This window comes from Halomonas gemina (assembly GCF_023554995.1).
In the GTDB taxonomy this organism is placed as follows: Bacteria; Pseudomonadota; Gammaproteobacteria; order Pseudomonadales; family Halomonadaceae; genus Halomonas; species Halomonas gemina.
On record NZ_JAMJPK010000001.1, the window covers coordinates 161,777 to 219,447 of the forward strand.

A 57,671-nucleotide genomic window follows, 5' to 3' on the forward strand; every position below is an offset into this window, starting at 1 on the left:
GGGCGCTGCCACTGGTGCCGGAGCGGCTCTGTTTCCCCGAGCTTTATCCCGAGGCGTGTCGATACGACGGCACCCGAGAGGGCCTCGAGCGGCGCCTGGAAGCCTGGCTGCTCGACCCCTCGAGCCGGCCGCCAGTGCCATCTGCCCGCGCCTGGGAGTGGGCGAGCCTGGAGGAGGGCTATCGGGAAATGCTGGGTCTCTAGGGCCAGGTGCTACAGCTCGGTTTTCTCCGGGTATTCGCAGAGGTCCTCGATGATGCAGCTGCCGCAGCGGGGCTTGCGCGCCAGGCAGGTGTAGCGCCCGTGGAGGATCAGCCAGTGGTGGGCATCCTGGCGAAACTCCTTCGGCACATGGCGCAGCAGCTTCCTCTCGACCTCGACCACGTCCTTGCCCCTGGCGATCCCGGTGCGGTTGGCCACCCGGAAGATATGGGTATCCACGGCGATGGTGGGCTCGCCGAAGGCGGTGTTGAGGATGACATTGGCGGTCTTGCGGCCGACGCCGGGCAGAGCCTCGAGGGCCTTGCGGGTGTGTGGCACCTCGCCGCCGTGCTGCTCGACCAGGATTCGGCAGGTCTTCATCAGGTTCTCGGCCTTGGTGTTGTAGAGGCCGATGGTGCGGATGTGCTCCTTGAGGCCGTCGATGCCCAACTCGAGGATCGCCTGGGGCGTGTTGGCGACCGGGAACAGCCGAGCGGTGGCCTTGTTCACTCCCACGTCGGTGGCCTGGGCCGAGAGCAGCACCGCGGTGAGCAGCTCGAAGGGGGTGGTCCAGTGCAGCTCGGTGGTCGGCTCGGGATTGTGGTCGCGTAGCCGCGCGAAGATATCGAAGCGTTTCTGGGCGTTCATGGCGCTCCGTGGCAGTGGCATTACCCGGGGCTTTCCGGCGACAGGTCTACGAGGAGGCGCTGTGAACCCTTCCCTGGGCGCTACCGATGCCGTCCCTGGCATAGGACCTACTCTCCGACCTGTCCCCGGCGCCCCTCGTACCGTGAATGGTTGATCAGCAATCGTTGTTGTGCATCACTCGGCCGCGCTTGCCTGTTCCAGCGCCTTCCGGGCGTCGTCGAGGAGCCGGCTGGCCGTATCGACCTGCCCTTGGGCAGCCTCGATTGTGCTGGCGTCGCCCTGGCGCTCGGCGTGCGCCAGCTGTTGCCTTGCCCGGCGCAGGGCCTGCTCCGCGGCCTTGACGGCCATCTGACGCTGGCGCTCCAAGCTGGGGCCGGCGGCACTGCCCGAGCCCGACCGCTGGCGCTGGCGAATCAATCGTTTCTGGCGCTCCATGCGTCTCTCCCGGGCCTCCCGGGCCAGGCGCTGCTGGCGGGCGCGGTGGCGACGTCGACCCAGCTCGGCGCGGCGTGCCAGGTAGGCATCGCGCTCATCATCGGTGTCGGCGGCCTCCCAGGCGGGGTGAGGCAGCAGCTCGATGCAGTCCACGGGGCAGGGCGCTACACACAGCTCGCAGCCGGTGCATTCATCCACGATCACCGTGTGCATGCGCTTGGCCGCCCCGAGGATGGCGTCCACCGGGCAGGCCTGGATGCACTTGGTGCAGCCAATGCATTCGGCCTCGCGGATCCAGGCCACCAGCGGAGACTGGGCGGGCTCGGCCAGCGGCAGCGGCTCACGGCCGGTCAGTGTCGCCAGCCGGGCCACGGTCGCGTCGCCGCCGGGCGGGCAGCGATTGATGGCCTCGCCATCGACGATGGCCTCGGCATAGGGGCGACAGCCGGGCTGACCGCACTTGCCACACTGGGTCTGGGGCAGCTCGGCATCGATGGCCTCGATCAGCGCGGCCCGGGAGCGGGCATCGGTCTGCGTCACGGCGGCGCCTCAGCGCACCCGCTGTCCCGGTTCCGCGCCGGAATCGGGGCCGAGCAGGTAGATGCCGTCGTCGTTACCGGCGGCGAGCACCATGCCCTCGGACACGCCGAAGCGCATCTTGCGCGGTGCCAGGTTGGCGACCATCACCGTCAGCCGCCCCTCCAGGGCCTCCGGCGCATAGGCGGCCCGAATGCCGGCGAAGACGGTGCGGGTCTCGCCGCCCAGGTCGAGGGTCAGCTTGAGCAGCTTGTCGGCCTTCTCGACATACTCGGCCCGGGCGATGCGGGCGATGCGCAGGTCAACCTTGGCGAAGTCGTCGAAGGCGATCTCGTCGGCGATGGGCTCCTCGGCCAACGGGCCCTTCTTGGACTCCTTGAGCTTCTGTTCTTCCACCAGGTCCTCCTTCGATGCGGCCATCATGGCATCGATCTTGTCCCGCTCCACGCGGGTCATCAGCGGCTTGAACTTGGCGATCTCGTGGTCCACCAGCAGCGTGTGGCGGCTGTGCCAGTCGAGGCTGTCGAGCCCCAGGAACGCGCGGGCCTGCTCGGCCATGGCCGGCACCACCGGCGCCAGGTAGACCATCAGCTGGCGGAACAGGTTGATGCCCACCGAGCAGATCTCCAGCACCTCCTGCTCGCGGCCGGGCTGCTTGGCCAGTACCCAGGGCTCGGCCTCGGCGATGAAGGTGTTGGCCTCGTCGGCCAGCTCCATCACGCGGCGCATGGCGCGGCCGAACTCGCGGGCCTCGAACTCCTCGGCGATGGCGTCACCGGCGGAGATGAAGCGTGCCACCATCTCGGGCTCGCTGCAGTGGCCGGCGAGGTGACCGCCGCCGAGCTTCTTGACGAAGCCGGCGCAGCGGCTGGCGATGTTGACCACCTTGCCCACCAGGTCGCTGTTCACCCGTGCCGCGAAGTCCTCGAGGTTGAGGTCCAGGTCGTCGACCCGCGAGGTCAGCTTGGCGGCGAAGTAGTAGCGCAGGTACTCGGGGTTGAGGTGGTCGGCGTAGGTCGCGGCCTTGATGAAGGTGCCGCGGGACTTCGACATCTTGGCGCCGTTGACCGTCACGAAGCCGTGGCAGTTGACCGCCGTGGGGGTGCGGAAGTCGGCGCCGTGCAGCATGGCCGGCCAGAACAGGGCGTGGAAGTAGACGATGTCCTTGCCGATGAAGTGATAGACCTCGGCCTCGGCGTCGGGTGCCCAGTAGGCATCGAAGTCAAGCCCCTTGCGGTCACAGAGGTTCTGGAAGCTGGCCAGGTAGCCGATCGGGGCATCGAGCCAGACGTAGAAGTACTTGCCCGGCGCGTCGGGGATCTCGAAGCCGAAGTAAGGGGCGTCGCGGGAGATGTCCCACTCGTTGAAGCCCGACTCGAACCACTCCATCAGCTTGTTACGGATCTGCGGCTGGACATGGTCATCGTCGATCCACGCCTTCAGGAAATCGGCGAAGTCCGGCAGCTTGAAGAAGTAGTGGGTGGAGCTTCTCACCTCGGGGGCGGCACCGGAGATCGCCGAGACCGGATCGATCAGCTCCGCCGGCGTGTAGGTGGCGCCGCAGGCCTCGCAGTTGTCGCCGTACTGGTCCTCGGCATGGCACTTCGGGCAAGTGCCCTTGATGAAGCGGTCGGCCAGGAACATTCCCTTCACCGGGTCGAACATCTGCTCGATGTCGCGGGTGGCGATATGCCCCTTGTCGCGCAGCCGGGTGTAGATCAGCTCGCTGAAGTGGCGGTTCTCCGGGGAGTGGGTCGAGTGATAGTTGTCGAAGGCCACCCCGAAGCGGGAGAAGTCGGTCTGGTGGTCGCGGGAGACCCGTTCGATCAGCGCCTCGGAGGTGATGCCCTCCTGCTCCGCGCGCAGCATGATGGCCGTGCCGTGGGCGTCGTCGGCGCACACGTAGTGGCACTCATGCCCGCGGCTCTTCTGGAAGCGCACCCAGATGTCGGTCTGGATGTACTCCAGCAGGTGGCCCAGGTGGATGGCACCGTTGGCGTAGGGCAGGGCGCTGGTGACCAGGATCTTGCGCGAGGCGCGGGCGGTGTTCGACATGGCGGCTCAGGGTATCCCGTTGAAAATCAGGCCACGATTGTAGCCATCTTCGCGGATGGCTGCATCCGCGCTGAGCGCCCGATTGGCGCGGGATCCATCGTTCGGGTATCCTTCCGCCATCCGGCGGGGCGTCAAACGGAGTGACGGCCCGCCGGAGGCTCTGCAACCGAAGTCACGCTGGAGAACCCTGTCCCCCTCACGGAGGAATTCCCCATGCGTCTACGTCATGCCCTGCCCCTGGCAGTGCTCACCGCCCTTACCGCCGGCTGCGCCAGCAGTGCCATCTCCCCGACCTATACCAGTGCCAACCCGGATATCATGCGGATCAGCGACGAACGTCCTGCCGATCCGGATAAGCGCGTCGAGGACCTGGGCTCCTACTGCGTCGAGGTCAGCGAGACCTGGAACGCCCACGGCACCACCCCGGACGGCAAGAGCCTCTGGGCCAAGGACACCGCACGCCGCGTGGTGCCCTGCGACTGAGCTGCTTCCGACGTCGGCTATATGGCGTCCTGCCAGTGCATGTCAGGACGCACCAGGATGGCCAACCCGTGTGGAGCAGTCTGGTCATCCTGGGCCCGGGAAGCTGATCTAGGACAAGGCAAGATAACCTCGTATCGAAATTATCTGACCGACATGGTTAGCCTCCACTAGACTGCAGGATGCATTACCACCCCTTGCTTTGCTTGAGAGGCACTAACCATGTCAACTGCTAAAAAAGTGTCCATCGTTCAAGCGATTCCCGATACAGTTGCCGCCTTCCCGGAGGATGTTGTCGAGGTGGCCGAGAGTGTCGCGACCGCTTCGCAGCCGATCGTCGACTGGTGGATGCATCATTGGCTGGACGCCTCACATCCGCTGGCCAGAATGCAGCGTGCCTGGATGGAATCCGTGCTCGAGGCCATAGAGGTCGAGGCCGAGTTCCTGAATGTCTGCGCAATCTCGAATGCCAAGGTATGGAGCTGTCTGGCCGATGGCAAGTATCTTACAGATTCCGCTTCGCTGCACAGCTGTTACCACGAAGTCGCCAAGGACATGACCGACGCTCACATGGCGCGCCTCGGCAAGGTGGCAGAACTTCCCGAGGACTTCCAGCAACGGCTCTGGGAAGAGATGTGCTAGGCGCCTGTCAGGCTTGATCGATCGCATGAATTTAGCCGAAAGGCGTGAATTTTCAGGAGATCAGCGTTAGTCGACGGGTTACGAGATTGGCAGCATCATCGACGGGCAAGAAGGGTCGCTCCCTTCTTGCCCGTTTTGCTGTCTGGCCTGCTACGGATTGCCATCATCCGGTCGCGCTCGGACGGTGGTTGGCACTGGCCCTCCCCGGCGAGAAGGTAAGGGCGCAGGATCTCCTCCATCCCCTTGAGCACCTGGACCGGCAGGGCCGAGGTGAAGCGGAAGTCGTCGGAATGGCTGCCGGCCACGTAGGCGGTGAGCGTGCCGAAGTGGTGCTCGCCCAGGTGGAAGACGAAGGTCGCGGTCCGGTTGCGGGCACGGGAGTCGATCACCTGGCCGCTGCGGGTCACCGTCTCGATGCGGTTGTTGCCGGTGCCGGTCTTGCCGCCCATCACCAGCGGGGCGTCACCCTCGAGGGTGAAGCTGCCCTGCAGGCGTCGGGCCGTTCCGTCCTCCACGACCCGGGCGAGGGCATCGCGCAGCACGGCGGCGACGTCCGCGGCCATGACGCGCTGGGCGCGAGCGTCGGCCGGGATGAAGCGTGTCTCGTAGGGGGTGCCCGCCGCGAAGTGCAACGCGTCGATGCGCAGCACCGGCAGGCGGACACCGTCGTTGAGGATGATCCCCATCAGCTCGGCCAGTGCGGCAGGACGGTCTCCGGAGCTGCCCACGGCGGTGGCAAGCGATGGCACCAGCTGGCCGAAGGGGTAGCCCAGGCGCTGCCAGCGGCGGTGGATCTCCGCGAAGGCCTCCACCTCGAGCATGGTGCGGATGCGCACGTCGCGGGCGCTGCGGTGACGTGTCCTGAACAGCCAGCCGTAGGCCTCTTGTCGCTGCTGTTGGCTGGCTGCGATGGCCTCGGAGAAACTCGCCTCGGGATGGTCCATCAGGAAGCCGAGTAGCCATAGCTCCAGCGGATGCACCCCGGCGATATACCCCTGGTCGGTGAGGCTATACTCGCCCGGCGCGTAGTCGCGGTAGAGGGCCTCGAGGCGTCGTTCACCGATCGGCTCGCCTGGTAGCCTGGCCTCGAGAAAGGCGGCGAAGGCATCGCGGTCGGCCCCGGGGAACAGGTAGCGATGCACGGCGGACAGCCGGGACGCCGCGGGGCGCAGGCCATCGAGGAAGCTGGCCAGGCGTTCATCGCTTGATCTGCCCTGGTACTTGCGCCAGAAGCGCTCGAGAAAGACCTGGCCCTCGCGGTCGGCAAAGTCTGCCAGGTAGGCCTGCCGCCGCGGGTCGTCATCGTCCTCGAGCAGCCGGCGGCGCTCTTCGCCCTGATGGGTGACGTAGTGCACCAGGTCGCGCAGCAGGCGCACGAAGGGCAGGTTGAGGGATTCGCGCAGGGCGTCGTCGAGGCCGGGGTGGCGGCCGTCGTCCTGGCGACGGAAGTTGCCGAAGGTATGACGACCGCCGCCGGTGAAGAAGGCTTCATGGGGGCTCGCCGAGTAGCGCCGTTGCATGGCGGCCTCGAGCAGGGGGCGAAGTCCTAGGTCGGGCTCGGCAATGAGCCGGTCGATCACCCAGCGGCTGAGGACGTCCCGCCGTTCCACCTCGACCCGGCGAAGGGCGTCCACCGGCATGCCGGCATGGCGTTCGTGCAGTTCGGCGACCACCTCCAGGTAGGTGGCCAATACCCGGAGCTTGGCGGTGGAGCCGAGTTCCAGCTTGCTGCCCTCGTTGATGTCGAAGGGCTGACCGGTGGTGTCGGTCTGCACACGCACCCGAAAGCCCGTCGCGTCGCGCTCGAGGAGGGTAAAGCTGTAGCGCACGTCGGCGGCCCGTTCGGGCGATAGCAGCCGCTCGCCCAGCAGCCCGACCTCACTCGCGAATGCCGGGTCGGCCAGCCGCTGCAGGTACGCGGTGACCCGGCGCTGCAGGTCGCCATGCAGGGTGGTGCGTGCCGACAGGTCGAGCCGGTCGAGGTCATAGAAGGACAGGCCGACCAGGCTGCCGAGCCGTTGGCGGGCCACTTGCAGGCCCTTGTCATGCCCGACCTGCAGGCGTGCCGGGTCCCTGGTGAAGTCACGGAAGGTCAGGCGACCGGCGAGGGCGGCGTCGCGCAGGGGCGGGGCCACCAGGCCCTCGTTGGCCAGCAGGCGCAGGTGGCTGTCGGTCAGGGTTTCCAGGGCCTGGCGCCCGTTGTTCAGGTACCAGGAGGGTCGACGCTGGGCGATCATCAGGGCCACCACCTGGCGCAGTGCCAGGCCCTGGGAGGCGAGACGGGTCGGGCCATTGAAGGTCGGTACCAGCAGGCGATTGACCTCGTCGAAGTCGGCGCCGAACCATACCCACAGGCCATCTCCCAGCCCGTGCACCTCGCCATAGCCGGGGGCGGCGGAGAGCGGTACCGAGTTGAGGTAGTCCAGCGCCACGTCCTGGCGTGCGGCCAGGGTCTGGGGGCCGTGTCGGTAGCCGCGCACGCTCGCCGAGACCATCTGCCGCAGCTTCTCCATGGGCGAAGCGGTCAGGCCGTTGGGGGAGTGGCGATATTTCTCGACCTGGGTCGCCAGGGTGCTGCCGCCGGCGGCCTGGCCGGTCAGGTCCAGGGCGCGTCCCGCCTGGGAGAATGCGGCCTTGATGAAGCGTGGCCAGTCCACCGCGGGGTTGGCCCTGGGGGTATCGCCGTCCAGCAGCTGGCGGTTCTCGATGTAGAGCAGCACCTGGAGGACCAGCGGCGGTACCGCGTCGAAGTGGGGGTAGTGGCGTTGCGGATGTCGGAAGCCGTAGAGGGTATCGCCGCGGCACTCCTCGAGCGTCAGCCCGCTGCGGCTCTTCTCGGTGTAGGGCGGAAAGAAGCCGCGGCGCGTGTACTCCAGCAGGGGCGGCGAGAAGCGCACCTGGCTCTCGATGGCATAGCCGCCGGCGAGCAGACGCTGCTGGATCTCGGGAAGTCGGGTATACCCCAGGCGCTGGTCGAAGGGACCGTGCTGCGGGAACTGGATGCGCGGGCTGGCACCCGGCGCCAGGGTGTAGCTCAGGGTGGCGGCATAGCGCGATAGCTCCAGGGACTGGAGGTGGGAGGTTCTGGCCTCGGCGACCAGCAGGGTGGCGAGCGGGATGGCGAGCAGCGCCAGCAGGATCAGCCCCCGGTGGCGCAGGTGGCGGCGGGGGCGGTCCCGAGGGGGGTGACCCGGCCGCTTGTCGTGACAGAGGGCGCCCTCTCCCTGCCCGTCGGGGCATCCCCGTGACGCCGAGTCGTGTCCGCCCATCTGCTACCCCCGGTAAGTTCCGTTTGCAGATTGTATCTTTATGTAGCGTAGCCGGGTGCCGGGGAAAATGGATCAGTCAGGCAGGAAAATCTCCGTGGGCGCCGCTCGTGCAGGGGCTCAGGAGGCTTGGCGCAGGACGCCGAAGTGGTCCATGCCGCGATCCTTTAGGTGCAGCGCCTGCATGCGGCTCATCACCCCCTGGTCGCAGTAGAGCAGGTAGTCGCGGTCGCCGGGCAGCGTCTGTGCCTGGTCCTGCAACTCGTAGAAGGGAATCGCCAGGCAGGGTACCTCGGAAAGCTCGAGCGGTGCCGCCTCGCGCTCGTGCGGGGGGCGGATGTCGATCACGCTGACCGCGGGCATCCGGGCCAGGGTGGCCGGCGAGTCGACGATGGTCACCTCGCCGGGCTGTCGCTGATCCTCCAGCAGGCGGCTGGCGCGGGTCACGGTGGCGGCCCCGATGGCGGCATCGAGTACCGTGAAGTCGAAGTCGGCCTCGGCGGCGAGCACCTTGTCGCTGGGCGCTCGGGTGTGGGGGCGGCGCGAGATGACCCCGCAGTATTCGGGCATCTGTTCGGCGAAGCGCGCGGTATCGATCCGGCGGGCCGTGTCGATGATCTCCTGCTTGTCCTCGGTGACCAGCGGCCGCAGGATCGGCAGGTCGCTTGCCGCGTCGATCAGCGCCAGGTTGGTGAGGGTCTGGCTGGAGACCTGGGCGATGGCGTCCCCGGTGACCAGCGCCGGGATACCCGAGCGAGCGGCCACGCGGCTGGCCGCCCGTACCATCATGCGCTTGAGGATCACGCCCATCAGGCCATCGGGAATGCTGCGCAGGATCTCCGCGACCACGCCCTCGAAGGGCACCGAGGTGAAATCGACGTTGTGGGAGACGCTGTAGCGCTGCCAGAGGTGATGGGTGACCTTCCGCACGCCGGTCTCGTGGGCCGGTCCCCCCAGGTTGAAGAACAGGTAGTGGGTCTTGATGCCGCGGCGCAGCATCCGCCAGGCCGCCACTGGCGAGTCGAAGCCTCCCGAGACCAGCGCCAGGGCCTGGCCCTGTACCCCCAGCGGGTAGCCCCCCAGGCCGGGACGGCGCGAGTGGATCAGCTGCAGCCGGCGATGGGTCAGCTCCACCGAGACCACGACCTCGGGGTGCTTGAGGTCAACCCGTGCCGTGGGCTCGGCCGTGAGCAGGGCGCTGCCCAGGTGCCGCTCGAGATCCATGGAGGAGAAGGCGTGATCGCCCCGGCGCTTGGCCCGGACCCGGAAGCGACGCCCGGCGATGGCCGCCTTCCAGTGCGGCACGATCCAGGCGGCGGCCTCGTCGAGCGAGCCGCAGGGAACCGCCTGGGTGGCGATCACCTCGTGGATGCCGGGGATCCGGGTCAGGGTGTCCTCCAGCTCCTCTACCCGCGCGGCGGAAAGGGCCTCGGGCAGGCTGACGTCAAGGGCGTCCCAGCCGCCCTTGACGCGCACGCCCTCCTCCAGCTGGCGCAGGGTATTGCGCACATTGCTGGCCAGGCAGCGGGTCATGTGCTGGCGCACGGAGCGGGACTTGATGGTGATCTCGGGGTGGAGCTTGAGCAGATAGGTCATTCGACAGGAACAGCAGCAACAATGTGCGCGCCATTCTACCAAGGGCGGGCGATCAAGGGCAGGCCCGACCCCAGGGCACAGGGATGGGCTGGCCGCAGAACGAGCTCGCCCGGCACGAGGCCGGGCGAGGGGAGCGAGCAACGGTGCAGGCAGAGCGTCAGTAGAGCGCCTGCTCCTCCTTGACCACCTCCTTGAGCAGTTCCAGGAAGAGCCGGTCGGCTTCGGAGTGTTCCTGGGGGTCCTCGGGGATGTGCACGCTGGTGGTGTCGGAGATCTCGTTGGCGATGCGCGCCATGACGTCACCTTCGCCCGGCTCGCCGAGCTGGCGTCGGGTGATCTCCAGTGACTGCTCGAGGATCTTCGGGTCCTGCAGGAGTTTCTTGATGAAGCCCCGCAGCTCGTTGATCACGCGGGTCTTCTGGATTTCCGATGAGGCCATGACGTTCTCCTTGGGTGACCATGCCGTTTCGAGGATTGGCCAGACGATACCATGGTTTGCCAATGAAGCGGTGAGTACAGCTATTCCTCGGGATACTTGAGCTGACGAATCCCCGGGCCGGTGGCTCCATCCAGGCCCAGCTCGAAGAGCGTGCGGGCCTCCCCGCGGGTCTCGACCCCCTCGCCGATGGCCAGTATCCCCAATGAATGGCAGAGCGTGGCCATGCCGCGCAGGATGGTCTGCTGCTCGGCGACCCTGTCGACCCCCTGGACCAGCGTCCTGTCGAACTTGAGGTAGCCAAGCCCCAGGTCCTGCAGGTCAGCGATCCGGGTGAATTCGGCGCCGACATGCTCCAGGCCGATCCGGCAGCCGAGCGGCTGAAGCGCATGGCACAGACTGCGAAAGCTGGCCAGGTCATGGATGGCCAGGGACTCGGGGAGCTCTAGCCAGAGCCGAGCGGCGACGTCAGGCCGGGCCTTGAGCCGTGTCTGGAGCTCCGTGACGAAGCGGGCATCCTGGATCGAAGCGGCCGAAAGGTTGATGCCCAACGGCTTGCCGCGTTGTGTAATGTCACGCACGGCTGCATCGATTACCGCCAGGTCGAGCCGGCTGTCGAGCTCGAGCCGCGAGATCCAGGGCATGAAGATCCCGGCGGGCTGCCACTCGCTGTTCAGTCTTAGCCGCGAGGGGCTCTCGAAGTGCAGCAGTTCCCCTTCGCTATCCAGTACCGGATAGTGGGCCAGGTAGATGCCCTTGGCCATGGCCTCCTGGAGGGCGTGGCGCCATTCGCCATGGTTGGTGAACAGGCTGCGGCGCTGGGGACCCTCGGCGATGACCAGGCTCTGGTCGCCACGGGCCTCGGCGGCCGACAGGGCGCCGTCGAGGCTTGCCAGCAGCACGCTGCGCTGGTCGCCCTGGGCGTAGTCGACCAGTGCCGCGGGCAGGCCGAGGGAAACCCGGCTCTGTTCCTTCAGGGCGGCCAGGCGCTTGCCAAGCTCATGCTGCAGCGATTCCAGGTCATGGGCGCCGGGCAGCAGCAGGGCGAAGTCGCTGCCGTTGAGGCGGCCCACGACCCCGCCACCGCGGACCTTGCCGAACTGGTCCAGGCCGCTGGCCAGCGCATGCAGCAGGGCATCAGTCTCGTTATGACCGAGACGCTCGTTGACCTCGGCCAGGCGGGCGAGGCGCACCAGGGCGAGCGTGCCGCTGGCTCGGGCATCCTGGCTCTCCAGGTGGATCTGCAGCTGGGCCAGGAAGGCCTCACGTTTCAGTACGCCGGTCACCCCGTCGTGCTGAAGTCGCCGGCGCAGCAGGTCGAGCTTCTCGCTCTCCTCGCCGAGCATGTCGCGTACGGTGCTGGAGAGCTGGTTCATGGCCTCCACCACTTCGCGCAGCTCTCGCGTGCGCGGTGCGGGAATGGTGGTGAAGCGCCGCTCGCCGATGTGCAGGGCATGGTCGACGACGTTGCGCAGCGGGCGGCGGATGGTCCGCACGATCCACCAGGCGAGCAGCAGGCTGAGGGCGGCGGCCAGGGCGAACCATCCGACCAGCTCCAGGCTGCTGCGCCACAATGAGCGATAGGCAAAGCTGTGTTGGCTCTCGAGGGTGAGGATGCCGAACTGTCGCCAGCCGTCCTGGACCACGGCCTGACCGGGGGGGATCTCGAAGCGCACCAGGTCGACGAACCAGGCCGGTACGTCCTCGATGGCCTCGCCGGCACGGCGCTGCTCGATGATCTCGCCCTGCGGGTCGCGCAGCTCCACCTGACGGTAGTGGCCGGTATCGAATTGGGCGGCTACCAGCAGTTCCAGGGTCACCGGGTCCTTGGGCATCTGGCTCATGGTCAGCGCCAGGGCGTTGGCGTTGTCGGCATTCTTGATGCGCACTTCCTGCTCGATATAGGCCCGGCTGGAACTGACGCCGATGAACAGGCTACTGCCGAAGACGAGCAGCAGCAGTACCACGATGGTCAGCCAGATCTGCTTGATGAGCGACATCTTGTTATCCCCCTTGTATGAATCCCTGCTCCTGCATGCGGCCGACCGCGCGTCGCCAGCGCGATAGGCGTGCCAGCGGGTCGGCGCGGGACCGGGTGGAACTGCCGGCCCAGAGGCCACTGCTGTTGAAGCTGAACAGCGGGTCCAGGTCGTTGCGCTGTGAGCCGCGGGTGATTGAGGGCATCAGGTTGTCGAGCACCAGCGGGTCCGCCGCGGGGGTCTCGTAGTAGCCCAGCACCATGTGCGCCTGGGTGATGCCGCTGCGGCCTATGCGAGCGCGTACATAGATCATGCGCAACTCGTCGCCCGGTACCCCCAGTTCCTTGAGGGTGATGTACTTGGCGATGGAGAAATCCTCGCAGTCCCCTTGGCCACGGCCCAGGGTCTCCAGCGGCGTGGCCCAGTAGTCCTCCTGGCCCCAGATGTCGATATCATCGAGCCAGCGGACCCGCCGGTTGAAGAAGGCGTTGACCTCGCGCAGGCGGGTCTGGAGGTCGGCAGGACGCAGCCGTTCGAGCAGCGCGAACCATGCCTCCAGGTTTTCAAGCCCCTGCGCGCCATGGTTGCTCTGCATGCTACGGCGCAGGCGCTCAGGCGAGAGGTTGGCCTCGCCCGAGGAGGGACGCAGACCCAGGCCGATGACCAGCGAAAGGCCGCCGAGCCCCGCCAGGAAACGGCGACGCCCGGGCGAATCGAGTGTCCGGGGGAGGGGCGGCGGCATGCGGCGGGCCTGAATGAGCGTTTGCTCAAGTCTAGGGGTCGTAGACCCCTAATGCGAGCGGCTCAAAAGGGCTGATTGTCGGGCAGCGCATTGTTGCTGACGGGCTCCTCACTGGCAGCGCCCCGCCTTGTGGAGCACCGGGTTGGCGTACTGGGCCAGCCACCAGTGGCGAAGCTCGTCGGGCACCTCCTGCAGGCGGGCCTGGAAGCGGGCGCGATCGGCGTCGCTGACCTCGCTCAGGTCGAGCAGATCCGGGGCCTCGCCCAGGGCCTCCAGGGCCAGGAAGTGGCTGGGGAAGAGGTGGTAGCCGGCCAGTACCTGGCGGTCGATCTCGGCGGCCACGGCTTCGGGATCGTCGAAGTTCGCCGTGAGTGGGGTGCCGAAGGTGAGCTGCACGCGCCCCTTGTGGCCGGTGATGCCAGCGACGATGGAGCGGATGTCCTCGAACTCGCTCTTCTCGTAGTTGCCGCTGGTCTGCATGGCGTGCAGTTCCCTGGCCTTCTGCAGGTCGCAGGGGTCGTACTCGTAGCTGATCGAGACCGGTACCAGGCGTAGCTCGGCGATCGCCTCGCCGATGCTCGCCTGACGCTCTCTGCCGCGACGGGCCATGGTCAGCATCTTGAGAATCGCCGGGTCGGTGCGGTCGATGCCGTCCTTGGCGCGCCCCTCGCGCTGGGCCATCCAGATGGAGTGGTTGTCCTCGAGGATGGAGTGGCGAATGTAGGCGGAGAGGTTCTGGTAGGCGGCCAGCATGGCCCGCTTGCCGCGGGCGCTGCGTGGCACGATGAAGCTCTTGTTGAGGCGCATCAGGTCGTTGACGTAGGGCTTCTTGAGCAGGTTGTCGCCGATGGCGATGCGCACGGTGTCACGCCCGGCCAGGTAGAGGGCGTAGTTGACGAAGGCCGGGTCCAGCGAGATGTCGCGATGGTTACCGATGAAGAGATAGGCGGTGTCCGGATCCAGCGTCTCCAGCCCCGCCACCTCGAAGGTGTCGGTGGAGGTCCGGATCATGCGCTGCATGTAGCTGGCGATACGCATCTGGAAGTCATGCACGCCGGCCACGCCGCGCACCTCGCGGCGGATGGCGACGCTGGCCAACAGGCGCGATAGGCGTGGCATGAAGCGACTTAGCCGCGGCAGTCGATAGCGGGTGAGGGCATCGAGCAGCTCGGGATCATGGGCCAGGCGCTCGAGGACTTCGGCCACCTCGTCGTCCTGGTAGGGACGGATCTCGGCCCAGGGGTCGTGTGCGGGGGTGTCGTGAGTCTCGGTCATGGGTTCCAGGCTGTGGTCGGAAGCGATCAGGCGCTGCGGGCGTCACCGGCGGTACCGGCCTCGCCACCCAGCCACTCGATCAGGCGCTCGATGTTCTCGGCCAGCGCCTGGGTCATCAGGATGAAGTCGGTCTCCAGGCGTACCAGGGCGTCATCGCCATCGTCGGCCTGGGACGCCTCGTCGATCAGCGCGTCGTCGAAGCGCAGCGACTTGATCGCCAGGTCGTCATGCAGCACGAAACTTAGCCGGCCCTCGATCGACAGTGCCAGCTTGCTGGCCTGGCGGCCGCTCTCCAGCAGCTGCTGGATCTCGTCGCTGTCGAGGTCGACCTGGCGGGCTCGCAGCACGCCGTCGTCGCCCTTGGCCTTGAGCTCCACCTGGTCGCCGAGCACCAGGTCGGCCGGTCGCGAACCGGGATCGCCGAGCCAGGTGGTCATGGCGCGCATGGGCAGCGTCTGGCTGGCCAGCGGGGTCACCTTGAGGCTGCCCAGGGTCTCGCGCAGCAGGTCGAGGAGTTCCTCGGCACGCTTACGGGAGCTGGCATTGACGGCGATCAGCGCGCGGCGGCTGTCCCACCACAGGTCGACCTCCTGGCTGCGCACGAAGGCGCGGGGCAGGAGTTCCTCATAGACCTGCTCCTTGATCGCCAGCTTCTCCTGGCGGCGCAGCTTGCGCCCCTCGCTGGTCTCGATGGCCTCGCTGCGCTCCTCGACCTCCTCGCGGACCACCGAGGCGGGCAGGATGCGTTCCTGGCGCAGGGCCGTCATCAGGCGCTGGCCCTGCAACTCGTGCAGCAGCTGCGTCCCGGCCCGGCCGGCCGGCGCGGACCAGCCCAGGCGACGTGCCTCGCTGCCCCCCAAGGGGCGGAAGGCCTGCTCGCCCAGGGCGTTTTCCAGGCTGGCGGCGTCCAGCTCAGGGGCGTCGTGCAGACGGTAGAGGTGCAAGTGCTTGAACCACATGGAGCATTTCCCGAGAGAAAAGGGGCACATTATGGCCAAAGGGAGGCGCCGGTGCCAGCGCCTGCGCGGGTGGTGTGAAACGCCGATGTTAAAACGATAGTTTGAATATCGGCTGCTGCCCTGACTAGAATCGAGGCTTTGCCTGCAAGGAGTCCCTCAGCATGGATCCCCGCATCTCCCGCACCGCGTTGCGTGTCAGAGGCTATCACCTGGATGGCTATGGCCATGTAAACAATGCCCGCTACCTGGAATTCCTGGAGGAGGGTCGCTGGTCGTACTTCGACGACCGCCCCGGGCTGGCCGCCTTCCTGCAGAAGGGCGACGTGGCCTTCGTCGCGGTCAACCTCAACATCGACTACCGGCGTGCCGCCGTTGCCGGCGACGACCTGGAGGTGCTGACCCGGCTCGCCGAGCTCGGCTCGCGGCGTGCCCGCATTCATCAGGAGATTCGCCAGGTACGGGACGGCAAGCCGGTGGCCAGCGCCGACATCACCTTCGTGCTGCTCGACGTGGCGGCCAATCGCGCCATGGAGATCAGTGGCGAGATCCGTGAGGCCATGGCGCCGCTGGTCCTGCCCTAGTGCCTCCAGCACTATCACAATTGCATGGCTTAGGAGCACTGGGGACAAGCCGGAGAGGAGTTCCTAGGCCAGGGATGGCGTCGGTAGCGCCCATGGAGGGGTTCACAGCGCCTCCTCGAAGGCTTGTTGCCAGCTCAGCTCTGAGTCCAACCAGCTGACTGTGATGGCCCTCTAGTGCCCCTTGGATAGCTCCCTTTGCCCCGTCCGGGATGGTATGATGCCAGGCTGATATTGCGCGCCATGTCACGGCCACGTGACGCGCCAACCTGTTGCAGTGCAAAGGATTCGACGACCCATGGGTGACATCGCCAGAGAGATTCTGCCAGTCAACATCGAGGACGAGCTCAAGCAGTCGTACCTCGATTACGCGATGAGCGTGATCATCGGCCGTGCGCTGCCCGACGTGCGCGATGGCCTCAAGCCGGTGCATCGGCGCGTGCTGTTCGCCATGCACGAGCTCGGCAACGACTGGAACAAGCCGTACAAGAAGTCCGCTCGCGTGGTGGGCGATGTCATCGGTAAGTATCACCCCCATGGGGACAGCGCCGTCTATGACACCATCGTGCGCATGGCCCAGGACTTCTCCATGCGCCATGTGCTGGTCGACGGCCAGGGCAACTTCGGCTCCATCGACGGCGACAACGCCGCCGCCATGCGTTACACCGAGGTGCGCATGGCCCGGCTCGCCCACGAGCTGCTCGCCGACCTGGAGAAGGACACCGTCGACTGGGTCGACAACTACGACGGTACTGAGCGCATCCCCGAGGTGCTGCCCACCAAGGTTCCCAATCTGCTGATCAATGGCTCCTCTGGCATCGCCGTGGGCATGGCGACCAACATCCCGCCCCATAACATGGGCGAGATTATCAACGCCTGTCTGGCGCTGATCGATGACTACACCCTCACCGTCGACGACCTGATGGAGCATGTCCCCGGGCCTGACTTCCCCACCGGCGGCATCATCAATGGCCGTGCCGGCATCCTCGAGGCCTACCGCACCGGCCGCGGCCGCATCTATGTGCGGGCCTGCCACACTATCGAGCATGACGACAGGACCGGCCGCGACCACATCATCGTCAACGAGCTGCCCTATCAGGTGAACAAGGCGCGGCTGATCGAGAAGATCGCCGAGCTGGTCAAGGAGAAGAAGATCGAGGGCATCGCCGAGCTGCGCGACGAGTCCGACAAGGACGGCCTGCGGGTGGTGATCGAGGTCAAGCGCGGGGAGTCCGGGGAGGTGGTGGTCAACAACCTCTTCGCCCAGACCCAGCTGCAGACGGTGTTCGGCATCAACATGGTCGCCATCGACAATGGACAGCCGAAGATCCTCAACCTCAAGGAGATCCTCGAGGCCTTCATCCGCCACCGCCGCGAGGTGGTCACCCGCCGCACCCTCTTCGAGCTGAAGAAGGCCCGCGAGCGCGGCCACATCCTCGAGGGCCTGGCCGTCGCCATCTCCAACATCGACGAGGTGATCGAGCTGATCAAGGCCTCGCCCAACGCCTCCGAGGCCAAGGAGAAGCTGCTGGCGAAATCCTGGCAGCCGGGGCAGGTCACCGGCATGCTCGAGCGTGCCGGCGCCACCTCCTGCAAGCCCGAGGAGCTGGAGGAGGGCTTCGGCCTCGACCAGGCCGGCCGCGAGTACCGCCTGTCGCCTGTCCAGGCCCAGGCGATCCTCGAGCTGCGCCTGCATCGCCTGACCGGGCTCGAGACCGAGAAGCTCCTCGACGAGTACCTCTCGATCCTCGAGAAGATCGCCGAACTCACCGCCATCCTGGCCTCGGCGGAGCGGCTGCTCGAGGTGATCCGCGAGGAGCTGATCGCCGTGCGCGACCAGTTCGGCAATCCGCGCAAGACCGAGATCCAGGCCAGCCACCTGGACCTGCGCCTCGAGGACCTCATCGCCGAGGAGGACATGGTGGTCACCGTGTCCCGCACCGGCTACGCCAAGACCCAGCCGCTTTCCGACTACCAGGCCCAGCGCCGCGGCGGGCGAGGCAAGTCGGCCACGGCCATGAAGGACGAGGATGTCATCGAGCATCTGCTGGTGGCCTCGACCCACGACACCGTGCTGCTGTTCTCCAATCGCGGCAAGGTCTACTGGCTCAAGGTCTACGAGATGCCCGTCGCCAGCCGCGGTTCGCGGGGCAAGCCGCTGGTCAACCTGTTGCCGCTGGACGAGGGCGAGGCGATCAACGCCATCCTCCCGGTGCGCGACTACGATTCGCAGAGCTACATCTTCTTCGCCACCGAGCGCGGCACGGTCAAGCGCACCAGTCTCGAGCAGTTCTCGCGGCCGCGCAGCGTCGGCCTGATCGCCATCGACCTGGAGGAGGGCGATCGCCTGGTGGGCGCCGCCATCACGTCGGGCAGTGATCACGTGATGCTGCTGTCGTCCAACGGCAAGGCGATCCGCTTCGAGGAGTCCAACGTCCGCGCCATGGGCCGCACCGCCCGTGGTGTGCGCGGCATGCGTCTGCTCGGGGAGGCCGAGGTGATCAGCCTGATCATCCCGCAGAGCCAGCAGATCGATGCCGAGGCCGACGTGGAAGCCGAGGCCGAGGAGGGCGCGACCGTCGAGACCGGCAACGGCGGCCAGATCTATATCCTCACCGCCAGCGAGAACGGCTACGGCAAGCGCACCCGCCTCGAGGAGTTCCCGCTGCGCGGGCGCGGCGGCCAGGGCGTGATCGCCATGCAGACCAGCGAGCGCAACGGTGCCCTGGTGGCCGCCATGCAGGTCTACTCCACCGACGAGATGATGCTGATCACCGACCGCGGCACCCTGGTGCGGACCCGGGTCGACGAGGTCTCGATCACTTCGCGCAACACCCAGGGCGTGATGCTGATCCGCCTGGGCAACGACGAGAAGCTGGTCAAGACCGTGCGGGTCGACGAGCCCGAGGACACCGTGGAGGCAGCCGATGAGGCGCCGGCCGAGACGGGGGGCGCCTCATCTGGCGATGCGGCGACGGATGACGGTGGCGAGCAGGATCAGGACCAGGAATAAGGACACGCAACGCTGATGACACGTCACTACAATTTCTGTGCCGGCCCGGCCGCGCTGCCCACGGCCGTGCTGGAGCGAGCCAGGGACGAACTGCTGGACTACCGCGGCCGTGGCCTCTCGGTGATGGAAATGAGCCATCGCGGCGAGGACTTCGTCGCCATCGCCGAGCAGGCCGAGGCCGACCTGCGCGAGCTGCTGGCCATTCCCGACAACTACCGGGTGCTGTTCACCCAGGGCGGGGCCAGCCTGCAGTTCGCCGCGCTGCCCTACAACCTGCTGGGGGCCGGCGGCCGGCCCAACTTCCTGCACACCGGCATCTGGGGCAAGAAGGCGATCAGCGAGGCGCGCCACCTGTTCGGCGACGTCCACGTGGCGGCCAGCAGCGAGGAGAACGGCCACAGTGCCGTGCCGCGCCAGGAGGAGATCGTCCTCTCCGACGATGCCGCCTACCTGCACTACACCGCCAACGAGACCATCGGCGGGCTCGCCTTCGACTACATTCCCGAGGCCCGCCGGCCGGATGGCAGCGAGGTGCCGCTGGTCTGCGACATGTCCTCGTCCATCCTCTCCGGCCCGCTGGATGTCTCGAAGTTCGGGGTGATCTACGCCGGTGCCCAGAAGAACATCGGGCCCGCCGGCCTGGTGGTGGTGATCGTGCGCGACGACCTGCTGGACCAGGCCCGCAGCGACATGCCGACGCTGTTCGGCTACCGGGCACTCAGCGAGGCGGGTTCGATGGTCAACACTCCGGCGACCTACAGCTGGTACCTGGCGGGGCTGGTGTTCGACTGGCTGAAGGGCGATATCGGCGGTCTGGCGGCCATGGACGCCATCAACTGTCGCAAGGCGGCCAGGCTCTATGCGGCCATCGACGGCAGCGACCTGTACGCCAACCCGATCACGCTGCGCAACCGCTCGCGGATGAACGTGCCCTTCGTGCTCGCCGACCCGAGTCTCGACAAGGCGTTCCTGGCCGAGGCCGAGGCGGCGGGGCTGCTCAATCTCAAGGGGCATCGCAGCGTGGGGGGCATGCGGGCCAGTCTCTACAATGCCGTGCCCGAAGCCGCCGTCGAGGCATTGACCACCTTCATGGCCGATTTCGAGAAACGCAGAGGATAATCCATGACCGAGCCTACCGTCAGCCTCGAGGCGCTCCGCCAGCGCATCGATGCCCTGGACAACGATATCCTGCGCCTGATCAGCGAGCGGGCGGCCTGCGCCCAGCAGGTCGCCGAGATCAAGGCCGAGCATGAGCCCGGGGGGGTCTTCTATCGACCCGAGCGTGAGGCACAGGTGCTGCGCCGTGTCATGGAGCTCAACAAGGGCCCCCTGGACAGCGAGGAGATGGCGCGGCTGTTCCGCGAGATCATGTCGGCCTGCCTGGCCCTGGAGCAGCCGGTCAAGGTCGCCTACCTGGGGCCGGAGGGCACCTTCACCCAGCAGGCCGCGCTGAAGCACTTCGGCGAGAGCGCGATCAGCCTGCCGATGGCGGCGATCGACGAGGTGTTCCGCGAGGTGGAGGCCGGCGCCGTCAACTATGGCGTGGTGCCGGTCGAGAACTCCACCGAGGGGGTGATCAACCATACCCTCGACTCCTTCATGGACTCCGGGCTTCGCATCTGTGGCGAGGTGGTGCTGCGCATCCACCATCACCTGCTGGTGGCTGAGACGACCCGCCGCGACAAGGTCTCGCGGATCTACTCCCACCCGCAGTCCTTCGCCCAGTGCCGCAAGTGGCTCGACGCCCACTTTCCCCAGGCCGAGCGGGTGCCGGTCTCCTCCAATGCCGAGGCCGCCCGCCTGGTCAAGACCGAGTGGCACAGCGCGGCCATCGCCGGCGACATGGCCGCCAAGCTCTATGGCCTTTCCAAGCTGGCCGAGAAGATCGAGGACCGCCCGGACAACTCCACCCGCTTCCTGATCATCGGCAATCAGGACGTGCCCATCTCCGGCGCGGACAAGACCTCGCTGGTGGTCGCGATGCGCAACCAGCCGGGGGCCCTGCATGACCTGCTCGAGCCCTTCCATCGCCACCAGATCGACATGACGCGTCTCGAGACCCGCCCGTCGCGCACCGGCGTGTGGAACTACGTCTTCTTCATCGACTTCAAGGGGCACTGCGAGGAGCCGCGTGTCGCGGCCATGCTGGAGGAGGTCCAGCTGCGCGCCGCCGAGGTGAAGGTGCTGGGCTCCTATCCCGTCGGCGTCCTCTGAGGGATGGTGGACATCGTGAAGCAGCCGCCTGGTGAGCGGCGCATCCTGATTGTCGGCCTGGGACTGATCGGCGGCTCCCTCGCTGCTGCACTCAGGGCCAGTGGCTACGGCCGTCGCGGTAGCGACGCTGCCGGCGGCTTCGGGCCGGCGAAGGAGATAGTCGCCTGCGACCCCGATGCCGACGAGATCGCCCGCGGCATCGAGATGGGGCTGATCGACCGCGGCGACACCCGTCTCGAGGCGCTGGTCGAGGATGCCTCGCTGGTGGTGCTGGCGGTGCCCGTGCTGGCCATGAGCGGCGTGATGAAGGCACTGGCCGCCTGCCTCGATCGCGCCGCGCCCGATGTCGTCGTCACCGATGTGGGCAGCACCAAGGCGGCGATCCGCGAGGCGGCCGTGACCGCCTTCGGTCACATGCCGACCAACCTGGTGCTCGGCCATCCCATCGCCGGCTCGGAGAAGAGCGGTGTGGCGGCCGCCAACCCGCGCCTCTACGCCAACCACAAGGTGATCCTTACCCCCGAGGCCGATACCGACCCGGTCGCGACGGCTCGAGTGCGAGCCCTCTGGGCGGCCACCGGCGCCGAGGTGCTGGAGATGGACGTGGCCCGCCACGACCAGGTACTGGCGCGCACCAGCCACCTGCCGCATCTGCTGGCCTTCTCGCTGGTGGACACCCTGGCCCGCCAGGACGAGCGCCTGGAGATCTTTCGCTACGCCGCCGGCGGCTTTCGCGACTTCACCCGTATCGCCGGCAGCGACCCGGTGATGTGGCGCGACATCTTCGTCGCCAACCGCGATGCGGTGCTCGCCGCCCTGGACGACTTCGAGGCCGGCGTGGCCCGGCTGCGCCGCGCGGTGGAGCGCGGCGACGGCGATGCCATGCTGGCCACCTTCGACCGCGCGAGTCACGCCCGGCACTATTTCGAATCCCTGCTCAACCAGACCAGTTATCAGGCGGAGTACCAGATGCAACAACACGGCAAGCTGCGCTATCGGGTCAGCCCTGGCGGTGGCGTCACCGGGCGGATCCGTGTGCCCGGAGACAAGTCGATCTCCCACCGCGCCATCATGCTCGGGGCGCTGGCCGAGGGCATCACCGAGGTGAAGGGCTTCCTCGAGGGCGAGGACAGTCTGGCCACCCTGCAGGCCTTCCGCGAGATGGGCGTGGCCATCGAGGGCCCCCACCAGGGCCGGGTGACCGTTCACGGTGTCGGCCTGCATGGCCTCAAGGCGCCTGCCGGTCCGCTCTACGTGGGCAATGCCGGCACCGCCATGCGCCTGTTCGCTGGGCTGCTCGCCGGCCAGGCCTTCGACACCGAGCTGACCGGTGATGCCTCGCTCACCAGGCGCCCCATGGGACGGGTGGCCGACCCCTTGCGAGCGATGGGCGCCGAGATCGACACCGCCGAGGGCGGGCGTCCGCCGCTGCATATCCATGGCGGCAGGGCGCTCAGGGGCATCAGCTACGACATGCCCATGGCCAGCGCCCAGGTGAAGTCCTGCCTGCTGCTCGCCGGCCTCTATGCCGAGGGCGAGACCCGCGTGCGCGAACCGGCGCCGACCCGCGACCATACCGAGCGCATGCTGGCCGGGTTCGGCTATGAGGTCCACCGCCAGGGCGACACCTGCTGGCTCTCGGGCGGCGGCAGGCTCACCGCGGCTCCCATCGACGTGCCCAGCGACATCTCGTCGGCGACCTTCTTCCTGGTGGCGGCGGCGATCACCCCCGGCGCCGACCTGGTGCTGGAGCATGTCGGCATCAACCCGACCCGCATCGGCGTGATCAATATCCTGCAGCTGATGGGCGCCGACCTGCGCCTGGAGAATGCGCACGAAGTGGGCGGCGAGCCGGTGGCCGACCTGCATATCCGCCATGCGCCGCTCAAGGGCATCGACATCCCGGTGGCGCAGGTGCCGCTGGCCATCGACGAGTTCCCGGCGCTGTTCATCGCCGCGGCCAATGCCGAGGGCACCACCCGCCTGCGTGGCGCGGAGGAGCTGCGCGTCAAGGAGTCCGACCGGCTGCAGGCGATGGCGAACGGCCTGGCCACCCTCGGCGTCGAGCATGTCCTGCTCGAGGATGGCATCGATATCGTCGGCCGTCTTGAAGGAGAGGGCAGCGAGGGGGCCAGCTATGGCGGCGGCCACATCGACAGCCTGGGCGATCACCGCATCGCCATGGCCTTCGCCATCGCCGCGCTGCGCGCCGGTGAGGAGATCGTCATCGACGACTGTGCCAACGTGGCCACTTCCTTCCCCGGCTTCATCGACCTGGCGCGCCGGGTCGGGTTGACCCTCGAGGAACAGCAGGAGGCGTCATGAGTGACTCGGTACCGGTACTGACCATCGATGGCCCGGGCGGGGCAGGCAAGGGCACCATCAGCCGCCTGGTCGCCGCACGCCTGGGCTGGCACCTGCTCGACAGCGGGGCGCTCTATCGCCTTACCGCGCTGGCCGCCGTGAAGCACGAGGTGCCTCTGGATGACGAGCCGGCGCTGGCCGGCATTGCCGCCTCGCTGGACGTGGTCTTCCTCGCCGAGAATGACGCCACCACGGTGCTGCTGGAAGGCGAGGACGCCACCACCGCGATCCGCACCGAGCAGGTGGGCGATGCGGCTTCCCGGGTCGCCGCCTTGCCCGCGGTGCGCCAGGCGCTGCTGCAGCGCCAGCGCAACTTCCGCAAGGCCCCCGGTCTGGTGGCCGACGGACGCGACATGGGCACCGTGGTGTTCACGGACGCGCCCCTCAAGATATTTCTCACCGCCTCGGCCTCCGAGCGGGCGAGACGGCGCCACCTCCAGTTGCGGGAGGCCGGGGTGGATGCTAGTCTATCGAGTCTTCTAAAGGAGATTCAGGCGCGCGATGCCCGCGACATGCAGCGCAGCGTGGCCCCGCTCAAGCCGGCCATTGATGCCATCACGCTTGACACCACGCGCCTGACGATACCGGAAGTGGTAGATCGGCTGACGGAGCTGCTGACCGAACGCGGTCTGGCATCCGCCACCTGACACTCCCTTGCGGCGCCTCCGGCAGGATGTGATGACGTGGTCCGGCACTTCTTGGTTTGATAAAGCAGCGCCGTGAGCCGGGCCAGGTCGAACCAGCGCCAACATCCCCGGGGGCTTGGTAAATAAGGCCCGCACTCGCTGGTGGTGCGGAGAAGGCGGCAACGCCGTACTCAACGTTGATCACGTAGGAACATCATGAGCGAAAGCTTTGCTGAACTGTTTGAACAGTCTCTCCAGGACATCAACATGGAGCCGGGCGCCATCGTCGCGGCTACCATCGTCGACATCGACGGCGACTGGGTCACCGTCAATGCCGGCCTGAAGTCAGAAGGTCAGATCCCCGCGGCCCAGTTCCGCGATGATAACGGTGAACTCACCATCGCCGTCGGCGACGAGGTGCATGTCGCCCTCGAAGCCGTCGAGGACGGGTTCGGCGAGACACGCCTGTCCCGCGAGAAGGCCAAGCGCGCCGAAGCGTGGAAGGTGCTGGAAGCCGCCTTCGAGAAGGAAGAGATCGTCAAGGGCGTGATCAACGGCAAGGTCAAGGGCGGCTTCACCGTCGACGTCGACTCCATCCGTGCCTTCCTGCCGGGTTCCCTGGTGGACGTCCGCCCCGTGCGCGACACCACCCACCTGGAGAACAAGGAACTCGACTTCAAGGTCATCAAGCTCGATGCCAAGCGCAACAACGTCGTCGTGTCCCGTCGCGCCGTGCTCGAGGCCGAGAACAGCGCCGAGCGTGAAGCCCTCCTGGCGACCCTGCAGGAAGGCCAGCAGATCGTCGGTATCGTCAAGAACCTCACCGACTACGGCGCCTTTGTCGACCTCGGTGGCGTCGACGGCCTGCTGCACATCACCGACATGGCCTGGAAGCGCATCAAGCACCCGAGCGAGATCGTGGCCGTGGGTGACGAGATCACCGTCAAGGTCCTCAAGTTCGACCGTGAGCGCAACCGCGTCTCCCTGGGCCTGAAGCAGCTGGGCGAGGATCCGTGGGTCAACATCAAGGATCGCTACCCGGAAGGCACCAAGGTCCACGCCACGGTCACCAACCTCACCGACTACGGCTGCTTCGCCGAGCTGGAAGAGGGCGTCGAGGGCCTGGTCCACGTCTCCGAGATGGACTGGACCAACAAGAACATCCATCCGTCCAAGGTCGTCCAGGTCGGCGACGATGTGGACGTCATGGTGCTGGACATCGACGAGGAGCGTCGCCGCATCTCCCTGGGCATCAAGCAGTGCACCACCAATCCCTGGGAAGACTTCAACGCGCGCTACAACAAGGGTGACCGCGTTACCGGCACCATCAAGTCGATCACCGACTTCGGTATCTTCATCGGCCTGGAAGGCGGCATCGACGGCCTGGTGCACCTGTCCGACATCTCCTGGACCGACACCGGCGAGGAAGCCGTTCGCCAGTTCAAGAAGGGCGACGAGGCGGAAGCCGTCATCCTCTCCATTGACCCGGAGCGCGAGCGCATCTCGCTGGGCATCAAGCAACTCGATACCGATCCGGTGTCCGAGTTCCTGGCCGTCAACGACAAGGGCTCCATCGTCACCGGCCGCGTGGTCGAAGTCGATGCCAAGGAAGCCCAGGTCGAGCTGGCCACCGATGTTGTCGCCGTGCTGAAGGCCTCCGAGATCAGCGCCGACCGCGTCGAAGATGCCCGCAACGTGCTGAACGAAGGTGACAGCGTCGAGGCCCGCATCATCGGTGTCGACCGCAAGAACCGCCAGATCGCCCTGTCCGTCAAGGCCAAGGATCAGGACGACACTCGCCAGAACCTCAAGAAGCTGCGTGAGGAGTCTCCCGAGAGCGGTGGTCCGACCACCATCGGTGACCTCATCAAGCAGCAGATGGGTCAGGACTGATAGCGAGAGGGACCCTTTCCCTCATCGTCTGGCAAGGCGCCGCCCCTCGGGGCGGCGCTTTTGTTAGTGTGTCGGCGTTTTTGATGGCTCGGGAAGGGTCTCGCCGCATGGATGGGGTGTCTTTAGTACTCCACGAGTTCTCGCACCGAGTTATTTGCAGAGTGTTCCATTAAACGACACGCCTGTTGTTTGCCGAACTTCGATTTGATGTTCATACTGTTGCCAAGGAAGTTTCAAACGGCAATAATGCCGCTGCATCCTGTAATCCCCGAGAAGGAACTAGTACATGTCATCACTGCTCAGCAACTACATGCAGATGGAGCAGCAGCTCAAGCAGCTCCAGTCGGAACTGGACAAGCTGCAGAACGACGATCGTCTCAAGGCCGAACTCGAGTTCAAGGAAAAGCTCGAGTCGCTGATGCGCGAGTTCGACAAGAGCGCCGCCGACGTCATTGCCCTGCTCGATCCCAAGCCGGCCGCGGCCTCGCGTAGCAGTGCCGCCGCCCCGGCGACCGGCGGTGCCCGCCGCAAGCGCAAGTTGAAGATCTACAAGAACCCCAACACCGGCGAAGTCGTGGAAACTCGCGGTGGCAACCAGAAGACCCTCAAGGCCTGGAAGGACGAGCACGGTTCCGACACCGTCGAGTCCTGGCTGGTGCGCGTCGAGGAGTGAGTCTCGACGCCTGAAGGCATGACGCCGCCGCCCTTCGGGGCGGCGGCGTCATTTGTGTTGAACTATTGCCGTGTTGGACATGCCGTACCGGGCGAAAACGCTGACGGGAAGATGAATCGCCGGTGCGTTGCCCGTATAATCAGCGTCATTCCCGAGTATTGGCGATGGCTCGTTCATTCCTCTTTCTGCCACGGCCTTCGCCTCGACACCATTGGAATCGAATGAAACCACATAATTCCCGACAGCCCATGGACGAACGAGAGAAGTTGCGCAAGTTCCGCGAACTCGATGATGCCTTCGCCGATGCACTGCGTGAACTCGAGAGTCCCGACAGCGAACTTGATATTCCCACCGGCCCGCCGGTCCGTTCACTGGAGCGCCTGGAGCAGGAGGCCCGGGACGAGCCGCAGGACGAGCAGGCGCTCCAGCGTGCCTTCGAGCAGCGTCTCAAGGCCCTGATGGCCGAGTATGCCCAGCCCGCCGAGAGCGTCAGCCGCCTGCTGCAGACCCTCAGGGCCCTCGGGCGAATCGCCTGACCCGCGACGCCTGTTGTTCCTGCCCAGGTTCCTGCGCCGTCGGTGCCCGTTACCGGTAGCGGTAGACGCGCAGGCTCGGCAGGAAGGCGTTGTCCTCCAGTCGCTCGTCGCGGCGCCGGGCCCGGGTGCGGGTGGCAGGCGGATGAGCGGGGGGCAGGTTGTGGTCGGGTAGCCGGCCGTCGGGGCTGGGGACGAACAACGGCAGGGCGATGTTCATGGCGCGCCGGCTGCGGCCATCCTCAAGCGGTTCGCGGTAGAAGAGGTTGGCGCGCATCAGCGGGGCCTGGCTCTGCACCTGGGCCAGCGTTTCGCCATCGGGGATGCCGGCCAGCTGCCGCAACTGGATGCGCACGTGGGGGGCCTCGCTGTCCAGGGCCAGCAGTTTCTGCTCGGCCTCGCGCACCGTCAGCCGCTTGATCGAGCGCCCGCTGGCATACCAGGCCATGCGCACGCGGGCCACCGGGGCCTCGGCCAGGGGGATCGTCCGCCAGCACTGCTTGAGGTGCAGCCTGGCGAGCCCCGTGCCGCGCAGATGTTCGTGCAGGGCCGGGTGACGGAAGGGCAGGACCGCCTTGATTTCCGGGATCAGCGACGGTACCTCGCGGCGGATCTCCGCCAGCAGCGCAGCGAAGGCCTTCTTGGTGGCATTCACCCGGGCGACCGCTTCCATGACCGACTCGTCGGCCGCCACCAGGCCCACATGGCTGCGGGTGGCGCGGCCGTCCTGGCCGTCCTGGTACCAGACGTCGAGCAGCACATGGCGCAGCCAGGCGGCATCGGCCGTGTCGTGCTCGAAGGACCAGGCCGAGGCGTTTGAGGCCTGCCAGGTCGCCACCAGGGCGTCGGTCTCATCGATCAGGCGATCGAAGCGGGCCTCCAGTTCGGCCAGCAGGCGGTATTCCGGGCGCTGCCCGTCGCCGCTCACGACGGCTCGCCGTCCCGGTCCGCTCGCGCCAGCAGGGCGTCGAGGTCGGTCTCGTCCATGGCGGGCTCCCCGGCGATGCGATGGGACTCGTCGGCCCATGCGCCCAGGTCGAGCAGCCGGCAGCGCTTGCTGCAGAAGGGGCGGTAGGGGTTGGCCTCGCTCCACAGTACCTTCTTGCGGCACTGCGGGCAGGCGACTTCCAGGGGGCGCGTGGCGTCTTGCGTGTTCATCGGTGTCGTCTTCGGCAGGGTATCGGGGAAGGATGACGAATCAGGGCCCGGGAGGCAAACCGACGGCGGCCCGGTACCGGCGGTCGAGTTCTGCCACCTGCTCGGCCAGGCCCGCCTCGTCGGCGGAGTTGTCGATCACGTCGTCGGCGCGCGCCAGGCGCTGTGCCCGTGACATCTGGGCCGCGATGATGGCGCGAGCCTGGGCCTCGTCCACGCCGTCGCGTGCCGCCGTGCGGGCAATCTGGGTCGCCTCGGGAACATCGATGACCAGGCAGCGATCGACCATCGCGTCCTGGCCGGATTCAAACAGCAGTGGGGAGACCAGCAGCACATAGGGGGGCCCCTGGGCCCTGAGCCGCGCGAGGTGGGCGTCCAGTCGCTGGCGGATCCGCGGGTGGGTGATCCTCTCCAGCCGCCGTCGTGCCTCGGCATCGGCGAAGACGATCTCGCGCAGCGCCCGCCTGTCCAGGCCGCCGTCTGGCGCGAGGACCTCGCGGCCGAAGTGCTCGGCGATCTCGGCGAGTGCCGGCTCCCCCGGGGCCACGACCTCCCGGGCCACCTCGTCGGCATCCACCCAGGGGATGCCCCGCGCGGCGAATGCCCGCGCCACCGTCGACTTGCCCGAGGCGATGCCGCCCGTCACGCCGATGATCATCCTCGTCTCCCCGGTTGGTTCATGGTTCGCGTCATGGTGACCTCAATACAGCAGGCCGGTATAGAGGGCCATCAGCGGTTTGCCGGCCAGCAGGGCGATCCAGCCGGCCATCACCAGCCAGGGCCCGAAGGGCAGCGGTGCACCGCGCAGGCGGGGGATGGCCAGCTGGATGAGGATGCCCACCACCGCTCCCGCCCCGGCGGAGAGGATCAGCACCAGCGGCAGGTATTGCCAGCCCAGCCAGGCGCCCAGGGCGGCCAGCAGCTTGAAGTCGCCGTAGCCCATGCCCTCCTTGCCGGTGACCAGCTTGAACAGCCAGTAGAAGCTCCACAGCACGAGGTAGCCGGCCATGGCACCGATCACGGCCGATGGCAGCAGCAACGGCTGGAACAGCAGCTGGTAGAGCAGCCCTGCCCACAGCAGGGGCAGGGTGAGCAGGTCCGGCAGCAGCTGGGTGCGCAGGTCGATCACCGCCATGGCCAGCAGGGCCAGGCAGGCCCCGAGGATGAACAGGGCCTCAAGGGTCGGCCCGAAGAGCGCCAGCACCGCCACGGCCAGCACGCCCCCGGCGAGCTCCACCAGGGGATACTGGGGGCTGATGCGTGTCTGGCAGCTGGCACAGCGCCCGCGGCGCTTGATCCAGCCCAGCAGTGGGATGTTGTCGTGCCAGGCGATGGGGGCCTCGCAGCGTGGGCACAGCGAGCGGGGGGTCAGCAGGTTGAAGGGAGGCGCCTCTTCCGGCGACAGTTCCAGCGCCTCACGGGCCTCGGCGCGCCAGCCGCGCACCAGCATCACCGGCAGCCGGGTGATCACCACGTTGAGGAAGCTGCCCAGGCACAGGCCCAGGACGATCGCCAGGGGCCAGAGCAGCAAGGGGGGGAGGTCGGCGAGCAAGGGGTGACTCCTGTCCAGTCGGATCCGGTTGCCCATTGTATCGGGGGATGGCGTCGATTGCCCGGTCACTCCCGTGCCCCTGGTGGGCTGTCCTGCGCTGCGGCTTTGGTCTAGAATCGGCTCCCTTTCATCTTCCAGGGGCACGATCATGACCCAGATGCTCGGACCGGTGATGCTGGATCTGGAGGGCCAGAGCCTGACGCCCGAGGAGCAGGAGTTGCTGGTGCGTCCCGAGGTCGGGGGCGTGATACTGTTCGCGCGCAATATCGCCTCGGCCGGCCAGGTCCGCACCCTGTGCGACGAGGTCCGGCGGGTGCGTCCCGACCTGCTGCTGGCAGTCGACCAGGAAGGGGGGCGGGTCCAGCGACTTCGCGAGGGCGTCACCCGCCTGCCGGCCATGGGGCGCCTGGGTAGCGACTTCGCCCTCCAGCCCGAGGTGACGGTACGTCTCTGCCAGGATGCCGGCTGGCTGCTGGGCATGGAGATGGCGGCCTGCGGGCTGGACCTCTCCTTCGCACCGGTGCTGGACGTGGACGGTGGCAGCTCCAGCGTGATCGGCGAACGCAGCTTCTCTGCGGACCCCCGGGCGGTGGCCCGTCTCGGGCGAGCCTTCCTCGATGGTCTTCACGAGGCGGGCATGGTGGCCGTGGGCAAGCACTTTCCGGGTCACGGTGGCGTGGCAGCCGATTCCCACCATGAGCTGCCGGTAGATGAGCGTCCCCTGGAGGCCCTGCGCCGCCATGACCTGCTACCGTTCGCCGAGCTGGCGCCCCGGCTCGATGCGGTGATGCCCGCGCATGTCGTCTATTCCGGCTTCGACCCGCGTCCGGCGGGTTTCTCCCCGGCCTGGCTGGGCATGCTGCGCGAGAGCCTGGGTTTCAAGGGCGTGATCTTCTCCGACGACCTGAGCATGGCCGGTGCGGCCGCCGCCGGCACGCCCGCGGAGCGGGCCCGGCTGGCGCTGGCCGCGGGGTGCGACATGCTGCTGGTCTGCAACGACCGCAGCGCGGCCCGCGAAGTGCTGGACGCCTGCCAGGGTCGCCAGGCGCGTCGCGCCTCGCGGTTGCGCTACGCCAGGGCACGTCCCGACCTCAAGGCGCTGGGGGCCCTGTCGCGCTGGCGCCGCGTCCATGCGCGTCTCGAGGCGATGGCCGCCGACTGAACCGCCTTTCTTTCTCCGATCCCCATCAAGAGCCGACCGACGATGTCCCGACTCGATGCCGATTCCCTGCCGTCCGTGACCGACATGCGCGATGTCATGGACAATGCCGACTGCCTGATCTCGCAGCCCGAGGTCGAGCGCGCACTGGACCGCATGGCCGACGAGATCACCCGCGACCTGGGGGACCGCCTGCCGGTCTTCTACTGCGTGATGAACGGCGGCCTGATCACCACCGGCCACCTGCTGACCCGGCTGGGCTTCCCCCTGGAGGTCGACTACCTGCACGCCACCCGCTACCGGGGTGGCCTGCGGGGTGGCGAGCTGTTCTGGCGGGTCTCCCCGGAGGTGCCCATGGCCGGTCGTCACGTGGTGATCGTCGATGACATCCTCGATGAGGGTGCCACCCTGGCCGCCATCCTCGACTACTGCCGGCAGGCTGGGGCGGCGAGCATCTCCACCGCGGTGCTGGTCGACAAGCAGCACGACCGCAAGGCGGTCCCCGGTCTCAGGGCCGACTACTGCAGCCTGGAAGTCGCCGACCGCTATGTCTTCGGCTTCGGCATGGACTTCAAGGGCTACTGGCGCAATGCCCCAGGCATCTACGCGCCCAAGGGACTGTAAGCCAAAAGCGGCCAAGCAGCCAAGCAGCCAAGCAGCCAAGCAGCCAAGCAGCCAAGCAGCCAAGCAGCCAAGCAGCCAAGAAAAACCTCCAGCAGGGTCGCCTGCTGGAGGTTTTCCGTTGTCGCCCTGGCGGTGCGCGAGCAGCATCCTGCTTGGCGCCTACGCCAACCCCAACTCGTGGGTGGCTTCCTCGCGCATCTTGAACTTCTGGATCTTGCCGGTGACGGTCATCGGGAAGTCGTCGACGAACTTCACGTAGCGCGGCACCTTGTAGTGGGCGATCTGGCCCTTGCAGAAGGCCTTGAGCTCTTCCTCGCTGAGCGCCTCGCCCTCGGTGAGCTTGACCCAGGCCATCACCTCCTCGCCGTACTTCTCGTCGGGCACGCCGATCACCTGCACGTCGGAGATGGCCGGGTGGGTGTAGAGGAAGTCCTCGATCTCGCGGGGATAGATGTTCTCGCCGCCGCGGATGATCATGTCCTTGATGCGCCCGACGATCGCCACATAGCCCTCGTCGTCCATGGTGGCGAGGTCCCCGGTGTGCATCCAGCCGGCCTTGTCGATGGCCTTGTCGGTGGCCTCCGGGTTGTTCCAGTAGCCGAGCATCACGCTGTACCCGCGGGTGCAGAGCTCGCCGGTCTCGCCGCGAGCCACCACCGCGCCGGTCTCGGGGCTGACCAGCTTGACCTCCAGGTGGGGGTGGATGGTGCCCACGGTGGTGACGCGCTTCTCCAGCGGGGCGTCGGTCTGGGTCTGGGTGCTCACCGGGCTAGTCTCGGTCATGCCGTAGCAGATGGTGACATCCTGCATGTTCATGCGGTCGATGACCTTGCGCATCACCTCGATGGGGCAGATGGAGCCGGCCATGATGCCGGTACGCAGGCTGGAGAGGTCGAAGGACTCGAACTCCGGATGCTCCAGCTCGGCGATGAACATGGTGGGCACGCCGTAGAGGGTGGTGGCCTTCTCCTCGGAGACGGCGCGCAGCGTCTGCTCGGGGTCGAAGCCGTCGCCGGGGTAGATCATGGTGGCGCCGTGGGTCACGCAGCCCAGGTTACCCATCACCATGCCGAAGCAGTGATAGAGCGGGACCGGGATCACCATGCGGTCGGCTTCGCTGAGGTTCATGGTGCGGGCCACGAAGAAGCCGTTGTTGAGGATGTTGTGGTGGGAGAGGGTGGCCCCCTTCGGCGCACCGGTGGTGCCCGAGGTGTACTGGATGTTGATCGGGTCGTCGAACTGCAGGCTGGCCTGAACATCGGCCAAGTGGTCGGCGGAGACCTCGTCGGCATGGGCTAGCATCTGCGGCCAGGTGAGCATGCCGGTCAGCGCGCGGTCGGCGTCGAGGCAGACCACCCGCTTGAGCTCGGGCAGACGTGGGCAGGAGAAGGTGCCCGGGGCGCCGTCACGCAGCTCGGGGGCCAGTTCGGCCAGGGTGGCGACGTAGTCGGAGGCCTTGAAGGCGCCCTGCAGGACCAGCGTCGAGGCGCCCGACTGCTTGAGGGCGTACTCGAGCTCGTGGCTGCGGTAGCTGGGATTGATGTTGACCAGGATGGCGCCGATCTTCGCCGTGGCGAACTGGGTGATGGTCCATTCGGCACAGTTGGGCGACCAGATGCCGACCCTATCCCCCTTGTCCACGCCCAGGGCGAGCAGGGCGCGGGCCGCCTCGTCCACGGCCTGCTGCAGCGCCTTCCAGCTGTAGCGAAGCCCCTGGTGGCGGCTGATCAGGGCGTCGCGCTCGGCGAAGCGCGCCACGGTATCGTCGAAGCAATCACCGATGGTCTGGCCCTTGAGGGGCGTATCGCTGATGCCGCTGACGTAGCTGATCGATCGATGTTGACGTGTCATGGTGTTTCTCGTCTTGTTGTTGCCTGTGGCGGTGTGCGTGAAATGGGGAATGACGTCGTGGTTCGCCTCGGCGACGCCGGGGCGCCTGCCCATCGCTCAGGCCTCGTGGCCGAGGCTGCGCAGTACCTCCCGGGCACGGTGGTCCACGTCGTCGAGCTCCATGCGCATCAGGCGGATGTCCTCCAGCTGACGCTCGAGGTTGTCGCGCTTGTCGGCCAGTATCTCCAGCAGGCGCCAGAGCTGGCGCGCGTTGCCGTCGGGCATGGCGTCGTACATCGTCACCACCTCGCGGATCTCGGCCAGCGAGAACCCCAGCCGCTTGCCGCGCAGGGTCAGCTTCAGGCGCACCCGGTCCTTCTCGCGGTAGATGCGCTTCTGTCCCTCGCGGCGGGGCGCCAGCAGGCCCTCCTGCTCGTAGAAGCGGATGGTACGTGGCGTGACCTCGAACATCCTCGCCAGCTCACCGATGGTGTAGTGCCGGTGCTGGCGGGGCAGGGCCTCCTGGCTGGCCGCTTTGGCCGGGGCGCTTGGCTGTGTCATGACGTCGATCCTGTGACCGGGTGGTGAACCGGCGGTTTTCCACCTCGTCTGGCAACACTAGACGAGGTTTACGTTAACGTAAAGTGCTTGTTCGACCATGGGGTGATATGGGATAAACCTAGCAAGTGCTAGGTTGGTGTCCAGCCGGCCGGGCGAGGCAATGATGTCGCCGGAGTGCCCCCGAGACCTGCCCGGGGCCCGCAGCGGCCCGGACAACAACCACAAAGATGTCATACACCCATTGCTGAACAAGAGGGATTCCCCATGGACTTCTCCCTGACCGATGACCAGAAGGCGCTGGCCGCCGCGGCCGCCGACTTCGCGAGGGCCGAGCTGGTCGAGCATGCCGCCGACTGGGACGCGCGTTCCCACTTTCCGGTGGAAGTGATCCGCCGGGCCGGCGAGGCGGGGTTCCTCGGCATCTATACCCCGGAAGAGCACGGCGGCTTGGGGCTCTCGCGCCTCGAGGCCTCGCTGATCTTCGAGCAGCTCGCCCAGGGCTGCATCTCTACCACGGCCTACCTGACCATCCACAATATGGTGACCTGGATGATCGCCAGCTGGGGCGACGATGCCCTGCGCGAGGCCTGGGTGCCTGCCATGGTAGCCGGTGAGGCGCTCGGCTCCTACTGCCTCACCGAGCCGGGTGCCGGCTCCGATGCCGCCAGCCTGCGCACCAGGGCCGTCCGCGAGGGGGACGAGTATGTCCTCTCCGGCAGCAAGATGTTCATCTCCGGCGCGGGGGCCACCGAGGTGCTGGTGGTGATGGCCCGCACCGGCGCGCCCGACAGTGGCGCCGGTGGTGTCTCGGCGATCGTGGTGCCGGCCGATGCCGCGGGGATCGAATACGGCAAGAACGAGGAGAAAATGGGCTGGAAGAGCCAGCCGACGCGCCTGGTCAGCTTCGATGGCGTACGGGTGCCGGTCACCAACCGCCTGGGCGCGGAGGGGGAGGGCTTCAAGTTTGCCATGAAGGGGCTCGACGGCGGGCGCCTGAACATCGCCAGCTGCTCGCTCGGTGCTGCCCAGCAGGCGCTGACCCTGTCTCGGGACTACCTCGCCGAGCGCAAGCAGTTCGGGCGTGAGCTCTCGCAGTTCCAGGCCCTGCAGTTCAAGCTCGCCGACATGGCCAGCGAGCTGACCGCCGCGCGGCTGATGGTCCGCCACGCCGCCTGGCGCCTCGACCAGGGCGACCCCGAGGCCACGGCCCACTGCGCCATGGCCAAGCGCTTCGCCACCGATATGGGCTTCAGCGTCTGCAACGAGGCCCTGCAACTGCATGGCGGCTATGGTTACATCCGTGAGTACCCCCTGGAGCGTCTGGTCCGTGATACCCGGGTACACCAGATCCTCGAGGGCACCAACGAGATCATGCGCCTGATCGTCGCCCGTCGCCTGCTGGCCGACGGCGTCATCGAATCCTTGCAATAGGAGACCCTAGATGTCGGACCTTGCAGTGCTCTTCGACGAGCTGCCCACCCGCGATGGCGGCCGCATCGGCGTGGCCACCCTCAACGCCCCGAAGTCGCTCAACGCCCTGTCGCTGGAGATGATTCGCCAGCTCGAGGCCAAGCTCGAGGCCTGGGCGATGGACCGCAGCGTGGTGGCGGTGTGGCTCGAGGGCAGCGGCGACAAGGCCTTCTGTGCCGGCGGTGACGTGGTGGCCCTCTACCGCTCGCTGACCGAGGAGGGCGAGAACCGCGGTGCCGGCCGCGATGGCATCTTCGCCGAGACCTACTTCACCGCGGAGTACCGCCTCGACTACCGCATCCACACCTACCCCAAGCCGCTGATGGTCTGGGGCGACGGCATCGTCATGGGCGGCGGCCTGGGCCTGATGGCCGGCGGCTTCCAGCGTCTGGTCACCGAGACCACGCGTATCGCCATGCCGGAGATCACCATCGGCCTCTATCCCGACATCGGGGCGAGCTGGTTCCTGGGCCGCATGCCCACCGGGGTGGGGGCCTACCTGGGCCTGACCGGGGCCCAACTCAATGCCCGCGACGCCCTTGACCTGGGGATGGCCGACCGCCTCATCCCGCGGGAGCGCCGTGAGGCGCTGCTCGGCGCCCTGGAAGAGGCCAACTACGGCGATCGCAGCCTGCCGGCCCTGCGTGCCGGCGTGCAGGCGGTGCTCGATGACCACGAGGATCGCCGCGCCGCGCCGCCCGGCCAGGTGTGGCCGCACCTCGACCATATCCAGGCGCTGGTCGGCCGGGTGGATGCCGCCACGGCCATCAAGCGCATCCTGCGCGACACCATCGACGACGGCTGGCTTGCCGCCAACCGCGCGCGTCTCGAGGACGGCTGCCCGATGAGCGCCCAGTTGGTGTGGCGCATGCTCGAGCGCCACGCCCATTCCAGCCTCGCCGATGCCTTCCGTGACGAACTCGGCCTGTCGGTGCAGTGCTGCCGCCAGGGAGACTTCGTCGAGGGGGTGCGCGCGCTGCTGGTCGACAAGGACAAGGCGCCACGCTGGAAGCACGACAGCGTCGCCGGGGTTCCTGCGGCCGATATCCAGGCTCTGATGACCCCGCTCTGGCCCAGCGAGTCACACCCCCTGCGCGACCTCGGCGTCGGCCACCGGGTCGGCTGAGGGCGACGCGCCGCCCTGAACAACTCACAACGCAACAGGAGCATGCCAATGAACATCGCCTTTATCGGCCTCGGCAACATGGGCGCGCCCATGGCCAGCAACCTGGTCAAGGCCGGCCATGACGTCACCGTCTTCGACCTGGTCGAGAGCGCCATCCAGGCCCTGGAAGCCGGGGGCGCACGGCGCGCCGCCAGCGCCGAGGCAGCCGCCGCCGGTGCGGACGTGGTCGTCTCCATGCTGCCGGCCGGGGCCCACGTCAAGGGGCTCTATCTGGGCCGCGACGGCGCGCCGGGTCTGCTCGATGCTCTCGACGGCAAGCCGCTGCTCGTCGACTCCTCGACCATCGCCCCCGACGATGCCCGCCTGGTGGGGGCCGCCGCCGCCGAACGCGGCTTCACCTACCTGGATGCCCCGGTCTCCGGCGGAGTGGGCGGTGCCAAGGCCGGCACCCTGACCTTTATCGTCGGCGGCGAGGCGGCCGGTTTCGAACAGGCCAAGCCGCTGCTCGAGGCCATGGGCAAGAACATCTTCCATGCCGGGGAGGTGGGCGCCGGCCAGGTGGCCAAGATCTGCAACAACATGCTGCTCGGCATCCTGATGTCGGGCACCGCCGAGGCCCTGGCACTGGGCGTGAAGAACGGCATGGACCCGGCCGTGCTCTCCGAGATCATGAAGCAGAGCAGCGGCGGCAACTGGGCACTCAACGTCTACAACCCCTGGCCCGGGGTGATGGAGGGCTCTGCTGCCTCTCGGGACTACCAGGGCGGCTTCCTGACCGACTTGATGGCCAAGGACCTGGGGCTGGCCTGGGAGCTGGCGCTGGGGTCGAAATCCACCGTGCCAATGGGCTCCCAGGCCCGCAATCTTTTCGCCCTGCACAGTGCCCAGGGCAGCGGGCAGCTCGACTTCTCCAGCATCCAGCGCCTCTACCGCCAGGGCGAGGAGAAGTAAGCGCCAAGCAGCCAAGCAGCCAAGCAGCCAAGCAGCCAAGCAGCCAAGCAGCCAAGCAGCCAAGCAGCCAAGCAGCCAAGCAGCCAAGCAGCCAAGCAGCCAAGCAGCCAAGGAAAATCTCCAGCAGGCGAGTCTGCTGGAGATTTTCCTGTGTTGCCGCAGTGGGCGCGATCACCATCCTGCTCGGCGCTCGGCGCTCGGCGCTCGGCGCTCGGCGCTCGGCGCTCGGCGCTCGGCGCTCGGCGCTCGGCGCGCGGTGAACTTTGCCCTCTATCCGGGGAAGCGGCACAATCCAGTGCCCGTTTTCCGTCGAGACCCTGCATGAGCGCACCCGCTTCCCCGTCCTCTTCCCCCGCGTCACGCCCCCGTCCCGCGCGTCGCGAGCTGCTCGAGGGCCCCATCGGCCTGACCCTGCTGCGCAAGAGCCTGCCGGTGGTCGGCGGCATGATCGCCATGATGAGCTTCAACCTGGTGGATACCTGGTTCATCTCGCGCCTCGGCACCGAGGAGCTGGCGGCGGTCTCCTTCACCTTCCCGGTGGTCTTCACGGTGATCAGCCTGGCCATCGGCCTGGGCATCGGGACCTCGGCAGTGGTGGCCCGCCGGCTGGGGCAGGGCGACCTGGACAGGGTACGGCGACGCGCCACCGATGCGGCCCTGCTGGCGGTGGGGGTGGGGCTGTGCATGACGCTGCTGGGCCTTGCCACCCTGGAACCGCTGTTCCGCCTGATGGGCGCCGATGACCTGCTGATGCCGCATATCCGCGCCTACATGGGCATCTGGTACCTCGGGGCGACGGCGGTGATCGTGCCACGGGTGCTCAACAGCATCCTGCGCGCCCACGGCAATACCGCCACCCAGGGACTGATGATGGTGCTGGCTGCCGGGACCAACGTGCTGCTGGACTGGTGGCTGATCTTCGGTATCGGGCCCTTTCCGGCCCTGGGCGTCTCCGGCGCGGCGCTCGCCACGGTGTTGAGCTGGGGCCTGATGGCCGGGGTGCTGGTCTTCCAGCGCGAACTGCGCGAGCTCTTCGACCTGGCTGGCCTGAGCTGGCAGGGCCTTGCCAGCTCCTGGCGGGAGCTGGGCCGCATCGCGGGGCCGGCGGCCCTCACCAGTGTCTTCACGCCCATCGCCCTGGGCCTGGTGACCCGCATCGTGTCCGGCCACGGCCACGATGCGGTGGCCGGCTACGGCGTGGGCACGCGCATCGAGGCCATCTCCCAGATCGCCGTGCTGGCGCTCTCCATGACCCTCTCGCCGATGGTCAGCCAGAATGCGGGTGCCGGCCAGCACGACCGGGTGCGCCGGGCGATCCTGGGCTGCTTCGTCTTCGTGTTGGCCTGGCAACTGCTGGTCTGGGGTGTGCTGCAACTGCTGGCGCCCTGGCTGGTGGCGGGCTACGCCCAGCGCGAGACGGTCGGGGAGGTGCTGCGCAGTTTCCTGTGGCTGGTGCCCCTGGGCCTCGGTGCCCAGGGCGTGGTGATCCTGGCGGTCTCCTCCTTCAACGCCCTGCACCGTCCCGCCCGGGCCATGCGACTGTCGGTGGTCAGGCTCTTCGCGCTGACCGTGCCGCTGGCCTGGCTGGGCGGGCGGCTGGCGAGTAGTACGGGCGTCTTCGCCGGCCTGCTCGTCGCCAACCTGCTGGTCGCGCTGCTCGCCTGGTGGCAGATCCGCACCCGGCTGGCGCGCCAGGGGGCGCGCTGAAAGATCCCTCGGACAGGCGACGTCGGACTTGGCAGATGACTCCTCTTGGTCTACATTTGATTAAAATGTAGAAATTGTCAGCACGCCACCCGAGGACACCCCATGAGCCAGATTACCCCCGTCACCTGGGACGACCCCTTCCGCCTCGTCGACCAGCTCTCCGAAGACGAGCGCATGGTGCTTCAGACCGCCCATGACTACTGCCAGGAGAAGCTGCTGCCACGGGTGCTGGAGGCCAACCGACACGAGCGCTTCGACCGCGAGATCATGAACGAGATGGGCGAGCTGGGCCTGCTCGGTGCGACCATCGACGGCTACAGCTGCGCCGGGCTCAACTACGTCAGCTACGGCCTGATCGCCCGTGAGGTGGAGCGCGTCGACTCCGGCTACCGTAGCGCCATGAGCGTGCAGTCGAGCCTGGTGATGTACCCGATCCATGCCTTCGGCAGCGAGGCGCAACGTGAGAAGTACCTGCCGAAGCTGGCCAGCGGCGAGTGGGTAGGGGCCTTCGGCCTCACCGAGCCGGACCATGGCTCCGACCCTGGCGGCATGAGCACCCGGGCCACTCGCACCGATGGCGGCTGGCGCCTGAACGGCACCAAGACCTGGATCACCAATTCGCCCATCGCCGACGTCTTCGTGATCTGGGCTCGGGATGACGAGGGGGTGGTCAACGGCTTCATCCTCGAGAAGGGTATGAAGGGGCTCTCGGCTCCCAAGATCGAGGGCAAGTTCAGCCTGCGTGCCTCCATCACCGGCCAGATCGCCATGCAGGACGTGGAGGTCTCGGACGAACAGCGTCTGCCCCACGTCAAGGGGCTCAAGGGGCCGTTCTCCTGCCTCAACCGTGCCCGCTACGGCATCGCCTGGGGCACCATGGGGGCTGCCGAGGCCTGCTGGCATGCCGCCCGCGACTATACCCTGGAGCGCAAGCAGTTCGGCCGCCCCCTGGCCGCCAACCAGCTGATCCAGAAGAAGCTCGCCGATATGCAGACCGAGATCGCCCTGGGTCTGCAGGCCGCGCTGCGCGTCGGTCGCATGATCGACGACGGCCAGCTGGTCCCCGAGGCCATCTCGCTGATCAAGCGCAACAACTGCGGCAAGGCGCTGGACATCGCCCGGGTGGCCCGTGACATGCACGGCGGCAACGGCATCAGCGACGAGTACCACGTGATCCGCCACGTGATGAACCTCGAAGCGGTGAATACCTATGAGGGCACCCACGACGTCCATGCCCTGATCCTCGGGCGTGCCCAGACCGGCCTGCAAGCGTTTACCGGTTGATCCGCCAGACTGAAACCGGCTAAAGATAACGAGGGGCGCCGGGGGAAAGCTGAAGGGGAGGTCCTACGCCATGGACGGCGTCGGTAGCGTACAGGGAAGTATTCACAGCGCCTCCCCGTAAGCTTCTCCCCGGATCAGCCCCGAGTGAGCTGAGAGTGAGCAAGGAGCTCCAGATGAGCGGACCGCTTGAGGGCATTACGGTGCTCGACATGTCGCGGGTGCTGGCCGGCCCCTGGGCCGGCCAGCTGCTCGCCGACCTGGGCGCGCGGGTGATCAAGGTCGAGCATCCCTCGCGCGGCGATGACACCCGCGGCTGGGGGCCGCCCTGGCTGGCAGAAGACCTTGAGAATAAGCAGGACGATGCCGAGCGGGTGGCGGCCTACTTCCTGTGCGCCAATCGCGGCAAGCAGTCGCTGGCCGTGGATATCGCCACCGAAGGCGGCCAGGAGCTGGTCAGGGCATTGGCGAAGGGCGCCGATATCCTGCTCGAGAACTTCAAGGTCGGCGGCCTGGCCAAGTACGGGCTCGACTACCCCAGCCTGAAGGCCATCAACCCGCGCCTGATCGGCTGCTCGGTCACCGGTTTCGGCCAGGACGGTCCCTATGCCCATCGGGCCGGCTACGACTTCATGATCCAGGCCATGGGCGGGCTGATGAGCCTCTCCGGCGAGCCCGATGGCATGCCCATGAAGACCGGCGTGGCCATCACCGACGTGATGACCGGGCTCTATGCCACGGTGGGCGTGCTGGCCGCCCTGCAGGAGCGCGCGCGCACCGGCAGGGGGCAGCATATCGACCTGGCGCTGCTCGATGTGCAGGTGGCCACCCTGGCCAACCAGGCACTCAATGCCCTGGTCGAAGGCCGTTCACCCGAGCGGCATGGCAACGCCCACCCCAATATCGTGCCCTACCAGGCCTTCGCCTGCGCCGACGGTCACCTGGTCGTCACCGTCGGCAACGATGCCCAGTTCACGCGCTTTGCCGACCTGCTGGGCCATCCCGAGTGGGCCGAGGATCCTGCCTATGCCACCAATGCCGCTCGGGTCGGCAACCGGGAGGTGCTGGTCTCGCTCATCCAGCGGATCCTGCTCGAGCGGGGCCGCGATGACTGGCTGGCCGAGATGGAGGCGCGCGGTATCCCCGCCGGCCCCATCAATACCCTGACCGAAGTCTTCGACGACCCCCAGGTGCGCCATCGCGGCCTGCACCGGACCCTGCAGCGTGGCGATCTCGAGGTGCCCCAGGTCGCCAACCCCTTGCGCTTCGACGGCGAGCCCGCCACCAGCGAGGTGGCGCCGCCTCGCCTCGGCCAGGACAGCGATGCGATCCTCGCCGAGATGGGGCTGACGCCCGAGGATATTGCCCGGCTCAGACGGGCAGGGGTGGTGAGATAGCGCCAGGCGGTCAAGCAGCCAAGCGGCCAAGCGGGTTAAGCGGCCAGGCGGTCTTGACACCATGACGGGCGGTGCCAACATCCTGCTCGGCGCTCGGCGCTCGGCGCTCGGCGCTCGGCGCTCGGCGCTCGGCGCTCGGCGCTCGGCGCTCGGCGCTCGGCGCTCGGCGCTCGGCGCTCGGCGCTCGGCGCTCGGCGCTCGGCGCTTATCGCGGCGAAAAGCGCCGTGTCAGCCCTGTCTCGGCGATCATCCGGGTGGAGATCTCCTCCACGGAGAAGCGGGTGGTGTCGATATAGGGGATATGCATCTGGCGATAGAGCCCCTCGGCCTGCTCGACCTCCTGGACGCACTGGTCGATGGAGCTGTAGCGGCTGTTGGGCCGGCGCTCGTGGCGGATCGCCGCCAGCCGTCGCGGGTCGATGGTCAGCCCGAACAGCTTGTGGCGATGCGGGACCAGGGCCTTGGGCAGCTTCAAGGTGCCGTTCTCGTCCTGGTCGTCCTCCGTGAGCGGGTAGTTGGCCGCGCGGATGCCGAACTGCAGGGCCAGGTAGAGCGAGGTGGGGGTCTTGCCGCAGCGCGAGACCCCGATGAGGATGATGTCTGCCTTGTCGTACTGGTGGGTGCGAGCCCCGTCGTCGTTGTCCAGGGCGAAGTGCACCGAGTGGATGCGGTCCATGTAGACGTCGTCGCGGCCGATGGCATGGGTGCGACCGACGCTGTAGGAGGAGTGGGCTTCCAACTCCTCCTCCAGCGGCTTGAGGAAGGTCGAGAAGATGTCGACCTTGAAGCCCGGGGCCTGGCGGATCACCTCGCGGATCTGCTCGTCGACGATGGTATCGATGATGATTGGCTTCTCGCCGTCGCGCACCGCCGTGGCCTCGATGATCGCCACCAGGGTTCGGGCCTTCTCGAGGGAGTCGATATAGGGCTTGGTGAGCATGCGGATCTCGACGCTCTCGAACTGGGCGAGCAGGCTGCGTCCCAGGCTCTCGGCGGTGATGCCGGTGCCGTCGGAGATGAAGAAGGCGGTGCGCGTCATGGCGGGTCGCTGTGGTCCGAGGTGAAGGTGAGCCCATTGTCGGTGCTGGTCGGGGCCGGGACAAGAGGCGGGTTTGCTGTCCGCCAGGCCCTGACTACTTCAGATTCCTGGCGAATCGGCGGGCTGTTGTAAAAATCCTCCAGTGACTTCGATGTTAGACTAATGGCGAATATGGAAGGCCGCTGTTAGAGTCGCCACCATCCCTTCATGCCCGAGTCCCGCGCGGCGCGCCGGCATGATGCATTTGTCGTCGATATCCTGGGAGGTCTCATGGACGATTATATTCAGTGGTTCGATCAATTGGGCATGGACGATGTCGAGCGGGTCGGGGGCAAGAACGCCTCCCTCGGCGAGATGATCTCCAACCTGTCCGGCGCGGGTGTCACCGTCCCCGGCGGGTTCGCCACCACGGCCCACGCCTACCGCGAATTCCTCTCCCACGAAGGGCTCAACGAGCGCATCAATCGCCGGCTCGCCACCCTGGACGTCGATGACGTCGCCGAACTGGCAAGGGCCGGTGCCGAGATCCGCCAGTGGGTCATCGACACGCCGCTGCCGCCGACCTTCGAGCGCTACCTGCGCGAAAGCTACGAGACGCTCTCGGCGATGCACCCCAACCTCAAGGTCGCCGTGCGCAGCTCGGCCACCGCCGAGGACCTGCCGGATGCCTCCTTCGCCGGGCAGCAGGAGACCTTCCTCAACATCGAGGGCTTCGACAACATCAAGCGCGCCGTGCATGAGGTCTTCGCCTCGCTGTTCAACGACCGTGCCATCTCCTATCGCGTCCATCGCGGCTATGCCCACGAGAACGTGGCGCTCTCCGCCGGCATCCAGAAGATGGTGCGCTCCGAGACCGGCGCCTCGGGCGTGATGTTCACCCTCGACACCGAATCCGGCTATCGCGACGCCGTCTTCGTCACCGCCTCCTGGGGGCTGGGCGAGACCGTGGTGCAGGGGGCGGTGAACCCCGACGAGTTCTATGTCCACAAGCCGACCCTGGCGGCGGGCCGCCCGGCGGTGCTGCGCCGCAACCTCGGCTCCAAGCTGATCAAGATGGTCTACACCGACGACACCAGCGCCGGCAAGTCGGTGGCCACCGTGGACGTGCCGCTGGCCGACCGGGCGCGCTTCTGCCTCGATGACGAGCAGATCATGGCACTGGCCCGCCAGGCGGTGACCATCGAGGAACACTACGGCCGCCCCATGGACATCGAGTGGGCACTGGACGGCGACGATGGCGAGCTCTACATCGTCCAGGCCCGGCCCGAGACCGTGGTCTCCCAGCAGGAGGGCGGCAAGCTCGAGCGCTTCCAGCTCAAGGAGAAGGGGCGCACCCTGGTGGCCGGCCGGGCCATCGGCCAGCGTATCGGCCGCGGCGCGGTCAAGGTGGTGTTCTCCCCGGACGACATGGGGAAGGTCAACCCCGGCGACGTCCTGGTCACCGACATGACCGACCCGGACTGGGAGCCGATCATGAAGCGCGCCTCGGCCATCGTCACCAACCGGGGCGGCCGCACCTGCCACGCGGCGATCATCGCCCGCGAGCTGGGCATTCCCGCCGTGGTCGGCTGCGGCGATGCCACCGAGACGCTTGATGACGGGCGCGACGTCACCGTCTCCTGTGCCGAAGGAGACACCGGGCATGTCTATGAGGGGCTGCTGGAGTTCGACCGCAACGTCACCAGCGTCGATGCCATGCCCGAGATCCCCTTCAAGATCATGATGAACGTCGGCAACCCGGATCGCGCCTTCAGCTTCGCCAGCCTGCCCAACGCCGGGGTGGGCCTGGCGCGGCTCGAATTCATCATCAACCGCATGATCGGGGTGCACCCCAAGGCCCTGCTCGAGTACGACACCCTGCCCGCCGACCTGCAGCAGACCATCGACCTGCGCACCGCCGGCTACCCCGACCCGGTGGAGTTCTACGTCGACAAGCTGGTCGAGGGCATCTCCACCCTGGCGGCCTCCTTCTACCCGAAGCGGGTCATCGTGCGCCTGTCGGACTTCAAGTCCAACGAGTACGAGAACCTGATCGGCGGCAAGCTCTACGAGCCGGGGGAAGAGAACCCCATGCTTGGCTTCCGCGGCGCCTCGCGCTATATCTCGGACTCGTTCCGCCCCTGCTTCGAGCTGGAGTGTCGGGCCCTCAAGCGGGTTCGCGAGGTGATGGGGCTCGACAACGTCGAGATCATGGTGCCCTTCGTGCGCACCACCGAGGAGGCCCGCGAGGTGGTCGACCTGCTCGCCGCCAACGGCCTGGCACGGGGCGAGAAGGGCCTCAAGGTGATCATGATGTGCGAGCTGCCGGCCAATGCCCTGCTGGCCGAGGAGTTCCTCGAGTACTTCGATGGCTTCTCCATCGGCTCCAACGACCTGACCCAGCTGACCCTGGGCCTGGACCGCGATTCCGGCATCGTCGCCCACCTCTTCGACGAGCGGAACCCGGCCGTGAAGAAGCTGCTGGCCATGGCCATCCAGGCCTGTCACGCCCAGGGCAAGTACATCGGCATCTGTGGCCAGGGCCCCTCTGACCATCCGGACCTGGCCAAGTGGCTGATGGAGCAGGGCATCGACTCCGTGTCGCTCAACCCCGATGCGGTCCTCGAGACCTGGTTCATGCTGGCCGGCGAGACCCTGGGCTGACCTTGCCTTGCCGCCAGTGATCGACGACACCCGGGCTTGCCCGGGTGTCTTGCTTTTGTGGCCGGCCCCTTGATCCCTGTCAGGCACAACTCTCCTGCTTGTCGCATACTGCCCGTGACAGCAAAGGAGAACTGCCATGGTGGAACCCCTTGGGGTGGCACGGGTGTACCGGACCTGCCCGACCGATGCCTTCGAGTTCGAGGTCACCAGTGAGCTCGAGTCGCTGGACCTGCTCGTCGGCCACGAACGCGCACGGGATGCGTTGAGTTTCGGCACCGCGATCCGCAGCGACGGCTTCAACCTCTTCGTGCTGGGTCAGCCCGGGCACGATCGGCACAACCTGGTGGGCAGCTTCCTCGCCGACAAGGCCCGCGACGCCTCGCCTCCCCGGGACTGGTGCTACCGCTACAACTTCGACGACCCGGCCGCGCCGCTGGCCCTCTCGCTGCCGCCCGGCCTGGGGCGCCAGCTGCGCACGGACCTGGAGGCGCTGGTCGAGGAACTGCGCAGCGCCATCCCCGCCGTGTTCGAGAGCGAGGAGTACCAGAACCGCCTCCACGAGCTCAAGCAGGCCATGGGCGAGCGCCAGCGCGACGCCGTGGAGGCCGTGCGACGCGAGGCTCGCGAGCACGATATCCTGCTGCTCTCCACCCCCAACGGCTTTACCTTCGCACCGGCTGACGGCGACAAGATGATGGCACCGGAGGCCTTCGAGAAGCTGCCGAAGGACGAGCGAGAGCGCATCGAGGCCACGGTCGAGATCCTGCAGCGCAAGCTGACCCAGGCGATCCGCCAGATGCCGCGCCTGGCCAAGGAGCTGCGCGACCAGGCCAACGCCCTCAACGCAGAGATGCTCGAGTCGGCCATCGGCGCCCCCCTGGACGAGCTCAAGGAGCGCTATGCCGAGCACGAGGGCATCCTGGCCCACATCGACGCCATCCGCGAGGCGATCCTGTTCAATGTCGACTCCTTCATCGCCGACGAGCCCGATATCCCGGCGGAGGCGGTATTCAGCCGCTTTCAGGTCAACCTGATCGTGGACAACGCTGAGGCACGAGGGGCGCCGGTGATCTACCAGGACCTGCCCACCCACCAGCACCTGGTGGGCCGCATCGAGCACCATGTGCACAACGGCACCCTGCTGACCGACTTCTCGCTGATCCGCGCCGGCGCCCTGCATCGCGCCAACGGCGGTTACCTGGTGCTGGACGTGCGCGGCGTGCTCACCCAGCCGGGGGCCTGGGAGACCCTCAAGCGGGTGCTCAAGGCCGGCGAGATCCGTACCGAGTCGCTGGAGCAGGCCTATGGGCTGATCAGCACCGTGACCCTCGAGCCGGAGCCGATCCCGCTGGATGTCAAGATCGTGCTGCTGGGCGAGCGCCTGCTCTATTACCTGCTCTGCGAGCACGACCCCGAGTTCCTCGAGCTGTTCAAGGTCCAGGCCGACCTCGAGGACGAGCTCGACCGTGACCCCCGGCACGAGGCCTTCTATGCCCGCATGGTGGCGACCCTGGCCCGCGAGGCGGCCCTGCGCCCGTTGGATCGCAGCGGGGTGGCCGCCGTGATCGAGCGTGCCAGCCGCCTGGCCGATGACCAGCGCAAGCTGACCGCGCGTCACCGCGACCTCCATGACCTGGTGCTGGAGGCCGACCACTGGGCCCGCGAGGAGGCGGCCACGGTGATCGCCCGTCGCCATGTCGAGAAGGCGGTCAGCCAGCAGCTCTGGCGCGCGGGGCGCATCCGCGAGCGCAGCCACGAGATGATCACGCGCGGCACCATGATGGTGGCCACCGAGGGGCGCGTGGTCGGCCAGGTCAACGGCCTCTCCGTGCTGCAGCTGGGCGAGTACGCCTTCGGCCAGCCATCGCGCATCACCGCCACGGCGCGTCCGGGCAACGGACAGGTGGTGGACATCGAGCGCGAGGCGCGCATGGGCGGGCGCATCCACTCCAAGGCGGTGATGATCCTGTCGCGCTACCTGGCCAGTCGCTACGCGGGGGAGGAGCCGCTCTCGCTCTCCGCGAGCCTGGCCTTCGAACAGTCCTACGGCGGGATCGAGGGCGACAGTGCCTCGGTGGCCGAGGTGTGTGCCCTGGTCTCGGCCATCGCCCGGGTGGAGCTCGACCAGGCCTTCGCCGTCACCGGCTCCATCGACCAGCATGGACGGGTCCAGGCGGTGGGCGGCGTGAACGAGAAGATCGAAGGGTTCTTCGATGTCTGTGCCGCCCGGGGCGACCTCCAGGGCCAGGCGGTGATCCTGCCGGCGACCAATGTCGAGCACCTGATGCTCAAGGCCGAGGTCCGCGAGGCGATCGAGCAGGGGCGCTTCCGGGTCTTCGCCGTGTCACGGGTGGACGAGGCGCTGGAGCTGCTCACCGGCCTGCCCACCGGTTCGCCCGACGCCCGGGGGCACTTCCCCGAGGGCAGCCTCGATGCCCGCGTGGCCGAGCGGCTGGCCCATTTCCGCGAGGTGGTGAAGCACGCGCGCCAGGAGGAGCGGGGCGGCGATGGCGACGAGCACGAGGAGCAGGACGATGAACGTTGACGCGTCCCGGCCAGGCCCGGAAGGGCAGGCGGGAGATGACGAGATCCCGGTGATGCGGGTGCTGGCGCTGCTCGATGCGTCCCGCCACAGCCTGGCGGCACTGGCCGCTGCGGTGGACCTAGCGGTAACGCGCCACGCCGAGCTGGTGGCCCTTTACGTCGAGGACCAGGACCTGCTGGGCAGCGCCGGCTTTCCCTTCGCCCGGGAGATCGGCGCCGCCTCGGGGCGGGTGCGCCGATTGTCGAGGTCCGATCTCGAGGCCGGCATGGCCCGCCAGGCCCGCCGCGTGACCGAGGCCCTGGATGCCGCGGTGGCGGGCCGGGAGCTGCGACACCAGCTGCGGGTCAGTCGCGGCCGGGTGGTCAGCGAGGCGTTGTCGCTGGCCGGTCCCGGGGATCTGCTGCTGCTCGGCAAGGCCGGGCTCTCGGGCCACTGGGGCGTGCGGCTGGGCTCCACCAGCCGTGCCCTGATCCTCGAGGCGCCCTGCACGGTGATCATCTGGGACGAGCGGCTGTCGCTGGCCCGCGGTCCGCTGCGCAGCCTGGACGGTCCCGGGGAGGGCGACGAGGTCCCGCCGGTGCCCGAGGCGCTGACCCGGCTGTTCGACGGCACGGAGACCCTGCAGGCGAGCAATGCCCGGCAACTGGAGCAGCAGCTGGCCCGTGTGGACAATGGCGCCCTGCTGCTCCACCGCCCCCAGCTCGCCCGCCTGGCCGACCAGGATGCCGACCTGCTGGCTCGCCTGCCAATCCCGGTCATCGTGGTGCCCTGAGACGCCGAGCGATTCTGGCCCACGGGGCGGCGAGAATTTGGCAAGATAGCGCCTCCAACGAGCCGAAGGGGGATCTGCCGGGATGGCATACTTGCTGGTGATGGGGGGCCTGGCGCTGTCCGTCTTCTTCACCCTGGGCTGGGGCCTGGTCCGTGCCACGCGCTGGCTGGCGGGGCGCCTGCCGGGTGCGGGCCGAAAACCGCCGCGGCGTGCACCGCGGCGTGCGCCCAACAGGCCCAGGGCCGCCCCCAAACCCCGGGCCCGGAAACCTGAGGCACGCAAGGCGCCGTCGGAGCCTTGGCGGCTGACCCGCTGGCTGGCCCGGCGGCGCTCTCCGCTGCCGCTGGGCCTGCTGGCCCTGCTGCTCTACGCGGGCAGCCGCCTGGCCGAATACGGCATGGCCTTCCGCCCGCAGGCCGCCCCCGGGGAGTTCCATGGCCTGGTCAGCTCGCTTGGCTGGGTCGCCGCCGCCCTGCTGGCCCTCGCCGGCGTGAACCTGCTGGCCCTGTGGCGCTGTCGCCGCTAGCGTGGCGACGACCGGACCGGACTCACCTATGCTGTCATGACCCCGAATCGAGACAAGGAGTCATGATCATGGTCATCCCCACCGCTTGGCGTCGTTCGGCGTCCCTGCTGCTGCTCTCCCCGCTGCTGCTTTCCCCGGCGGCACTGGCGGAGGTCGATTTCCAGTACCAGCGCCCGGAGATCGCCCCTGAGACGGCGTCCGGAAGCGAGGAGAAGCCGGGCTGGGCCACCGAGAGGTTCGCCGTGGCCGCGGCCAACCCCCTGGCCACCGATGCCGGCTACCAGATCCTCCAGGCGGGGGGGTCGGCCATCGATGCTGCCATCGCGGTGCAGATGGTGCTCACCCTGGTCGAGCCCCAGTCCAGCGGCATCGGCGGGGGCTCCTTCCTGATGTACCACGACGGCGAGGAGGTCAAGGCCTACGACGGCCGCGAGACCGCGCCCTCCTCGGTGGAGGAGGAGCTCTTCCTGGACGGGGACGGCGAGCCCCTGGCATTCATGGAGGCCGTGGAGAGCGGTCGCTCGGTCGGTGTGCCCGGCAACCTGCGCATGCTGGAGAGCGCCCACAAGGCGCATGGTCGCCTGCCCTGGGCCGAGCTCTTCGAGCCGGCGATCACCCTGGCCGACGAGGGATTCCCCGTCAGCCCGAGGCTGCATCGCAGCCTGGCCGACACCGAGGGCCTGCGTGAGAACCGCCGGGCCTCGGCCTTCTATTTCACCGAGGAGGGGGATCCGCTTCCCGAAGGGCATACGCTCAAGAATCCGGCCCTGGCGGTGATCCTCGAGCGGATCGCCGAGCAGGACAGCTCGGCGCTGCACACCGGGGAGATCGCCGAGGACATCGTGGCGCAGGTACAGAACCACCCCGCCATTCCCGGCAGCCTCAGCCTCGAGGATCTGGCCACCTATACGGCCAAGGAGCGCGAGCCGCTCTGCACCGACTGGCAGGCGTACCGGGTGTGCGGCTTTCCGCCGCCCTCCTCGGGCCACCTGACGGTGATGCAGATCCTCGGCACCCTTGAGGAGCTCCCTCCGCTGGAGGCGGCCCTGGAGGACGACCTGCCCGGCGTCGACTGGCTGCACCGCTTTCTCGAGGCCTCGCGGCTGGCCTTCGCCGACCGCGGGCGCTATATCGCCGACCCGGACTTCGTCGAGGCGCCCGGCGGCGACTGGTCGCTGATGCTCGATCCCGACTACCTGGCCGAACGCGCCGAGCTGATCGAGGCGGGGCAGAGCATGGGCAGCGACGGTGCCAGCCCGGGCAACCCCGGCACCCTGGCCACGGCCTGGGCCGTGCAGCCGACGCAGCCGGAATACGGCACCAGCCACATCAGCATCGTCGACGAGCACGGCCATGCCCTGGCCATGACCAGCTCCATCGAGCAGGCCTTCGGTGCGCGCATCCTCTCCGACGGGGGGACCGGCATGCCGGGGGGCTTTATGCTCAACAACGAGCTGACCGACTTCTCCTTCACCCCCGCGGATGACGAGGGTACGCCCATCGCCAACCGGGTGGAGCCAGGCAAGCGACCACGCTCCAGCATGAGCCCGACGCTGGTCTTCGACCGGGAGAGCGACGACCTGGTGGCGAGCCTTGGTTCGGCGGGGGGGGCGGCCATCATCCACTACACCGCCCACTCGCTGGTGGCGATGCTCGACTGGGGGCTGGACGCCCAGCGTTCGCTGGACCTGCCCCATGCCATCACCCTGGGCGGACCGGTCTACCTGGAGGCGGGACGCTTCCCGCCGGCCACCCTGGAGGCGCTGCGCGAGCGGGGCCACGAGGTGGAGGAGCGCGAGCTCACCAGTGGCCTGCAGGCGATCCAGCGCACCGAGGAGGGCTTCTTCGGTGGTGCCGACCCGCGCCGTGAAGGGGTAGTGATGGGGGACTAGTTCCTCAGCCAGTTGCGCAGCTTGACCAGCAGCAGGGCACCGTCGCCCAGGCGGCGGCGCTCACTGATGAGTTTGGCGAGCATCTCCGGCCGGTCGGTGATGATGCCGTCCACCCCCAGATCGATCAGCTGGGACATCCGGGTGCGATCGTTGATGGTCCAGGCATGCAGCTCGTAACCGTAGTACCCCGCAAGGCGCACCTCCTCCTCGTCGATGCGGTTGTGGCGAAGGGCGAGGGCATCGAAGCCTCGGCGCTCCAGGGAGCCCGACATCACCAGCTGGGCGAGCAGGGTGGTGCGCAGGCGCGGCGCGCGCAGCCTGACCTCGCGCAGCAGCCAGGGCGACATGGCGGCCACCCGCATCTCGCCCATGATGTCGGGATCGCCACAGGCCAGGGCGGTGATCCGGTCCTCGGCGCGGTGCCGGCAGGCGCGGCGCTCTTCCCGCTCCCTCTCCAGGGTGTCGATCACCGCCTCGACCAGCTCGAGTACGCGGCCGGGATCGGGCTTGAGCTCGATCATCAGGGTGGCGCGTCCGCGTACCGCCGTCAGGACCTCGTCCAGCCCCGGGATCCGCTCGCCGATGAAGGGATCCCCGAACCAGCTGCCCACGTCCACCTCGCCGAGCTCCGATCGTGGCAGCTCCCCGACCCGGCGCCCGTCGCCGGCCAGCCGCCTGAGGCTCTCGTCATGGTAGAGCACCACCTCGCCGTCGCCGGTGAGGCGCACGTCGATCTCGACGCCATCGGCCCGGTCCCGGATCGCCTGCTCCACCGCGGCCAGGGTGTTCTCCGGCGCCTTCAGCGAGCTGCCGCGGTGGGCGATGATGGCGACCTCGTCGCGGATCTCGAAGCGATTGACGATCAGCCACGCCTGGCCGATGGCGAACAGCACGACGGCGAGCTCGACCGCCCAGGCGAGGCGACCGGGGTGGGTGCCGGGCGGCGGTGGCTTGGGCTTCGGCTCGCGATGGGCCAGGCGCAGGTAGAGGCAGGTGGCCTGCAGGGCGTTGGCGGCGATGCCGCCGAAGGTAATGGCCAGGGCGATCAGCAGGTAGGCGGTGAGGTAGGCGAGCATGGCCGGGACCAGCACCGCATTACGCTCGGGCAGCCACCACAGCAGCGGCGTGACGACCCGGTCGAACAGCGCCGTGGCCAGCAGCGGCAGCGCGATGATCCCCAGCAGCAGCAGGACCACCGCCGCCGCGATATGGCGCCCGCGGCCTCGGGTCAGCTGCCCGCTGCGCGCCAGGGCCGCCGGCGGCGAGAGCCCCTCCAGGGTCAGCACCGGCAGGGCCAGGTGCCAGCGGACATAGAGGCTGCCGGCGAGCAGCAGCCACGCCAGCAGCGGCACCAGGCCGCTGCCGAGGAAGGCCCAGAAGGCGGGCGGGCGCACGCTCTGCACGAAGTAGGGGTCCAGCCCTCCCAGGAAGAGCTCATGGAGCCAGGCGAGGCTCAGCGCCAGCGGGACCAGCAGCAGCAACTGGGACCCCACCTGCAGCACCACCAGGCCGCTGAGGGCCGGCAGCCGGCGCAGCACGGCCCAGAGGGCCTCGAAGGCCAGGCGGACATGGTGGTCCCGAGGACGGACCGCCACCAGGATCATGCCGGCCTGCTGGAGGTAGAGCACCAGGAAGGTCAGGCCGACGGCGGCCAGCAGCCACAGCAGGCCGCCGGGGCTCATCAGCAGGGCGATCAGCTCGTTGTTGGTGATCACCGGGCGGCCGAACTGGGCGAGCAGCCCCGAGAGGGTCCAGCCCACGGCCGGCAGCAGCAGGCTAGAGGCCAGCAGCGTGAAGAAGAGGTGATAGGCGATCAGCGGGCGCAGGTGCTCGCGCAGGGTGCGCAGCACGTCGCCGCTCAATCGTGACAGGTGCAGCATGGACAGGCGCGTGACGGGAATCTCGTGTCAGGGTGACACCGCTTGCCTGCCACGGGCAAGTGCCTGTTCCCGGGGGGCTCGTCGCGCCTCAGCGCTCCAGGTCCAGCTGCTCGTCGGCGACCAGGATGCCGTTGTTGTCGGCATAGAGCCACTGGCCCGGCGTCAGGGTGGCGCCGGCGAAGCTGACGGGGATGTCGCGCTGTCCCTCGCCGCGCTTCTCGCTCTTGCGCGGATGGGCCCCCAGGGCCTGGATGCCGAGTTCGGTCTCGGCCAGTATGTCGACGTCGCGCACGCAGCCGTACATCACCACGCCGGCCCAGCCGTGGCCGGCAGCCTGTTCGGCCAGCATGTCGCCCAGCATGGCGCAGCGGGTGGAACCGCCGGCGTCGACGACCAGCACGGCGCCGTCGCCGGGTTCGGCGACCGCCTGCTTGACCAGGGAGTTGTCCTCGAAGCACTTGACGGTGCGGATCGGGCCGGCGAAGGCCTCGTGGCCGCCGAAGTTGACGAAGATCGGATCGAGTGCCTGGACCTCGGGGTAGGCGTCGCAGATGTCCGGCGTGACGATATGGCTCACGGTGAGACTCCTCGTGACATGGGTAATTTCTCGATGATGCCATGGCCCGGGCAGAACGGAAGTCCCCTTTGGTGGGACAGGCCGTTGGCAGGGGCGGGCGCAAAAAAAGCGCCCCGGACGGGGCGCTTCGTTCATCGGCTCCGGCCGCCGCGGACGGCGGCCTTCGATGTTGCGAGCATCGGAGTCGAACTTGAGGGTATCAGAATACCGCTGATCAGGCTTCCTGCGCGACCGGAATCACGTTGGAGGCGGCGTTCTGATACTCCTCGATCTCGTGGAAGTTCATGTAGCGGTAGATCTCGCCAGCCATGGCGTCGAACTCGCCCATGTAGCGGCGATACTCGTCGACGGTCGGCAGGCGGCCCTCAACGGCGGCCACGGCCGCCAGTTCCGCGGAGGCGAGGTAGACGTTGGCGCCGTCGCCCAGGCGGTTGGGGAAGTTGCGGGTGGAGGTGGAGACCACGGTGGACTTGGCGGCGACGCGGGCCTGGTTGCCCATGCACAGCGAGCAACCGGGCATCTCCATGCGTGCCCCGGCGCGGCCGTAGATGCCGTAGTAGCCCTCCTCGGTCAACTGGTGCTGGTCCATCTTGGTCGGCGGGGCCAGCCACAGGCGGGTCTTCAGGCTGCCGGCCGGCTGCTTCTCGAGCAGCTTGCCCGCGGCACGGAAGTGGCCGATGTTGGTCATGCACGAGCCGATAAAGACCTCGTCGATCTTCTCGCCGGCCACCTCGGAGAGCAGGCGGGCGTCGTCCGGGTCGTTCGGGGCGCAAAGTACCGGCTCCTTGAGCTCCTCGAGGTCGATCTCGATGACCTCGGCGTACTCGGCGTCCTTGTCGGCGCGCATCAGGCTCGGGTCGGCCAGCCACTCCTCCATGCCCTGGATGCGGCGCTCGATGGTACGGCGGTCGCCGTAGCCGTTGGCGATCATCCACTTGAGCAGGGTGATGTTGGACTTCAGGTACTCGCTCACGCTGTCCTCGGACAGGGTGATGGTGCAACCCGCGGCGGAGCGCTCGGCGGAGGCGTCGGAGAGCTCGAAGGCCTGCTCGACGGTGAGGTCCTCGAGGCCCTCGATCTCCAGCACGCGGCCGGAGAAGGCGTTCTTCTTGCCTGACTTCTCGACGGTCAGCAGGCCGTTCTTGATGCCGTAGTAGGGGATGGCGTGGACCAGGTCACGCAGCGTGACGCCGGGCTGACGCTTGCCCTTGAAGCGCACCAGCACGGACTCCGGCATGTCCAGCGGCATCACGCCGGTGGCGGCGGCGAAGGCCACCAGGCCCGAACCGGCCGGGAAGGAGATGCCCAGCGGGAAGCGGGTATGGGAGTCGCCGCCGGTGCCCACGGTGTCGGGCAGCAGCATGCGGTTCAGCCAGCTGTGGATGATGCCGTCGCCTGGACGCAGCGAGACGCCGCCGCGGTTCATGATGAAGTCGGGCAGGGTGTGGTGGGTGTCCACGTCGACCGGCTTCGGGTAGGCGGCGGTGTGGCAGAAGGACTGCATCACCAGGTCGGCCTGGAAGCCGAGGCAGGCGAGGTCCTTGAGCTCGTCGCGGGTCATCGGGCCGGTGGTGTCCTGGGAGCCCACGGTGCTCATCTTCGGCTCGCAGTACATGCCCGGGCGCACGCCCTCAAGGCCGCAGGCCTTGCCGACCATCTTCTGGGCCAGGGTAAAGCCCTTGCCGGTGTCCTTGGGCTGCTCGGGCAGGCGGAAGACGTCGGAGGGTGCCAGGCCCAGCGATTCGCGTGCCTTGGTGGTCAGGCCGCGGCCGATGATCAGCGGGATACGGCCGCCAGCGCGCACTTCGTCGAGGATCAGCTGGGTCTTGAGCTCGAAGGTGGTCAGCACCTCGTCGGTGCCGTGCTTGCACACCTTGCCTTCATAGGGGTAGACATCGATGACGTCGCCCATCTCGAGGGCGGAGACGTCCATCTCCACCGGCAGGGCGCCGGAATCTTCCATGGTATTGAAGAAGATCGGGGCGATCTTGCCGCCGAAGCAGAAGCCGCCGGCGCGCTTGTTGGGCACGTAGGGGATGTCGTCACCGAAGAACCACAGCACCGAGTTGGTGGCGGACTTGCGCGAGGAGCCGGTGCCGACCACGTCGCCGACGTAGGCGACCGGGAAGCCCTTGGCCTTCACCTCCTCGATCTGCTTCAGCGGGCCGGTGGTGCCGGGCACCTCGGGCTCGATGCCGTCACGCTCGTTCTTGAGCATGGCGTTGGCGTGCACCGGGATATCGGGGCGCGACCAGGCGTCCGGGGCGGGGGAGAGGTCGTCGGTGTTGGTCTCGCCCGGCACCTTGAACACGGTCAGGGTGATCTTCTCGTCGAGTGCCGGCTTGGAGAGGAACCACTCGGCATCGGCCCAGGACTGGATGACCTCCTTGGCCACGGCGTTGCCCGCCTTGGCGCGCTCTTCCACGTCGTGGAAGGCGTCGAACATCAGCAGGGTGTGCTTGAGCTGCTCGCCCACTTCCTTGGCCAGGTCGGCGTCGTCGAGCAGCTCGACCAGCGAGACGATGTTGTAGCCGCCCTGCATGGTGCCCAGCAGCTTCACCGCGTGAATCCTGTCGATCAGCGGCGACTCGGCCTCGCCCTTGGCGATGGCGGTGAGGAAGCCGGCCTTGACGTAGGCGGCCTCGTCGACGCCGGGCGGAACGCGATTGGTGAGCAGGTCGAGGATGGCCTCCTCCTCGCCGGCCGGCGGGTTCTTCAGCAGCTCGACCAGGGCAGCGACCTGCTCGGCGTTCAGCGGCTTAGGCGGCACGCCGTCGGCGGCGCGCTCCTCGACATGTTGGCGATAGGCTTCAAGCACGTTGGGGCCCTCATCGGTGGTGGTGGCCGAAGCCGGCAGACCTTGTCGAGCATCGACGAAAGGCACGCTTCGGCGGGGGAAAACGTCTGGTAGACCCTTCCTGTTGCCAGGGTGTCAGCGGTGCCGAGATCATAGAGGAAACTGTCGACAATGTTAAGTTGGGCCCGCGGTGGCGGCCTTGAACTTTGGTCGGCGGCAACTTCGGGCTGCCAGCCCGGCGTCTCCCGCGTTACCATGACGTTCTGTCAACGCACGTTAACGTCAACGGGAGGGGACATGGGAGAGCGCATCACCTCGCCGTGCGTGGGTCTCTGCTCGACCACCCTGGGCGACCGGGTGTGCCGTGGCTGCCAGCGCGTCGACAGCGAGATCCGCGACTGGCCGGCCCTGTCCGGCGAGCAGCGCCGCTGCCGCATGGCCGAGCTGGATCGGCTGCGGGCCGAGGTCGCCGGGCGCTTCCTGGTGGTCGTTGACCCCGCGAGCCTGGAGGCACAGCTGCGCCGTCACCGGATCCGCTTCCGGGACGAGCAGCCGCCGCTCTCCCGCGCCGTGGAGCTGCTGCGGGTGGGCCGTGGCCGCATCCGGGACCTGTCGCGCTACGGGCTGGCCGGCCGCGACGGCGAGGATGCCGCCTCGCTCCATGAACGCATCACCACCGACCTGCTGGCTGCCGCCGAGCGGCGACAGACGCGCCTCCCCGATCTCCTTGACCCGCCGACACAGGACCCATGATGCCCCCGATGCCGACCCTCGAGATGACCGATTGCCGGGACCTGCTGCCTGCCGAGCTGCTGGCGTTCCTGCCCTGTGCCACCCCGGAGGCATGGGTCGACTGGGCCCTGGCCAACCCCGAGCTGCTGCTGATCGACCACGCCCAGTGCGAGAAGAAGGCGGCCTCCACGGCCATGAGCCTGCTCTACCGCTATGTGGACCAGCCGCTGCTGCTGACCAAGATGTCGCAGCTGGCCCGGGAGGAGCTGTTGCACTTCGAGCAGGTCGTCAGGCTGATGGAGGCGCGGGGC

General features: G+C 67.7%; 47 protein-coding genes (2 of these 47 running past the window's edge). 27 read left to right on the forward strand and 20 right to left on the reverse strand.

Features of this window, described 5'->3' with window-relative positions:
• Positions 1-203: the 3' end of a tRNA-queuosine alpha-mannosyltransferase domain-containing protein gene (locus M8009_RS00925; protein ID WP_250058887.1), read on the forward strand. The gene continues 853 nt to the left of window position 1, outside the view; the window shows 203 of its 1,056 coding nt (coding positions 854-1,056); its start codon lies off the left edge, out of view; it ends in the stop codon at positions 201-203.
• Positions 204-212: 9 nt separating this feature from the next.
• Here the strand turns inward: M8009_RS00925 and nth are convergent, their stop codons facing one another.
• The 3 genes from nth to metG all read right to left on the reverse strand — a co-directional run bounded on the left by nth (position 213) and on the right by metG (position 3,875).
• The gene (gene nth, locus M8009_RS00930) at positions 213-848 is read right to left on the reverse strand and encodes an endonuclease III (RefSeq protein WP_250058888.1); all 636 of its coding nucleotides are present in this window, start codon (positions 846-848) and stop codon (positions 213-215) included.
• Positions 849-1,022: 174 nt separating this feature from the next.
• Entirely contained in the window at positions 1,023-1,823 is an 801-nt protein-coding gene (gene rsxB, locus M8009_RS00935) for an electron transport complex subunit RsxB (protein ID WP_250058889.1), read from the reverse strand.
• 9 nt (positions 1,824-1,832) lie between these two features.
• Positions 1,833-3,875: a methionine--tRNA ligase gene (gene metG, locus M8009_RS00940; protein WP_250058890.1), complete on the reverse strand. Its 2,043-nt coding sequence runs from the start codon at positions 3,873-3,875 to the stop codon at positions 1,833-1,835.
• A gap of 213 nt (positions 3,876-4,088) precedes the next feature.
• Between metG and M8009_RS00945 the strand changes: the two genes are divergently transcribed.
• The gene (locus M8009_RS00945) at positions 4,089-4,358 is read left to right on the forward strand and encodes a hypothetical protein (protein ID WP_250058891.1); all 270 of its coding nucleotides are present in this window, start codon (positions 4,089-4,091) and stop codon (positions 4,356-4,358) included.
• 219 nt (positions 4,359-4,577) lie between these two features.
• Positions 4,578-4,997 (forward strand): hypothetical protein, encoded by a 420-nt coding sequence (locus M8009_RS00950; protein ID WP_250058892.1) that lies wholly within the window; start codon positions 4,578-4,580, stop codon positions 4,995-4,997.
• Positions 4,998-5,092: 95 nt separating this feature from the next.
• On the opposite strand, the gene M8009_RS00955 is transcribed toward M8009_RS00950, so the two are convergent.
• The 7 genes from M8009_RS00955 to M8009_RS00985 all read right to left on the reverse strand — a co-directional run bounded on the left by M8009_RS00955 (position 5,093) and on the right by M8009_RS00985 (position 15,250).
• Positions 5,093-8,266: a transglycosylase domain-containing protein gene (locus M8009_RS00955; RefSeq protein WP_250058893.1), complete on the reverse strand. Its 3,174-nt coding sequence runs from the start codon at positions 8,264-8,266 to the stop codon at positions 5,093-5,095.
• Between the two features lie 117 nt (positions 8,267-8,383).
• Positions 8,384-9,859, reverse strand: a complete 1,476-nt coding sequence (gene thiI, locus M8009_RS00960) for a tRNA uracil 4-sulfurtransferase ThiI (protein WP_250058894.1) — start codon at positions 9,857-9,859, stop codon at positions 8,384-8,386.
• A gap of 157 nt (positions 9,860-10,016) precedes the next feature.
• On the reverse strand, positions 10,017-10,298 hold the full coding sequence (locus M8009_RS00965) for a hypothetical protein (RefSeq protein WP_106231644.1): 282 nt from the start codon (positions 10,296-10,298) through the stop codon (positions 10,017-10,019).
• An 80-nt stretch (positions 10,299-10,378) separates the two neighbouring features.
• On the reverse strand, positions 10,379-12,295 hold the full coding sequence (locus tag M8009_RS00970) for an EAL domain-containing protein (protein WP_250058895.1): 1,917 nt from the start codon (positions 12,293-12,295) through the stop codon (positions 10,379-10,381).
• Between the two features lie 4 nt (positions 12,296-12,299).
• Positions 12,300-13,016, reverse strand: coding sequence for a transglutaminase-like cysteine peptidase (locus tag M8009_RS00975; RefSeq protein WP_250058896.1), 717 nt, complete (start codon positions 13,014-13,016; stop codon positions 12,300-12,302).
• A 108-nt stretch (positions 13,017-13,124) separates the two neighbouring features.
• A complete protein-coding gene (locus tag M8009_RS00980; protein WP_250058897.1) occupies positions 13,125-14,291 on the reverse strand; it encodes a 1-acyl-sn-glycerol-3-phosphate acyltransferase in 1,167 nt (388 codons plus the stop codon).
• A gap of 26 nt (positions 14,292-14,317) precedes the next feature.
• Positions 14,318-15,250 carry a recombination-associated protein RdgC gene (locus M8009_RS00985; protein WP_250058898.1) on the reverse strand — a complete coding sequence of 311 codons (933 nt, stop codon included), beginning with the start codon at positions 15,248-15,250 and terminating at the stop codon, positions 14,318-14,320.
• Positions 15,251-15,411: 161 nt separating this feature from the next.
• Here M8009_RS00985 and M8009_RS00990 point away from each other — a divergent pair, with 161 nt between their 5' ends.
• The 9 genes from M8009_RS00990 to M8009_RS01030 all read left to right on the forward strand — a co-directional run bounded on the left by M8009_RS00990 (position 15,412) and on the right by M8009_RS01030 (position 27,147).
• On the forward strand, positions 15,412-15,831 hold the full coding sequence (locus M8009_RS00990; RefSeq protein WP_250058899.1) for an acyl-CoA thioesterase: 420 nt from the start codon (positions 15,412-15,414) through the stop codon (positions 15,829-15,831).
• A gap of 295 nt (positions 15,832-16,126) precedes the next feature.
• Positions 16,127-18,841, forward strand: coding sequence for a DNA gyrase subunit A (gene gyrA / locus M8009_RS00995; protein ID WP_250058900.1), 2,715 nt, complete (start codon positions 16,127-16,129; stop codon positions 18,839-18,841).
• Between the two features lie 15 nt (positions 18,842-18,856).
• Positions 18,857-19,960: a 3-phosphoserine/phosphohydroxythreonine transaminase gene (serC, locus tag M8009_RS01000; protein WP_250058901.1), complete on the forward strand. Its 1,104-nt coding sequence runs from the start codon at positions 18,857-18,859 to the stop codon at positions 19,958-19,960.
• A 3-nt stretch (positions 19,961-19,963) separates the two neighbouring features.
• Positions 19,964-21,055 carry a prephenate dehydratase gene (gene pheA, locus M8009_RS01005; protein WP_250058902.1) on the forward strand — a complete coding sequence of 364 codons (1,092 nt, stop codon included), beginning with the start codon at positions 19,964-19,966 and terminating at the stop codon, positions 21,053-21,055.
• A 15-nt stretch (positions 21,056-21,070) separates the two neighbouring features.
• The gene (locus tag M8009_RS01010) at positions 21,071-23,380 is read left to right on the forward strand and encodes a bifunctional prephenate dehydrogenase/3-phosphoshikimate 1-carboxyvinyltransferase (RefSeq protein ID WP_250058903.1); all 2,310 of its coding nucleotides are present in this window, start codon (positions 21,071-21,073) and stop codon (positions 23,378-23,380) included.
• Positions 23,377-24,066, forward strand: coding sequence for a (d)CMP kinase (cmk, locus tag M8009_RS01015; RefSeq protein ID WP_250058904.1), 690 nt, complete (start codon positions 23,377-23,379; stop codon positions 24,064-24,066). Before M8009_RS01010 ends, cmk begins: the two co-directional genes overlap by 4 nt.
• A 195-nt stretch (positions 24,067-24,261) precedes the next feature.
• Positions 24,262-25,938, forward strand: coding sequence for a 30S ribosomal protein S1 (gene rpsA / locus M8009_RS01020; RefSeq protein ID WP_250058905.1), 1,677 nt, complete (start codon positions 24,262-24,264; stop codon positions 25,936-25,938).
• 286 nt (positions 25,939-26,224) lie between these two features.
• Positions 26,225-26,611: a histone-like nucleoid-structuring protein, MvaT/MvaU family gene (locus tag M8009_RS01025; protein WP_250058906.1), complete on the forward strand. Its 387-nt coding sequence runs from the start codon at positions 26,225-26,227 to the stop codon at positions 26,609-26,611.
• A gap of 248 nt (positions 26,612-26,859) precedes the next feature.
• Positions 26,860-27,147 carry a hypothetical protein gene (locus M8009_RS01030; RefSeq protein WP_250058907.1) on the forward strand — a complete coding sequence of 96 codons (288 nt, stop codon included), beginning with the start codon at positions 26,860-26,862 and terminating at the stop codon, positions 27,145-27,147.
• Between the two features lie 49 nt (positions 27,148-27,196).
• On the opposite strand, the gene M8009_RS01035 is transcribed toward M8009_RS01030, so the two are convergent.
• The 4 genes from M8009_RS01035 to M8009_RS01050 are packed head-to-tail and all read right to left on the reverse strand — an operon-like array spanning position 27,197 to position 29,851.
• Entirely contained in the window at positions 27,197-28,072 is an 876-nt protein-coding gene (locus M8009_RS01035) for a DNA replication terminus site-binding protein (protein WP_250058908.1), read from the reverse strand.
• Positions 28,069-28,302: a DNA gyrase inhibitor YacG gene (gene yacG / locus M8009_RS01040; protein WP_250058909.1), complete on the reverse strand. Its 234-nt coding sequence runs from the start codon at positions 28,300-28,302 to the stop codon at positions 28,069-28,071. The genes M8009_RS01035 and yacG overlap by 4 nt, the downstream gene beginning before the upstream one ends.
• 40 nt (positions 28,303-28,342) lie before the next feature.
• Positions 28,343-28,957, reverse strand: a complete 615-nt coding sequence (coaE, locus tag M8009_RS01045) for a dephospho-CoA kinase (RefSeq protein WP_250058910.1) — start codon at positions 28,955-28,957, stop codon at positions 28,343-28,345.
• A gap of 42 nt (positions 28,958-28,999) precedes the next feature.
• Entirely contained in the window at positions 29,000-29,851 is an 852-nt protein-coding gene (locus tag M8009_RS01050; protein ID WP_250058911.1) for a prepilin peptidase, read from the reverse strand.
• A 148-nt stretch (positions 29,852-29,999) separates the two neighbouring features.
• Here M8009_RS01050 and nagZ point away from each other — a divergent pair, with 148 nt between their 5' ends.
• Together nagZ and M8009_RS01060 are read left to right on the forward strand one after the other, a co-directional pair.
• Positions 30,000-31,013, forward strand: coding sequence for a beta-N-acetylhexosaminidase (gene nagZ, locus M8009_RS01055; RefSeq protein WP_250058912.1), 1,014 nt, complete (start codon positions 30,000-30,002; stop codon positions 31,011-31,013).
• Between the two features lie 42 nt (positions 31,014-31,055).
• Complete coding sequence (locus tag M8009_RS01060) at positions 31,056-31,634, forward strand: hypoxanthine-guanine phosphoribosyltransferase (RefSeq protein WP_250058913.1); 579 nt, start codon at positions 31,056-31,058, stop codon at positions 31,632-31,634.
• Positions 31,635-31,793: 159 nt separating this feature from the next.
• On the opposite strand, the gene M8009_RS01065 is transcribed toward M8009_RS01060, so the two are convergent.
• Positions 31,794-33,485 carry an AMP-binding protein gene (locus tag M8009_RS01065; protein WP_250058914.1) on the reverse strand — a complete coding sequence of 564 codons (1,692 nt, stop codon included), beginning with the start codon at positions 33,483-33,485 and terminating at the stop codon, positions 31,794-31,796.
• 96 nt (positions 33,486-33,581) lie between these two features.
• The gene (locus M8009_RS01070; protein ID WP_250058915.1) at positions 33,582-34,025 is read right to left on the reverse strand and encodes a MerR family transcriptional regulator; all 444 of its coding nucleotides are present in this window, start codon (positions 34,023-34,025) and stop codon (positions 33,582-33,584) included.
• Between the two features lie 264 nt (positions 34,026-34,289).
• Here M8009_RS01070 and M8009_RS01075 point away from each other — a divergent pair, with 264 nt between their 5' ends.
• From M8009_RS01075 to M8009_RS01100, 6 genes are all read left to right on the forward strand, one after another.
• Positions 34,290-35,456, forward strand: coding sequence for an acyl-CoA dehydrogenase family protein (locus tag M8009_RS01075; RefSeq protein WP_250058916.1), 1,167 nt, complete (start codon positions 34,290-34,292; stop codon positions 35,454-35,456).
• Between the two features lie 10 nt (positions 35,457-35,466).
• Entirely contained in the window at positions 35,467-36,621 is a 1,155-nt protein-coding gene (locus M8009_RS01080; protein WP_250058917.1) for an enoyl-CoA hydratase/isomerase family protein, read from the forward strand.
• 48 nt (positions 36,622-36,669) lie between these two features.
• Positions 36,670-37,572 carry a 3-hydroxyisobutyrate dehydrogenase gene (mmsB, locus tag M8009_RS01085; RefSeq protein WP_250058918.1) on the forward strand — a complete coding sequence of 301 codons (903 nt, stop codon included), beginning with the start codon at positions 36,670-36,672 and terminating at the stop codon, positions 37,570-37,572.
• Positions 37,573-37,893: 321 nt separating this feature from the next.
• Positions 37,894-39,279 carry an MATE family efflux transporter gene (locus M8009_RS01090; RefSeq protein WP_250058919.1) on the forward strand — a complete coding sequence of 462 codons (1,386 nt, stop codon included), beginning with the start codon at positions 37,894-37,896 and terminating at the stop codon, positions 39,277-39,279.
• A gap of 102 nt (positions 39,280-39,381) precedes the next feature.
• Positions 39,382-40,563: an acyl-CoA dehydrogenase gene (locus M8009_RS01095; RefSeq protein WP_250058920.1), complete on the forward strand. Its 1,182-nt coding sequence runs from the start codon at positions 39,382-39,384 to the stop codon at positions 40,561-40,563.
• A 173-nt stretch (positions 40,564-40,736) separates the two neighbouring features.
• Positions 40,737-41,957 (forward strand): CaiB/BaiF CoA transferase family protein, encoded by a 1,221-nt coding sequence (locus M8009_RS01100; protein ID WP_250058921.1) that lies wholly within the window; start codon positions 40,737-40,739, stop codon positions 41,955-41,957.
• Positions 41,958-42,162: 205 nt separating this feature from the next.
• On the opposite strand, the gene ppsR is transcribed toward M8009_RS01100, so the two are convergent.
• Positions 42,163-42,996, reverse strand: a complete 834-nt coding sequence (ppsR, locus tag M8009_RS01105) for a posphoenolpyruvate synthetase regulatory kinase/phosphorylase PpsR (RefSeq protein WP_250058922.1) — start codon at positions 42,994-42,996, stop codon at positions 42,163-42,165.
• Positions 42,997-43,266: 270 nt separating this feature from the next.
• Here ppsR and ppsA point away from each other — a divergent pair, with 270 nt between their 5' ends.
• The 5 genes from ppsA to ggt all read left to right on the forward strand — a co-directional run bounded on the left by ppsA (position 43,267) and on the right by ggt (position 51,374).
• Positions 43,267-45,639, forward strand: coding sequence for a phosphoenolpyruvate synthase (gene ppsA, locus M8009_RS01110; protein WP_250058923.1), 2,373 nt, complete (start codon positions 43,267-43,269; stop codon positions 45,637-45,639).
• Between the two features lie 136 nt (positions 45,640-45,775).
• Complete coding sequence (locus M8009_RS01115) at positions 45,776-48,184, forward strand: Lon protease family protein (protein ID WP_250058924.1); 2,409 nt, start codon at positions 45,776-45,778, stop codon at positions 48,182-48,184.
• Complete coding sequence (locus tag M8009_RS01120) at positions 48,174-48,956, forward strand: universal stress protein (RefSeq protein ID WP_250058925.1); 783 nt, start codon at positions 48,174-48,176, stop codon at positions 48,954-48,956. The genes M8009_RS01115 and M8009_RS01120 overlap by 11 nt, the downstream gene beginning before the upstream one ends.
• Positions 48,957-49,038: 82 nt before the next feature.
• On the forward strand, positions 49,039-49,482 hold the full coding sequence (locus M8009_RS01125; RefSeq protein ID WP_250058926.1) for a hypothetical protein: 444 nt from the start codon (positions 49,039-49,041) through the stop codon (positions 49,480-49,482).
• Between the two features lie 68 nt (positions 49,483-49,550).
• The gene (gene ggt / locus M8009_RS01130) at positions 49,551-51,374 is read left to right on the forward strand and encodes a gamma-glutamyltransferase (protein WP_250058927.1); all 1,824 of its coding nucleotides are present in this window, start codon (positions 49,551-49,553) and stop codon (positions 51,372-51,374) included.
• Here the strand turns inward: ggt and M8009_RS01135 are convergent.
• From M8009_RS01135 to acnB, 3 genes are all read right to left on the reverse strand, one after another.
• Complete coding sequence (locus M8009_RS01135; protein WP_250058928.1) at positions 51,371-53,254, reverse strand: glycerophosphodiester phosphodiesterase family protein; 1,884 nt, start codon at positions 53,252-53,254, stop codon at positions 51,371-51,373. The two genes, ggt and M8009_RS01135, sit on opposite strands and share 4 nt — an antisense overlap.
• A gap of 88 nt (positions 53,255-53,342) precedes the next feature.
• Entirely contained in the window at positions 53,343-53,831 is a 489-nt protein-coding gene (gene rraA / locus M8009_RS01140; RefSeq protein WP_250058929.1) for a ribonuclease E activity regulator RraA, read from the reverse strand.
• Between the two features lie 214 nt (positions 53,832-54,045).
• Positions 54,046-56,649 (reverse strand): bifunctional aconitate hydratase 2/2-methylisocitrate dehydratase, encoded by a 2,604-nt coding sequence (acnB, locus tag M8009_RS01145; RefSeq protein WP_250058930.1) that lies wholly within the window; start codon positions 56,647-56,649, stop codon positions 54,046-54,048.
• A 276-nt stretch (positions 56,650-56,925) separates the two neighbouring features.
• On the opposite strand from acnB, the gene M8009_RS01150 reads away from it, so the two are divergent.
• Positions 56,926-57,381, forward strand: a complete 456-nt coding sequence (locus M8009_RS01150; RefSeq protein WP_250058931.1) for a DUF1289 domain-containing protein — start codon at positions 56,926-56,928, stop codon at positions 57,379-57,381.
• Positions 57,378-57,671: the start of a MiaE family protein gene (locus tag M8009_RS01155; protein WP_250058932.1), read on the forward strand. 351 nt of this gene lie beyond the right edge of the window; 294 of the gene's 645 nt are visible here — the first part of the coding sequence; its start codon is at positions 57,378-57,380; its stop codon lies off the right edge, out of view. Before M8009_RS01150 ends, M8009_RS01155 begins: the two co-directional genes overlap by 4 nt.

Coding starts and splice junctions, on each gene's coding strand:
- nth (WP_250058888.1), bottom strand. CDS start 848: ATGAACGCCCAGAAACGCTTCGATATCTTCGCGCGGCTACGCGACCAC.
- metG (WP_250058890.1), bottom strand. CDS start 3,875: ATGTCGAACACCGCCCGCGCCTCGCGCAAGATCCTGGTCACCAGCGCC.
- M8009_RS00945 (WP_250058891.1), top strand. CDS start 4,089: ATGCGTCTACGTCATGCCCTGCCCCTGGCAGTGCTCACCGCCCTTACC.
- M8009_RS00950 (WP_250058892.1), top strand. CDS start 4,578: ATGTCAACTGCTAAAAAAGTGTCCATCGTTCAAGCGATTCCCGATACA.
- M8009_RS00955 (WP_250058893.1), bottom strand. CDS start 8,266: ATGGGCGGACACGACTCGGCGTCACGGGGATGCCCCGACGGGCAGGGA.
- thiI (WP_250058894.1), bottom strand. CDS start 9,859: ATGACCTATCTGCTCAAGCTCCACCCCGAGATCACCATCAAGTCCCGC.
- M8009_RS00965 (WP_106231644.1), bottom strand. CDS start 10,298: ATGGCCTCATCGGAAATCCAGAAGACCCGCGTGATCAACGAGCTGCGG.
- M8009_RS00970 (WP_250058895.1), bottom strand. CDS start 12,295: ATGTCGCTCATCAAGCAGATCTGGCTGACCATCGTGGTACTGCTGCTG.
- M8009_RS00975 (WP_250058896.1), bottom strand. CDS start 13,016: ATGCCGCCGCCCCTCCCCCGGACACTCGATTCGCCCGGGCGTCGCCGT.
- M8009_RS00980 (WP_250058897.1), bottom strand. CDS start 14,291: ATGACCGAGACTCACGACACCCCCGCACACGACCCCTGGGCCGAGATC.
- M8009_RS00985 (WP_250058898.1), bottom strand. CDS start 15,250: ATGTGGTTCAAGCACTTGCACCTCTACCGTCTGCACGACGCCCCTGAG.
- M8009_RS00990 (WP_250058899.1), top strand. CDS start 15,412: ATGGATCCCCGCATCTCCCGCACCGCGTTGCGTGTCAGAGGCTATCAC.
- gyrA (WP_250058900.1), top strand. CDS start 16,127: ATGGGTGACATCGCCAGAGAGATTCTGCCAGTCAACATCGAGGACGAG.
- serC (WP_250058901.1), top strand. CDS start 18,857: ATGACACGTCACTACAATTTCTGTGCCGGCCCGGCCGCGCTGCCCACG.
- pheA (WP_250058902.1), top strand. CDS start 19,964: ATGACCGAGCCTACCGTCAGCCTCGAGGCGCTCCGCCAGCGCATCGAT.
- cmk (WP_250058904.1), top strand. CDS start 23,377: ATGAGTGACTCGGTACCGGTACTGACCATCGATGGCCCGGGCGGGGCA.
- rpsA (WP_250058905.1), top strand. CDS start 24,262: ATGAGCGAAAGCTTTGCTGAACTGTTTGAACAGTCTCTCCAGGACATC.
- M8009_RS01025 (WP_250058906.1), top strand. CDS start 26,225: ATGTCATCACTGCTCAGCAACTACATGCAGATGGAGCAGCAGCTCAAG.
- M8009_RS01030 (WP_250058907.1), top strand. CDS start 26,860: ATGGACGAACGAGAGAAGTTGCGCAAGTTCCGCGAACTCGATGATGCC.
- yacG (WP_250058909.1), bottom strand. CDS start 28,302: ATGAACACGCAAGACGCCACGCGCCCCCTGGAAGTCGCCTGCCCGCAG.
- coaE (WP_250058910.1), bottom strand. CDS start 28,957: ATGATCATCGGCGTGACGGGCGGCATCGCCTCGGGCAAGTCGACGGTG.
- nagZ (WP_250058912.1), top strand. CDS start 30,000: ATGACCCAGATGCTCGGACCGGTGATGCTGGATCTGGAGGGCCAGAGC.
- M8009_RS01060 (WP_250058913.1), top strand. CDS start 31,056: ATGTCCCGACTCGATGCCGATTCCCTGCCGTCCGTGACCGACATGCGC.
- M8009_RS01065 (WP_250058914.1), bottom strand. CDS start 33,485: ATGACACGTCAACATCGATCGATCAGCTACGTCAGCGGCATCAGCGAT.
- M8009_RS01070 (WP_250058915.1), bottom strand. CDS start 34,025: ATGACACAGCCAAGCGCCCCGGCCAAAGCGGCCAGCCAGGAGGCCCTG.
- M8009_RS01075 (WP_250058916.1), top strand. CDS start 34,290: ATGGACTTCTCCCTGACCGATGACCAGAAGGCGCTGGCCGCCGCGGCC.
- M8009_RS01080 (WP_250058917.1), top strand. CDS start 35,467: ATGTCGGACCTTGCAGTGCTCTTCGACGAGCTGCCCACCCGCGATGGC.
- mmsB (WP_250058918.1), top strand. CDS start 36,670: ATGAACATCGCCTTTATCGGCCTCGGCAACATGGGCGCGCCCATGGCC.
- M8009_RS01090 (WP_250058919.1), top strand. CDS start 37,894: ATGAGCGCACCCGCTTCCCCGTCCTCTTCCCCCGCGTCACGCCCCCGT.
- M8009_RS01095 (WP_250058920.1), top strand. CDS start 39,382: ATGAGCCAGATTACCCCCGTCACCTGGGACGACCCCTTCCGCCTCGTC.
- M8009_RS01100 (WP_250058921.1), top strand. CDS start 40,737: ATGAGCGGACCGCTTGAGGGCATTACGGTGCTCGACATGTCGCGGGTG.
- ppsR (WP_250058922.1), bottom strand. CDS start 42,996: ATGACGCGCACCGCCTTCTTCATCTCCGACGGCACCGGCATCACCGCC.
- ppsA (WP_250058923.1), top strand. CDS start 43,267: ATGGACGATTATATTCAGTGGTTCGATCAATTGGGCATGGACGATGTC.
- M8009_RS01115 (WP_250058924.1), top strand. CDS start 45,776: ATGGTGGAACCCCTTGGGGTGGCACGGGTGTACCGGACCTGCCCGACC.
- M8009_RS01120 (WP_250058925.1), top strand. CDS start 48,174: ATGAACGTTGACGCGTCCCGGCCAGGCCCGGAAGGGCAGGCGGGAGAT.
- M8009_RS01125 (WP_250058926.1), top strand. CDS start 49,039: ATGGCATACTTGCTGGTGATGGGGGGCCTGGCGCTGTCCGTCTTCTTC.
- ggt (WP_250058927.1), top strand. CDS start 49,551: ATGGTCATCCCCACCGCTTGGCGTCGTTCGGCGTCCCTGCTGCTGCTC.
- M8009_RS01135 (WP_250058928.1), bottom strand. CDS start 53,254: ATGCTGCACCTGTCACGATTGAGCGGCGACGTGCTGCGCACCCTGCGC.
- M8009_RS01150 (WP_250058931.1), top strand. CDS start 56,926: ATGGGAGAGCGCATCACCTCGCCGTGCGTGGGTCTCTGCTCGACCACC.